The sequence below is a fragment of the Azospirillum sp. TSH64 genome, from assembly GCF_003116035.1.
GTDB lineage: Bacteria > Pseudomonadota > Alphaproteobacteria > Azospirillales > Azospirillaceae > Azospirillum.
Window position 1 is genome coordinate 5,292,440 of record NZ_LGQW01000015.1, and the last position, 57,671, is coordinate 5,350,110.

At 69.0% G+C, this 57,671-nt stretch carries 45 protein-coding genes (2 of these 45 running past the window's edge); 12 read left to right on the forward strand and 33 right to left on the reverse strand.

The window, feature by feature from the left end:
* From arfB to dprA, 7 genes are all read right to left on the reverse strand, one after another.
* Window positions 1-404 carry the 5' portion of an alternative ribosome rescue aminoacyl-tRNA hydrolase ArfB gene (arfB, locus tag TSH64_RS25345; RefSeq protein ID WP_109049835.1) on the reverse strand. It extends 16 nt beyond the left edge of the window, so the window shows 404 of its 420 coding nt (coding positions 1-404); it begins with the start codon at window positions 402-404; the stop codon falls past the left edge of the window.
* Window positions 401-1,297 carry a 16S rRNA (adenine(1518)-N(6)/adenine(1519)-N(6))-dimethyltransferase RsmA gene (gene rsmA / locus TSH64_RS25350; RefSeq protein ID WP_109449271.1) on the reverse strand — a complete coding sequence of 299 codons (897 nt, stop codon included), beginning with the start codon at window positions 1,295-1,297 and terminating at the stop codon, window positions 401-403. The genes arfB and rsmA overlap by 4 nt, the downstream gene beginning before the upstream one ends.
* A gap of 68 nt (window positions 1,298-1,365) precedes the next feature.
* A complete protein-coding gene (locus tag TSH64_RS25355; protein ID WP_109449273.1) occupies window positions 1,366-1,674 on the reverse strand; it encodes an AzlD domain-containing protein in 309 nt (102 codons plus the stop codon).
* On the reverse strand, window positions 1,667-2,389 hold the full coding sequence (locus TSH64_RS25360) for an AzlC family ABC transporter permease (protein WP_109449275.1): 723 nt from the start codon (window positions 2,387-2,389) through the stop codon (window positions 1,667-1,669). Before TSH64_RS25360 ends, TSH64_RS25355 begins: the two co-directional genes overlap by 8 nt.
* Before the next feature lie 22 nt (window positions 2,390-2,411).
* Window positions 2,412-3,278, reverse strand: coding sequence for an AraC family transcriptional regulator (locus TSH64_RS25365; protein WP_247873142.1), 867 nt, complete (start codon window positions 3,276-3,278; stop codon window positions 2,412-2,414).
* Window positions 3,279-3,495: 217 nt separating this feature from the next.
* Entirely contained in the window at window positions 3,496-6,300 is a 2,805-nt protein-coding gene (gene topA, locus TSH64_RS25370) for a type I DNA topoisomerase (protein ID WP_109449279.1), read from the reverse strand.
* A gap of 46 nt (window positions 6,301-6,346) precedes the next feature.
* Entirely contained in the window at window positions 6,347-7,483 is a 1,137-nt protein-coding gene (gene dprA, locus TSH64_RS25375; protein ID WP_109449281.1) for a DNA-processing protein DprA, read from the reverse strand.
* A 384-nt stretch (window positions 7,484-7,867) separates the two neighbouring features.
* Between dprA and TSH64_RS25380 the strand changes: the two genes are divergently transcribed.
* On the forward strand, window positions 7,868-9,346 hold the full coding sequence (locus tag TSH64_RS25380; protein WP_109449284.1) for a PAS domain-containing methyl-accepting chemotaxis protein: 1,479 nt from the start codon (window positions 7,868-7,870) through the stop codon (window positions 9,344-9,346).
* Between the two features lie 24 nt (window positions 9,347-9,370).
* On the opposite strand, the gene TSH64_RS25385 is transcribed toward TSH64_RS25380, so the two are convergent.
* Entirely contained in the window at window positions 9,371-10,783 is a 1,413-nt protein-coding gene (locus TSH64_RS25385; RefSeq protein WP_109449286.1) for a replication initiation protein, read from the reverse strand.
* 722 nt (window positions 10,784-11,505) lie between these two features.
* Window positions 11,506-12,258, reverse strand: a complete 753-nt coding sequence (locus tag TSH64_RS25390; RefSeq protein WP_109449288.1) for a sulfite exporter TauE/SafE family protein — start codon at window positions 12,256-12,258, stop codon at window positions 11,506-11,508.
* A 128-nt stretch (window positions 12,259-12,386) separates the two neighbouring features.
* Between TSH64_RS25390 and TSH64_RS25395 the strand changes: the two genes are divergently transcribed.
* From TSH64_RS25395 to TSH64_RS25405, 3 genes are all read left to right on the forward strand, one after another.
* A complete protein-coding gene (locus TSH64_RS25395) occupies window positions 12,387-13,274 on the forward strand; it encodes a LysR substrate-binding domain-containing protein (RefSeq protein ID WP_109449290.1) in 888 nt (295 codons plus the stop codon).
* Window positions 13,275-13,403: 129 nt separating this feature from the next.
* Window positions 13,404-14,621, forward strand: coding sequence for an MFS transporter (locus TSH64_RS25400; RefSeq protein ID WP_109453027.1), 1,218 nt, complete (start codon window positions 13,404-13,406; stop codon window positions 14,619-14,621).
* A 34-nt stretch (window positions 14,622-14,655) separates the two neighbouring features.
* Window positions 14,656-15,609, forward strand: coding sequence for an aldo/keto reductase (locus tag TSH64_RS25405; protein WP_109449292.1), 954 nt, complete (start codon window positions 14,656-14,658; stop codon window positions 15,607-15,609).
* A gap of 22 nt (window positions 15,610-15,631) precedes the next feature.
* On the opposite strand, the gene TSH64_RS25410 is transcribed toward TSH64_RS25405, so the two are convergent.
* The 3 genes from TSH64_RS25410 to TSH64_RS25420 form a co-directional block, all read right to left on the reverse strand.
* Window positions 15,632-17,011 carry a chloride channel protein gene (locus TSH64_RS25410; RefSeq protein WP_109449294.1) on the reverse strand — a complete coding sequence of 460 codons (1,380 nt, stop codon included), beginning with the start codon at window positions 17,009-17,011 and terminating at the stop codon, window positions 15,632-15,634.
* A 150-nt stretch (window positions 17,012-17,161) separates the two neighbouring features.
* Window positions 17,162-17,356: a hypothetical protein gene (locus TSH64_RS25415; RefSeq protein ID WP_109449296.1), complete on the reverse strand. Its 195-nt coding sequence runs from the start codon at window positions 17,354-17,356 to the stop codon at window positions 17,162-17,164.
* A gap of 488 nt (window positions 17,357-17,844) precedes the next feature.
* The gene (locus tag TSH64_RS25420; protein WP_109449298.1) at window positions 17,845-20,085 is read right to left on the reverse strand and encodes a carbohydrate-binding domain-containing protein; all 2,241 of its coding nucleotides are present in this window, start codon (window positions 20,083-20,085) and stop codon (window positions 17,845-17,847) included.
* Window positions 20,086-20,512: 427 nt separating this feature from the next.
* Between TSH64_RS25420 and TSH64_RS25425 the strand changes: the two genes are divergently transcribed.
* Both TSH64_RS25425 and TSH64_RS25430 read left to right on the forward strand, forming a co-directional pair.
* Complete coding sequence (locus TSH64_RS25425) at window positions 20,513-20,998, forward strand: thioesterase family protein (protein ID WP_247873143.1); 486 nt, start codon at window positions 20,513-20,515, stop codon at window positions 20,996-20,998.
* Between the two features lie 162 nt (window positions 20,999-21,160).
* Window positions 21,161-21,589 (forward strand): Lrp/AsnC family transcriptional regulator, encoded by a 429-nt coding sequence (locus TSH64_RS25430; RefSeq protein ID WP_247873144.1) that lies wholly within the window; start codon window positions 21,161-21,163, stop codon window positions 21,587-21,589.
* A gap of 42 nt (window positions 21,590-21,631) precedes the next feature.
* Here the strand turns inward: TSH64_RS25430 and pyk are convergent, their stop codons facing one another.
* The 5 genes from pyk to TSH64_RS25455 form a co-directional block, all read right to left on the reverse strand.
* Window positions 21,632-23,056 (reverse strand): pyruvate kinase, encoded by a 1,425-nt coding sequence (pyk, locus tag TSH64_RS25435; RefSeq protein WP_109449300.1) that lies wholly within the window; start codon window positions 23,054-23,056, stop codon window positions 21,632-21,634.
* Between the two features lie 253 nt (window positions 23,057-23,309).
* Entirely contained in the window at window positions 23,310-23,501 is a 192-nt protein-coding gene (locus TSH64_RS25440) for a hypothetical protein (RefSeq protein WP_109449302.1), read from the reverse strand.
* A gap of 80 nt (window positions 23,502-23,581) precedes the next feature.
* Window positions 23,582-24,505, reverse strand: coding sequence for a hypothetical protein (locus TSH64_RS25445; RefSeq protein WP_146208069.1), 924 nt, complete (start codon window positions 24,503-24,505; stop codon window positions 23,582-23,584).
* 245 nt (window positions 24,506-24,750) lie between these two features.
* Complete coding sequence (locus TSH64_RS25450) at window positions 24,751-25,125, reverse strand: hypothetical protein (RefSeq protein WP_109449306.1); 375 nt, start codon at window positions 25,123-25,125, stop codon at window positions 24,751-24,753.
* 67 nt (window positions 25,126-25,192) lie between these two features.
* Window positions 25,193-26,119, reverse strand: coding sequence for a MurR/RpiR family transcriptional regulator (locus TSH64_RS25455; protein WP_109449308.1), 927 nt, complete (start codon window positions 26,117-26,119; stop codon window positions 25,193-25,195).
* 209 nt (window positions 26,120-26,328) lie between these two features.
* On the opposite strand from TSH64_RS25455, the gene TSH64_RS25460 reads away from it, so the two are divergent.
* The 4 genes from TSH64_RS25460 to TSH64_RS25475 are packed head-to-tail and all read left to right on the forward strand — an operon-like array spanning window position 26,329 to window position 29,226.
* A complete protein-coding gene (locus TSH64_RS25460; RefSeq protein WP_109449310.1) occupies window positions 26,329-27,123 on the forward strand; it encodes a transporter substrate-binding domain-containing protein in 795 nt (264 codons plus the stop codon).
* A 34-nt stretch (window positions 27,124-27,157) separates the two neighbouring features.
* Complete coding sequence (locus TSH64_RS25465) at window positions 27,158-27,832, forward strand: amino acid ABC transporter permease (RefSeq protein ID WP_098735605.1); 675 nt, start codon at window positions 27,158-27,160, stop codon at window positions 27,830-27,832.
* A complete protein-coding gene (locus TSH64_RS25470; protein WP_109449312.1) occupies window positions 27,825-28,475 on the forward strand; it encodes an amino acid ABC transporter permease in 651 nt (216 codons plus the stop codon). Before TSH64_RS25465 ends, TSH64_RS25470 begins: the two co-directional genes overlap by 8 nt.
* A complete protein-coding gene (locus tag TSH64_RS25475) occupies window positions 28,462-29,226 on the forward strand; it encodes an amino acid ABC transporter ATP-binding protein (protein ID WP_109449314.1) in 765 nt (254 codons plus the stop codon). Before TSH64_RS25470 ends, TSH64_RS25475 begins: the two co-directional genes overlap by 14 nt.
* 56 nt (window positions 29,227-29,282) lie before the next feature.
* On the opposite strand, the gene TSH64_RS25480 is transcribed toward TSH64_RS25475, so the two are convergent.
* Window positions 29,283-30,809: a PLP-dependent aminotransferase family protein gene (locus TSH64_RS25480; protein WP_109449316.1), complete on the reverse strand. Its 1,527-nt coding sequence runs from the start codon at window positions 30,807-30,809 to the stop codon at window positions 29,283-29,285.
* 97 nt (window positions 30,810-30,906) lie between these two features.
* Here TSH64_RS25480 and TSH64_RS25485 point away from each other — a divergent pair, with 97 nt between their 5' ends.
* Both TSH64_RS25485 and TSH64_RS25490 read left to right on the forward strand, forming a co-directional pair.
* A complete protein-coding gene (locus TSH64_RS25485; protein WP_109449318.1) occupies window positions 30,907-31,548 on the forward strand; it encodes an FMN-binding negative transcriptional regulator in 642 nt (213 codons plus the stop codon).
* A gap of 574 nt (window positions 31,549-32,122) precedes the next feature.
* Window positions 32,123-34,498 (forward strand): carbohydrate-binding domain-containing protein, encoded by a 2,376-nt coding sequence (locus tag TSH64_RS25490; protein ID WP_109449320.1) that lies wholly within the window; start codon window positions 32,123-32,125, stop codon window positions 34,496-34,498.
* A 71-nt stretch (window positions 34,499-34,569) separates the two neighbouring features.
* Here TSH64_RS25490 and TSH64_RS25495 read toward each other — a convergent pair whose 3' ends face one another.
* The 15 genes from TSH64_RS25495 to TSH64_RS25570 form a co-directional block, all read right to left on the reverse strand.
* Window positions 34,570-35,106: a GNAT family protein gene (locus TSH64_RS25495; RefSeq protein ID WP_199237663.1), complete on the reverse strand. Its 537-nt coding sequence runs from the start codon at window positions 35,104-35,106 to the stop codon at window positions 34,570-34,572.
* Window positions 35,107-35,128: 22 nt separating this feature from the next.
* A complete protein-coding gene (locus TSH64_RS25500) occupies window positions 35,129-35,914 on the reverse strand; it encodes a polysaccharide deacetylase family protein (RefSeq protein ID WP_109449324.1) in 786 nt (261 codons plus the stop codon).
* Window positions 35,911-37,056 (reverse strand): glycosyltransferase, encoded by a 1,146-nt coding sequence (locus TSH64_RS25505; RefSeq protein WP_109449326.1) that lies wholly within the window; start codon window positions 37,054-37,056, stop codon window positions 35,911-35,913. The genes TSH64_RS25500 and TSH64_RS25505 overlap by 4 nt, the downstream gene beginning before the upstream one ends.
* Entirely contained in the window at window positions 37,053-37,775 is a 723-nt protein-coding gene (locus TSH64_RS25510) for a histidine phosphatase family protein (protein WP_109449328.1), read from the reverse strand. The genes TSH64_RS25505 and TSH64_RS25510 overlap by 4 nt, the downstream gene beginning before the upstream one ends.
* On the reverse strand, window positions 37,772-38,902 hold the full coding sequence (locus tag TSH64_RS25515) for a glycosyltransferase family 4 protein (protein WP_247873145.1): 1,131 nt from the start codon (window positions 38,900-38,902) through the stop codon (window positions 37,772-37,774). The genes TSH64_RS25510 and TSH64_RS25515 overlap by 4 nt, the downstream gene beginning before the upstream one ends.
* Entirely contained in the window at window positions 38,899-40,194 is a 1,296-nt protein-coding gene (locus TSH64_RS25520) for a glycosyltransferase family 4 protein (protein WP_247873146.1), read from the reverse strand. Before TSH64_RS25520 ends, TSH64_RS25515 begins: the two co-directional genes overlap by 4 nt.
* A complete protein-coding gene (locus tag TSH64_RS25525) occupies window positions 40,191-41,504 on the reverse strand; it encodes a hypothetical protein (RefSeq protein WP_109449330.1) in 1,314 nt (437 codons plus the stop codon). The genes TSH64_RS25520 and TSH64_RS25525 overlap by 4 nt, the downstream gene beginning before the upstream one ends.
* Before the next feature lie 268 nt (window positions 41,505-41,772).
* A complete protein-coding gene (locus TSH64_RS25530; RefSeq protein ID WP_247873147.1) occupies window positions 41,773-42,981 on the reverse strand; it encodes an ABC transporter permease in 1,209 nt (402 codons plus the stop codon).
* 11 nt (window positions 42,982-42,992) lie between these two features.
* The gene (locus TSH64_RS25535; protein WP_109449332.1) at window positions 42,993-44,024 is read right to left on the reverse strand and encodes an ABC transporter permease; all 1,032 of its coding nucleotides are present in this window, start codon (window positions 44,022-44,024) and stop codon (window positions 42,993-42,995) included.
* A 5-nt stretch (window positions 44,025-44,029) separates the two neighbouring features.
* The gene (locus tag TSH64_RS25540) at window positions 44,030-45,964 is read right to left on the reverse strand and encodes an ABC transporter substrate-binding protein (RefSeq protein ID WP_109449334.1); all 1,935 of its coding nucleotides are present in this window, start codon (window positions 45,962-45,964) and stop codon (window positions 44,030-44,032) included.
* 113 nt (window positions 45,965-46,077) lie between these two features.
* On the reverse strand, window positions 46,078-47,826 hold the full coding sequence (locus tag TSH64_RS25545) for an ABC transporter ATP-binding protein (RefSeq protein ID WP_109449336.1): 1,749 nt from the start codon (window positions 47,824-47,826) through the stop codon (window positions 46,078-46,080).
* Between the two features lie 260 nt (window positions 47,827-48,086).
* Window positions 48,087-51,224, reverse strand: a complete 3,138-nt coding sequence (locus TSH64_RS25555) for an ABC transporter transmembrane domain-containing protein (RefSeq protein ID WP_247873148.1) — start codon at window positions 51,222-51,224, stop codon at window positions 48,087-48,089.
* A 169-nt stretch (window positions 51,225-51,393) separates the two neighbouring features.
* A complete protein-coding gene (locus TSH64_RS25560) occupies window positions 51,394-51,930 on the reverse strand; it encodes a class I SAM-dependent methyltransferase (RefSeq protein ID WP_109449338.1) in 537 nt (178 codons plus the stop codon).
* A gap of 150 nt (window positions 51,931-52,080) precedes the next feature.
* Window positions 52,081-53,385, reverse strand: a complete 1,305-nt coding sequence (hmgA, locus tag TSH64_RS25565; RefSeq protein WP_109449340.1) for a homogentisate 1,2-dioxygenase — start codon at window positions 53,383-53,385, stop codon at window positions 52,081-52,083.
* A 130-nt stretch (window positions 53,386-53,515) separates the two neighbouring features.
* Window positions 53,516-57,671: the 3' portion of a filamentous hemagglutinin N-terminal domain-containing protein gene (locus tag TSH64_RS25570; RefSeq protein ID WP_146208138.1), read on the reverse strand. 1,142 nt of this gene lie beyond the right edge of the window; only the last 4,156 of its 5,298 coding nucleotides appear in the window; its start codon lies beyond the right edge, outside the window; it ends in the stop codon at window positions 53,516-53,518.

Here is a 57,671-nt window from a genome sequence, read left to right on the forward strand (position 1 = left end):
CCGCGCATCTTCTTCACCTCAGACCGCTTGGCCTTGCCTTCCAGCCGCCGCTCCTTGGAACCCTTGGTCGGCTTGGTTGGGCGGCGGGGCGGCGGGGGAGGGGCAGCGGCTTCGCGGATCAGGTCGATCAGGCGCTCGCGCGCGTCCTCGCGGTTGCGCATCTGCGAGCGGTGACGGTCGGCCACCAGGATCAGCACGCCGTCCTGGGTGAGGCGCGATCCGGCCAGCCGCTCCAGCCGGTAGCGCACCGGATCGGGCAGGTTGGGGGAGTGGCGCACGTCGAAGCGCAGTTGGACCGCCGTCTCGGTCTTGTTGACGTGCTGGCCGCCGGGGCCGGAGGCGCGGACGAACTCCTCCTGCAACTCGCTTTCGTCCAGGCTGATGCGGGGATTGACCCGGATCATGCCGGGCTCTCAAGTGGGTTGCGGACGCGGAAGGCGCGGGCCAGCGCGGCGAAGCCGGCAACGTCGATCTCCTCTGCCCGTGCGGTCGGGGCGATGCCGGTCTCCTCCAGCAGCGCTTCGGCATTGCCCAGCGACTTCAGGCTCTGGCGCAGCATCTTGCGGCGCTGGCCGAAGGCGGCCGCGGTGACCTGCTCCAGGGCGCGCCAGTCGGCCGGCTCCGGGTTGGCGCGCGGAGTCAGGTGGACGACCGTCGATTCGACCTTGGGCGGCGGGGTGAAGGCGCGCGGCGGCAGGTTGAACAGCACGCGGGCATCGGAGCGCCATTGCGTGATCACCGACAGCCGGCCATAGGCCTTGCTGCCCGGCTTCGCCACCAGCCGGTCGGCGACCTCCTTCTGGAACATCAGCGTCAGGCTGACATAGGCCTCGATCCGCGCCAGCCAGCCGAGCAGGAGCGGAGTGGCGACATTGTAGGGCAGGTTGGCGACGATGGCGCGCGGGGCCGGTGCCAGCTCCTCCGGGTCGACCGTCAGGGCGTCGGCCTCGACGATGGTCAGGCGGCCCTGCGCGGCCTCGATGACGTCGGCCAGGGCTTCGATGAAGCGGCGGTCGCGTTCGATGGCGATGACCTTCACCGCGTTGGTCGCCAGCAGCGCGCGGGTCAGGCCGCCGGGACCGGGACCGACCTCTATGGCGGTGGTGCCGGCCGGCAGGTTGGCCGAGCGCGCGATCCGCCCCGTCAGGTTCAGGTCGAGCAGGAAATTCTGCCCGAGCGACTTGCGCGCCTCCAGCCCGAAACGCGCGATCACGTCGCGCAGCGGCGGCAGGGCGTGCGGGTCGAAAGCGGCCGGAGCGGGGGCGGGAGCGGCGGGGGCGGAGATCGGGTCGGTCATTCCCGATTTATAGGCAACCCCCGTGCGCTTCACCAGACGGCAGTTTGCAACAGGGGCCCATTGGGAGATCACATCAGCCGGCGCAGCACCACCACGGCCACCACGCCGGCCGCCACCGCGACCACCATCGGCACGCGCCGGGCGATCAGGCAGACGAAGGCGGCGGCCAGCGCGTCGGAAGGGCGCGACATTGCGGCCGGCGCCACCAGGGCCACCAGCACCGCGCCGGGTGTCGCCTCCAGCGCCGCATTCGCCGCCGGACCCAGCCGCAACCGCGCGATCAGCCATGGTCCGCCGATTCGCGTCATCCAGGTGACCAGCCCCCCGCCCAGAACGATGGCGAAGACGCTCCAGTCCAGAGTCAGGGCTTCAGGCATCGCGGGTCCTCCCTAGCCCCTTCGCTTGGAGGGCCGCAACCGCCCCGCCGGCCAGGGCGCCGGCCAGGATGTGCCAGGTTCCGCCGGTGGACAGCGCATGGACGGCCAGCGCCGCAGCGGCACTCGCCAGCCAGGGCGGTAGCGATCCGATACCGCGCCAGAACCCGGCCAGCAGGCAGAGGAAGACGGCGATGAAGGTGAAATCCAATCCCCAGGCGGTGGGGTCGGCGATCAGCGCGCCGGCCAGCGTCCCGGCCACCGTGCTGGACAGCCACGCAAGATAGAGCGTCGCCGCCACACCGTACCAATAGGCCAGCGACAACTCCGGTCCGCGGCGCAGCGCCAGCGCCCACTGCTCGTCGGTCATGAAGAACAGCGCCAGCCCCGCCCGTGCCCGGGGCACGCCGCGGAAGCGCGGCTCCAGCGTCGCCCCCATCAGCAGGTGGCGCAGATTGACCAGCAGGATGGCGCCGACCACCGCCAGCCCGGCGCTGCCCTTGTCCAAAAGCTCGACCGCGACGAACTGGGAACTGCCGGCGAAGACCAGGGCGCTCATCAGCCCCATGTCCAGCGCCGACAGGCCGGCCTTGGCGGCGAGGCTGCCCAGGAGGAAGCCGAAGGGAATGGCGCCCGCCACGATGGGCAGGCTATGGACGACACCCGACGCGAAGTCCTGCCGCGGGGATGCCGGTACGGCGAAGCTGCCCGTGCTCATGTCTGTGCTCATAGGGAGGAAGCTAGGCTGCGGCGGCGGGCGCGTCTTGGATCGGATTGCTGCCGCGCCGGTATTGGCCGGGGGAGACGCCGACCCGTCCCTTGAACACCCGGTTGAAATGCGCCTGATCGCAGAAACCGCAGGCCAGTGCCACGTCTGCCAGCGGCAATTGCCCCGCCAGCAGCCGCTTGGCCTGGGCGACCCGCCGGTCGGTCAGATAGCCGTGCGGGGTCGTGCCCACCGCCGCCCGGAAGACACGCAGCAGATGGAAGCGGCTGAGCCCGGCCGCCTCCGCCAGATCGGCCAGTTCGACCGCGCTGTCGAGATGGGCATCCAGATATTCCCGCGCGCGGCGGACCGCCGCCGGTTCCCGCCCCGCCTCGCGCGGACGCGCCGTCAGATCGCCATGGCGCAACGCCAATGCTGTGAAGGCGCGCAGCGCGTCGGTGTCGGCGCGCAACGGTTCGCGGTACGGCCCCTCCAACCCATGGTGCAGGCCGCGCAGGATGTGGAACAACTCCGGGTCGTCCAGTTCCATGGCGGAGAAATGCGGCGCCGCAGGCCGGCCCAGCGCGTCGGCCATCGCCTGTTCAAACAGCGTCACCGAGGGATAGAACATGCGGTAGGCATAGCCGTCCGCCGCCGGGCGGCCGTCATGCAGGATCTCGGGATCCAGCACCACCACCTGTCCGGCCCGCGCCACCCGTTCGGTGCCGCGGCAGCGGTAAAGCTCGGTCCCGGCGGTGATCACGCCGACCACATAGGTCTCGTGCGTGTGCGGGGCGTAGCTGTGGCGCTGGAAGCGGGCGTTCAGGCATTCCATGCCGTCGAAACGCGCCTCCCGCCACAGCCGGGCGAAGTCGCCGCCGCCGGCTGCTGTCCGGTTCAATGAAGGATCTAACGCGGATTGCTGGTCCATGCCGCAGTCTAACAGGCGGGCGCCCCGGTCGTCTTGGACAGGATTGCTGGCAGGCGCCTCATGCGGGTGGCGCGTTACACACTGTTACACAGCGTCAGCTTGGCCGATATCGTCCGGTTACAGTCGCGCGCGATCATCCCCCTCTTCCCGATGGGAGGAGGGGGAACTGCCAGGGTGGCGAAGGCGGTTAGGACGCCTTCGCGGTCTTCTTCTTCGGCGCGGCGGCTTCGGCGGGTGCATCCTTCGCAGCCTTGGCCTTGGTCGCCTTCTTGGCGGCCGGCTTCTTGGCCGCAGCCTTCGCCGGTGCCTTCGCCTTGGCTGGCTTCTCCGTCTCGGCGCCGTCGGCCTTGGCCGGCTCGGCGTCCTTGGCCGCCTTTCCGCCCTTCTTGGCGGCATCCTTGGCGACCTTGGCGTCGATCAGTTCCAGCGCCTGCTCCAGCGTCACGCTGTCCGGCTCGGTCCCCTTGGGGATCGAGGCGTAGACGCTGGCGTGCTTCACATAAGGCCCGAAGCGGCCCGACCCCATGGTGATCGGCTTGCCGGTCTTCGGGTGGTCACCCAGCGTCTTGGCCGGGGCCGACGCCTTCTTGGCAGCGCCGGCCAGCAGGTCGACGGCGCGGTTGATGCCGATGGTCAGCACGTCGTCGTCGGGCGTCAGCGACTTATAGACGCTGCCATGCTTCAGGTAGGGACCGAAGCGGCCGATGCCGGCGCTGATCTCCTCGGCCGTTTCCGGATGGTTGCCGATGACGCGCGGCAGGGCCAGCAGCTTCAGCGCGGTGTCGAGATCGACGTCGGCCGCGGCCATGCCCTTGGGCAGCGACACCCGCTTGGGCTTCGGCGCCTCGTCCTTCTTCTTTTTCTTCGCTTTCGGCTTCTTGCCGTCCGCCGCAGGCTCCTCTGCGGGCGGCTCCTCCACCGGCGGGGCAGCGGCGGCGGGCGCCGGGCCGAGCTGGATGTAGGCGCCGTAGGGACCGCGACGCACCGTCACCGGCAGGCCGGTCTCCGGATCGTTGCCCAGCTCGCGCGGGCCTTCCTGCGCCTCGCCGTTCTCGTCGTTGGCGACGGCCAGCGGCCGGGTGTAGCGGCATTCCGGATAGCGCGAGCAGCCGATGAAGGCGCCCATCTTGCCCAGCTTCAGCCCCAGCCGGCCCTCGCGGCAGACCGGGCAGACGCGCGGGTCATGGCCGTCCTCGGTGGCGGCCGGGAAGAAATGGGCGCCCAGCTCGTTGTCGAGCGTGGTCAGCACCTGGGTGATCGTCAGGTCCTTGGTGCCGTTCACCGCCACGTCGAAGGCGGTCCAGAAATCGCGCAGGACGGTCTTCCAGTCGATCTTGCCGTCGGAGATCTCGTCAAGCTGGTTCTCCAGCTCCGCCGTGAAGTTGTACTCCACATAGCGGTGGAAGAAGTTCTCCAGGAAGGCGGTGACCAGCCGGCCGCGGTCTTCGGGGATGAAGCGCCGTTTGTCCAGCCGCACGTAATTGCGATCCTGCAGCACCTGGAGGATCGAGGCGTAGGTGGACGGGCGGCCGATCCCCAGCTCCTCCAGCTTCTTGACGAGGCTGGCTTCGGAATAACGCGGCGGCGGCTGGGTGAAGTGCTGTTCCGGGTCGATGTCGCCGCGGGAAAGATCATCACCCTGGTCCATGGCCGGCAGCCGGCGTTCCTGCTGGTCATCCTCGGCCGCGTCGTCACGGTCCTCCTGATAGACCTTCAGGAAGCCGTCGAACACGACGATGGAGCCGGTGGCGCGCAGCACCACGTCCTTGGACGGGCTGGCGATGTCGACCGCCACCTGGTCCAGCACGGCACTTTCCATCTGGCTGGCCAGCGTGCGCTTCCAGATCAGTTCATAGAGCCGCAGCTCGTCACTTTCCAGATAGCCGGCCACCGAGTCGGGGCGGCGGTGCAGGTCGGTCGGCCGGATGGCCTCGTGGGCCTCCTGGGCGTTCTTGGCGGCGGTCTTGTAGACGCGCGGCTGGGCCGGGACGTAGCGCTCGCCATACTGCGTGCCGATCAGGCCGCGGGCGCCGTCGATGGCCTCCTGCGACAGGCTGACGCCGTCGGTTCGCATATAGGTGATGAGGCCGACCGTCTCGCCGCCGATGTCCACGCCTTCATACAGCTTCTGCGCCGTGCGCATGGTGCGGGTGGCGCCGAAGCCCAGCTTGCGCGAGGCCTCCTGCTGCAAAGTGGAGGTGGTGAAGGGCGGCGACGGGTTGCGGCGGCTCTGCTTGCGCTCCACCGTCGAGACGGCGAAGGCCTGCGGACGGATCCGCGCCACCGCGGCCTCGGCGGCCTCGCGGTTGGGCAGGGCGAACTTGTCGAGGCGCTTGCCGTCCAGCTGGGTCAGCGACGCGGTGAAGGCAGAGCCGGCCGGCGTGGTGAAGCCCACCGCGATCGACCAGTATTCCTGCGGCTTGAAGACCTCGATCTCCGACTCGCGCTCGCAGATCAGGCGCAGCGCCACCGACTGCACGCGGCCGGCGGACTTGGAGCCCGGCAGCTTGCGCCAAAGCACCGGCGACAGGGTGAAGCCGACCAGATAGTCCAGGGCGCGGCGCGCCAGATAGGCGTCGACCAGCTCCTGCGACACGGCGCGGGGGTTGGCCATGGCGGTCTGGACCGCGGACTTTGTAATCTCGTTGAAGGTGACGCGCTGGACGTCGCGGTTGTCGGACAGGTGCTTCTCGCGAAGGAGTTCGGACAGATGCCAGGCGATGGCCTCTCCCTCGCGATCCGGATCGGTTGCGAGGTAGATGCGGTCGGCCGACTTCACCGCCTTGGCGATTTCATCGATGTGGCGCTTGGAGCGGTCGCCCAGCTCCCATTCCATCGCGAAGTCTTCGTCCGGGCGCACCGAGCCGTCCCGGGCCGGTAGGTCGCGGACATGGCCGAAGCTGGCGATGACGGTGTAGTCGTCGCCCAGATACTTGTTGATGGTCTTCGCCTTGGCCGGCGATTCGACGATGACGACGTTGCTGCCCGGCAAGAAACCAGCCCTTCGCGTATGCCCACTCAAACCAAGGCGGCGCCGATCAGGCGAGAGAGACCTGATGACCGGGAAGACGCTGGACTCGGCCGGCAAGCTCAAGTTCCAGAACCACGGTCAGCACCACCGGAGCGGACAATTGGCACCCGCGAACGAGTTCGTCAATGGTGACGGGCGAGGGACCGAGGTTTTCCAGCACCACGGCACGCGCCTTGGCAAGGTCGGATTCGTCGGGTTCCATCGCTCGGCCATGGGTGAGGGCGGGTGCGCTGAACAGGTCGGGCTGCCGTTCGGCCAGCGTCGGCGGGCGCAGGGTTTCGATGGCGCGCAGCACGTCGTCGGTGCGCTCCACCAGCGTGGCGCCCTGGCGCAGCAGGTTGTTGGTGCCATGGCAGCGGGGGTCGAGCGGGGAGCCCGGCACCGCCATCACCTCGCGTCCCTGCTCCAGCGCCATCCGCGCGGTGATCAGCGAGCCGGAGCGCAAGGCCGCCTCCACCACCAGCACCCCCAGCGACAGGCCGGAGATCAGGCGGTTGCGGCGGGGGAAGTGGCGGGCCTGCGGCTGGGTGCCGATGGCGCTTTCCGCCACCGCCACGCCCTGCGCCAGGATGTCGCGGTACAGCCCCTCATTCTCCGGCGGATAGACGACGTCGATGCCGCCTGCCAGCACCGCGGCTGTGCCGCTGGCCAGCGAACCGGCATGGGCTGCGGTGTCGATGCCGCGGGCCAGGCCGGAGACCACCAGCAGCCCGGCCGCCCCAAGCTCCCGCGCCAGAGACTCGGCGAATTTCTTGCCGTTCAGCGAGGCGTTCCGCGCTCCGACGATGGCGACCGCGCGCCGTTGCAGCAAATGGGCATGCCCCATGATCGAGATCACCGGCGGCGCGTCGTCCACCGCGGCCAGGGGTTCCGGGTAGTCCGGTTCGCAGGCGCAGAGCAGCCGGGCACCGAAGCGGCGGTTGGCCTGCATCTCCCGCTCCGCCTCCGCCTTGGCGGCGATGCGCAGCGGCTTGGCCCGCCCGCCGCGCCGCGCCAGATCCGGCAGCATGTCGAGCGCCTTGGCAGCGCTGCCATACTGGTCCAGCAGGCGGTGAAACGTGATCGGCCCGACATTCTCCGTCCGGATGAGGCGGATCCAGTCGAGCCGTTCGGCATCGGTCAAAGGGCGGCGCGGTTGTGTCATGCGGCAAACATTTACAACCTGCTATCGGCTCGTTCAACATACATTCGCGTTATTTCGCCCTGAATTCGATGTTTGTGCTCCTGCATGGGTCGGCAGAGCCGTGTCTGCGGGAATGCCATCGGTCTGGGGTAGCGGCGCGCCGTTGCGAAACAATCTTATTCTGGTGCGGCAACGAAATTCCATTCGCCAAGTTGGAACCAAGATATTAGCTTTAATTCATCTTTGAGATCTATGCAAAAAGTCTATGGTTATTCGCGTTACATGGCAGCTGGATGCTTCATGGATCATGAAAATTGTCACAACCTGACAGATTTATTCTTATGGAAACCTCTGCGGTTATCGCTATTATTCGCATACATAATAGAGTACTCACGTGGGGGAGCGATGTTCGGACGGGGAAAGCAGACTCTTGCGCTCAAGCGCAAGATGGCGGCGCTCGATGCGCTGCGCGCCAAGGTGATGGTGGCGGATGCCGATCTGACCATCGTCCATGTCAACCCCGCGGTGGTCGGGCTGCTGCGCCAGGCGGAGGGCGATCTGCGCAAGGAGTTGCCGCGCCTGGACGTCAATCGTCTGGTCGGCAGCAACATCGACGTCTTCCACAAGAATCCCAGCCATCAACGCGGCATGCTGGCGGCGCTGACCAAGCCGCACAGCGCCACCATCAAGGTCGGCGGGCACCAGTTCGACCTGCTGGTCACGCCGCTGACCGAGGACGGCCAGCGCATCGGTTTCGTCGTCGAATGGGCCGATGCCAAGGATCGGCTGCAAAACCTCGACTATGCCGCGCAGATGACGGCGATCAACCGGTCGCAGGCGGTGATCGAGTTCACCACCGAAGGCATCATCACCAAGGCCAACGACAATTTCCTGAAGGTGATGGGCTATCGCCTGGACGAGGTCGTCGGCAAGAACCACAGCATGTTTGTCGAGACCGCCTACCGCGACAGTGCGGACTACGCCCGTTTCTGGGAAACGTTGCGGCGGGGCGAATTTCAGGCGGCGCAGTACAAGCGGATCGCCAAATCCGGCAAGCCGGTGTGGATCGAGGGCGCCTACAACCCGATTCTCGACGAGAAGGGACGGGTGGTCAAAGTGGTCAAGTTCGCCGTCGACGTGACCGCGCAGGTCCAGTTGCTGAACAACCTGAAGATCATGATCGACAAGAATTTCGGCGAGGTCGATCAGGCGCTTCACCTGTCGATGGGAGAGGCGGACTCGGCCAACCACGCCGCGGGTTCGACCTCGGCCAGCGTCCAGGCGGTGGCCGCGAGTGCCGAGGAACTGGTCGCCTCCATTGGCGAGATTTCCCAAAGCATGACCCGCGCCCGCGCGGCGACGGACGGCGCCTTCGACCGCACGGTGACGGTGGCGGAAAGCACCGACAGGCTGGCGACGGCCGCCCAGGCGATGAACGGCATCGTCGGGATGATCAACAGCATCGCCGGCCAGATCAACCTGCTGGCGCTGAACGCCACCATCGAAGCGGCCCGCGCCGGAGAGGCGGGCAAGGGGTTCGCCGTCGTCGCCTCCGAGGTGAAGAACCTCGCCAACCAGGCCGGCAAGGCGACCGAGCAGATCTCCGCCGAGATCGAAGGCATCCAGTCGACCTCGACCGAGGTCGCCACCGCCTTGAGCGCCATCCGCGAGGCGGTCGCGGCGGTGCGGGAGCATGTCACCGGCACGGCGTCGGCGGTGGAGGAGCAGAGCGCCGTCACCCAGACGATGTCGTCCAACATGCAGAGCGCATCCGCCGCCGTGGCGACGGTGACCTCGAACATCACCGCCATCTCCAGCGCGGTCAGCCAAGTGGCCGGCGCGGTCGGACGGACCAAGGAGGCGGCGCACGTCCTCGTACGCTGACGCGAAGGCGCGGCGGGCCGATCCTTACGTCTCGGGGGAGACCGCCTTCGCCACTTTGGCCTTGCGCGCCGCCACCTCGAACGCGACGTCCTCGATCAGCCCGCCGGTCAGCGAGGACAGGGCCGACTTCAGGCTCGGCCAGTGATTCATGCGGGCGGTGTCGGCAACGGCGGCGTTCCTGGCCATCAGGACGAGGCGGCGGCCGCCCTGGGGGGCCTCCTCCACCCGGTCCGGCTCCAGCTCGGCCAGCAGCGGCGCGGGCACCTTGCCCTTCAAAGCGTGCAGGACGGCGGCCCACAGGGCGGTCACGTCGTCGGCGTCGGGCAGCGGGCCCAAGTCGGCGAGGCCGGCCTCCACCGGATCGGCAGGAGCCACGGTGTCGACCTTGCCGATGCGGCGCGCCCGGCGGCCGGCGCTGTGGCGTTCGCGCTCCAGATAGGTCTCGGCCGCCTCCTCCTCGTCCTTGGCGAGGAATTCCAGCGTCACCGCCTCGATCTTGCGGCCTTTCCGCTTCATCTTGTCTTCCGGCATGCTGACGCGGAAGGGGGCGAGCTGGTTCACCTCGGCGATGGCGCGGTCGATGGTGCGGGTGCGCAGGATGCCGAAATCCTTGTAGGCGCCCTCCGGCACGTTCATCAGCTTGCGCAGCGTGTCGATGTCGAGCTCCAGCGACGGATAATCCATCTGGTAGCGCTGCATGCCGATCTCGTAGAGCTTCAGCGCGTAGGTGCTGGTGACCTTGACCATCGCCGGACCGGACAGCTTGGCCCACAGCTGCGACGAGCGCTGGATTTCCAGGAAGGCGTCGGTGAACTGGAAATGGATGTCGGCGGCGTCGCTGTCCTCCTCCTCCTCCGGCCGGACATAGCTGGAGAGGATGCGCAGTTCGGCGCGCGACCGCCGGCCGCGGAAGGGACCGATGACCACCAGGCTGGAATCGAAGATTTCCTTCAGCGCGTCGAAGATGCGCTCGTTGCCCTTGTGGTTGCCGCGCACCACGCGCTTGGGCATGCGGTAGAGCTTGTTGGCGAAATTCTGGCTGCCGGCGAGATGGATCATGAAGTTCAGCATCTTCTGCGCCGGCAGCGACAGCCGCGTGCCGTTGGCGGGATAGCTGTAGACCGCCTCCGCCGCCTTGATCAGATGCTTGTAGCCGTCGCGCTCGAAGGTGGCGCTGGCGACGCGGGCGGTCAGGCCGGCGACCGGGGCCGCGGAGTCGGCGCTGACCGCCGGCAGCGTGGCCGCCGCGCCGTCGCCGTCGATCACAGCACCGCCGGCCAGATCCTGCGGGCCCAGCACCACCAGCCCCGGTCCGCCCTTCGCCGATTCCGCAATCCTGTCGGCAGTCATCGGGGCCGCCATGGGCGCAGCCGCATCCGACGGGACGGACTCCTCCGCCACCGTGCTGCGCGCCTTCCTGCGCCCCGTCCCCGCCATAGCCGTCCTCCGCCAGAATCGGGGGAGGCTAAATCAATCCTTACCAGAAAAACAAGTAAGGAAAGGGTCGCGCCGCAGAATCCTTTTCATCCTTACACCCTGGGGGCGGAACCCTTACGCCCCGGGGGGTGTGCGAATCGCCCCCGCCCCGTAAGGCTGTTTCCCCCACCCTGTAAGGAAGATTCGCACCGACTCGCGGACTCCCCTGGAGATTCGCGCCGACGAATCCTCTTAAAAGGGAAAGGGAGTCGCAAAGCCTTGCCAAGTGCCGGATCCGCAACCGCTTCCCCAAGGCGTCGACAGCGCGAATCTGGCCCCAAGGGGTCTGTCGACATGGCCGCAGGTGCCGAATCGCACCGACTCGATTCGCAAAGACGCCCTTGAGAGAGCGGCGCCATCCTTACTCCCTGGGGGAGCAACGCCATTTTTGCTGTCCAGGGCTCTGTGGGCAAGCACAATCCTTACGGCTTGGGGGCGCTGACAACCGGATCCAGGCCCCCGAGAGGTAAGGATCAGGCCATTCATGAGAGCCCTTCGTCCGATTCTGGGCTGTGCAAGGAGCCACGGACGCTTGGACGCCCCCAGGATGTAAGGAAGCCCGCCCCCAAGCCGTAAGGATCGGGGAACGGGCCTGTCTTGCGCACCGGGCTGGAGTGTAGCCCCCAGGGAGTAAGGATAGGAAAGAAGGAACAGGATAAAGCTTTGTTATATAATGTTTTTTCTCAATGGGCCGCCAGCAGCAGAAGCCCCTGGCCGAGATAGACGCTGGCGGTTCCCATCACCAGATAGCGGCTCCACAGGCGAAACTGGGCGTCGCTCATACGGTCGAGGACGCGGCGGGAGAGATTCGTGCCGATCAGCGCCATGGCGATCGACATCAGGATCACCGTCGATTCCACCGTCTCGTCGCCGCTGCCCGCCACCAGCGGGGCGAAATAGACGATCTTCACCAGATGGCCGACCGATTGGATGGCCGCCTTGGTGGCGACCACGCTCTGCCGGGTCATGGCGCTGCGGATGAAGAAGGTGTCGAGCAGGGGGCCGGAGATGCCGGCGAGCAGCTGGATGCCCATGCAGAGGAAGCCGCCCAGCACGCCATGCAGCGGCTTCTGCGCGTTCAGCGCCCAGCGGGCGGGGATGGCCAGCGCCAGGAAGGGCGTCAGCCCCAGGATCAGCAGCGACACCGCCCGGTCCGGCACGGCGCCGACCAGGGCGAACAGCAGGCCGGCGACCGAACCGCCGAGCGCGAAGCGCAGGATGACCGGCCAGACGACATGGCGCCGCCACAGCCACGCCCGCCAGCCGTTGGAGGCGAACTGCGTCACGCCATGCAGAAGCATCGCCGACGGCACCGGCAGCAGGATCAGCAGCAGGCCCATCAGCACCATGCCGCCGGCCATGCCGAACAGGCCCGACAGAAACGAGGTCACGAGAACGGTGAGGCCAAGCCCCACCATCAGCGGAAGCGTCAGCATGAATCGCCCAATCTCAGAGAGGATGGCCGGAAACTCTCACGCGCACGGTTGCGCCGCAAACGGCATTGTTCGATGCTCAGCCCCAGAAAAAGTTGGGGTGGGATCGGAGTGACCTTGGGGATGGACGCATGCGCCGCCTGCCCTCGCTGAACGGGCTGCGCGCCTTCGAGGCGGCGGCCCGCCACCGCAGCTTCACCGCGGCGGCGGCGGAACTGCATGTCTCGCAGGCGGCGGTCAGCCGGATGGTGAAGCTGCTGGAGGACCGTCTGGGCTTCGCCCTGTTCGACCGCCGGGCCAACGCGCTGGAGCTGACCGAGCGCGGCCGGGCGTTGCAGCCGGCGCTGACCGAGGCGTTCGACGGCATCGCCCGGCGGGTCGAGCAGGTGGCGGCGATGCGGGCCGGGCCGGTGCTGACGGTGGGGATGGGAGCGACGGTGGCGGTGCGCTGGCTGATCCCGCGCCTGTCGGACTTCCATCTGGCCCATCCGGAGATCGAGGTGCGGATCGCCACCGGCGGGGCGGGGGCGCCGATGAACGACGACTGGACCTGCGCCGTCCTGCTCGGCGACGGCCAGTGGCCCGGCTATGAGGCGGAGCGGCTGTTCTCCTCCAGCCTGGAGCCGGTCTGCGCGCCGCGGCTGGCGGCGGCGCTGTGCAGGCCGGCGGATCTGGCCGGCGCCACGCTGCTGCACGTCTCCCACTGGGGGGAGGACTGGCCGCGCTGGCTGGAGGCCGCCGGGGTGGCGGATCCGATGCCGGCGTCGGGAACGCGGGGGCTGTCCTTCGGCAGCTATGCCATGACCTTGCAGGCGGCCATCGACGGCGTCGGGGTGGCGCTGGCGCCGCGGCTCTACAGTGCGGAGGACATCGCCGCCGGGCGCCTCGCGGCACCCTTCGCGCTGGCGGTGCCGATGGTCCATTCCTGGTATCTGGTCTATCGCGCCTCGCGCCGGGAGGATGGCGGCTTCGGCGCCTTCCGCGACTGGCTCTACCGGCTGCGCGCGGAGATCGAATGAGGCGGCGCATGGCCGGGCGGCGCAATTGAGCGATGCGCCGGCCGCGGGTGCCGACATAGGCTGTGCGCTGTTCTGTCACAGTTTCGACCAGACCAGTTTCGACCAGCCATGACCGCACAGGACCGCGCGATGCCGCCCACCGCCGCCCCTCTTCCCGCTGAAGACTCCGCCCACCCTGCCCTCTCCCGCTCGCTCGTCCTGCTGATGGCGCTGGCTTGCGGCGTGGTGGTCGCCAACATCTATTACGCCCAGCCGCTGGTCGGGCTGATCGGCCCGGCGGTCGGGCTGTCGCCGGAGACCGCCAGCCTCGTCGTCACCCTGACCCAGGTCGGCTATGGCGCCGGGCTGATCCTGCTGGTGCCGCTGGGCGATCTGCTGGAGAACCGCCGGCTGGTGGTGGTCACCCTGTGCAGCACGGTGGCGGCCCTGCTGGTGGCGGCCGTCGCCCCCACCGCGTCCCTGTTCCTGGCGGCGTCCTTCCTGATCGGCGTCACCTCGGTCGCCGTGCAGATGCTGGTGCCGCTGGCCGCCCACATGGCGCCGGAGGCCTCGCGCGGGCAGGTGGTCGGCAATGTGATGAGCGGGCTGCTGCTCGGCATCCTGCTGGCCCGCCCGGTGTCGAGCCTGATCGCCGACAGCCTGGGCTGGCGGGCGGTGTTCGGCCTGTCGGCGGTGGCGATGGTCGGCTTCGCCGTCCTGATGCGGCGGGTGCTGCCGCAGCGGCGGCCGACGGGCCGGTCGAGCTATGGCGCGCTGCTCGGCTCGCTGGGGCGGCTGCTGGTGCGCACACCGGTGCTGCAACGGCGGACCGTCTACCAGACCATGATGTTCGCCGCCTTCAGCCTCTATTGGACCTCGGTGCCGCTGCTGCTGGCGGGGGCGCCCTTCCATCTCAGCCAGCGCGGCATCGCGCTGTTCGCCCTGTCGGGGGCGGCGGGTGCCTTGGTGGCGCCGATCGCCGGGCGGATCGCCGACCGCGGCTGGACCCGGCCGGCCACCGGCTTCGCGCTGGCGATGGCGGCGCTGTCCTTCTTCGTGGCGCGTGCGGGAGAGGGGTCGATTGCGCTGCTGGTGCTGGCCGGGCTGCTGCTCGACATGGGCGTGCAGATGAACATGGTGCTGGGGCAGCGCGCCATCTATTCGCTGGGGGCGGAGACTCGCAGCCGGATGAACGCCATCTATATGGCGATCTTCTTCCTGGGCGGGGCCGCCGGCTCGGCGCTGGCCGGCTATGCCTTCGCCGTCGGCGGCTGGGAACCGGTGACCTGGATCGGCTTCGCCTTTCCCGCCATCGGCCTGCTGTTCTACCTGACCGAATTCCGAGGGGCGGCCCACCGCCTGACCTGAAATCGCCTGACCTGAACTCCAAGGAGACGATGCAATGGATCAACGCCAGCTTGGCCGTAGCGGCCTGACGGTGTCCCCGCTCTGCTTCGGCGGCAACGTGTTCGGCTGGACCGCCGACGAGGCGACCTCCTTCCGGCTGCTCGACGCCTTCGTCGATGCCGGCTTCAACTTCGTCGACACCGCCGACGTCTATTCGGCCTGGGCGCCCGGCAACCGGGGCGGCGAGTCCGAGACCATCATCGGCAACTGGATGAAGAGCCGCGGCAACCGCGACCGCATCGTGCTCGCGACCAAGGTCGGGTCGGAGATGGGGCCGGGGAAGAAGGGGCTGTCGCCCGCCTGGATCCGGACGGCGGTGGAGGACTCGTTGAAGCGGCTCCAGACCGACCGCATCGACCTCTACCAGTCGCACTGGGACGATCCCGAAACCCCGTTCGAGGACACGCTCGGCGCCTACAAGGAGCTGATCGACCAGGGCAAGGTCCGGGCCATCGGCGCCTCCAACCTGACCGCACCCCGCCTGCGCGAGGCGCTGGAGGTCAGCGCCCGCACCGGCCTGCCCCGCTACGAGACGCTCCAGCCGGAATACAACCTCTACAGCCGCGAGGGCTACGAGGCGGAGCTGGAGGGGATTTGCCGGGAGAACGGGCTGGGCGTCATCAACTACTATTCGCTGGCCGCCGGCTTCCTGACCGGCAAGTACCGCTCGGCAGACGATGTGGGCAAGAGTGCGCGCGGCAACGGGGTGGTGTCGAAATACCTGAACGAGCGCGGCCGGGCGATCCTGGCGGCGCTGGACGAGGTCGCCGGCCGGCATGGGGCGACGCCGTCACAGGTGGCGATTGCCTGGCTGATCGCGCGGCCCGGCCTGACCGCCCCCATCGCCAGCGCGTCGAAGCCGGAGCAGATGGGCGACCTGATCGCCGCCGCCCGGCTGCGGCTGGAGGCCGACGACATCGCGCAGCTGGACCGGGCCAGCGCTTATTGAGGGCGCTTATCGAGGCGTCAGGTCACGGCGACGGGATCGCCGCCGCCTTGGGCGGGGCCGGCTTGCCGGCCTCGTCGGTGCGCAGCACCGCCAGGAAGGCGTCCGCCATCGCGTGGTAGACTGAGTGCGGGCAGACCAGCCGGGACAGGGTGGTGGCGAGTGCGGCGCTCAGCATCAGCGGCAGCAGCATGTCGGGCGACGCGCTCATCTCCGTGACGATGACGACGGCGGTGAGCGGCGCCTGCACCACGCCGGCGAAATAGGAGACCATCGACAGCAGCACCACCGCCTCCAGCGAGCTGTCCGGCAGCAGCCCGCCGATGATGGAGCCGATGCCCGCCCCCACCGACAGCGACGGCGAGAAGATGCCGCCGGGGATGCCGCAGATGCCCGACAGGGCGGTCGCCAGCAGCTTGGCCGGGGCGTAGTACCAGGGCAGGGTCTCCACCCCGTCGAGCACGGCGCGGGCCTGCTCGTAGCCGGTGCCGAAGGTCAGTCCGCCGGTGACGGTGCCGATGACCGCCAGGGCGAGGCCGCAGCCGAGTGCGACGTACACCGGATGGCGGCCAATCCGTCCGCCAAGGCCGCAGCGGATCCAGCGCGACAGCCACAGCAGCAGGCTGCTGAAGCCGCCGCCGGCCAGCCCGCCGACGAGGCCGGTCGCCAGCACCGCCTTCCAGTCCTGCCAGCTGGCCGAGGCGGCGGTGTGGCCGAAATAGGCGTAGTTGCCGAGCAGGGCCACGGCGACCAGACCGGCCGCCACCACCGCCACCAGCACGAGGCCGCTGGTCCGCCGCTCGAAGCTGCGGGCCATCTCCTCGATGGCGAAGACGATGCCGGCCAGCGGCGTGTTGAAGGCCGCGGCGACGCCGGCCGCCCCGCCGGCCAGGATCAGACCGGGTTCCCGCCCCAGACCGGCGAGGGAGCCGGCCATCAGCATGATCGAGGCGCCGACCTGCACCGTCGGCCCCTCGCGCCCGATGGAGGCGCCGCAGGCCAGCCCGACCAGGGTCAGCAGGATCTTGCCCACGGCGATGCGCGGCGACAGCAGCCGGCGCTTGGCCGCCGGATCCTGGACATGGCGGGCGGCGATGGCCTGGGGAATGCCGCTGCCCTGCGATCCCGGCACCACCCGCAGCGCCACCCACGCCGAGAAGGCCAGACCCAGCGGGGTCAGCAGGAAGGGCAGCCAGGGCGATGCCGCCTCCGCCAGCCGGAACAGCTGCTGGGCGTAATCGGCGGCGCGGGCGAACAGCACGGCGACCAGACCGACCACGCCGGCACCGGACCAGAACAGCAGGCGCCGACGCCAGTTCCTGGGCGACATCCAGACATGGCGGGGGCGGCGCAGCCCCTGGGGAAGCCGGGGGGGCAGCCGATGTGGCAGACGGTTGGAAGGCATTGGACGGGCCGGAAGCGGGGGAACAGACGGGTGAAACGGCGGAACGCCGAATTTAGGTCCGTCCTTCTCCGCAGAACCAGCGGCAGTCATGCAGATCTGGGGTCACGCTCCGGGGTCAGCTGGGTCCGGGGGCACGCGTGAGGATCGGGGTCAGCGGCGGACGACGGTGACCGGCTGGGACCTCGAAGCGGAGCGGTTGCCGCGCGAGGCGATGGCGGCGCCTTGCAGGGTCTGCTGGCTGCGGCGCTTCTGCGCCTGCTCGACCTCGCGGCGGAAGTTGGGGCCGAGAGCCTCGTAGGCGGCCTTCAGCTCCGGGTCGTTCATCCAGATTTCGCGGCGATCCATGGTTTCCTCTTATATTGGCCGGCTGCCGGCCGAATGCCGGGCAGATCTGAGGCATGCCGCTCCTGAAGACGCTGTGCAGAAACGGCGTCGCGGGCGGGTCATCCGGCGTATTTATCAGGATGACGCCCGCGTTCCTTTTCTGAAGGCTGGGGCGGCATGACGACTGACAGGTTGGGGCGGTGAGTCTCTACTTCAAGATACGCCCGGTGTCGGATCGGGCGACTTTTCGAAAGCCATAACGCCCTGTCAGACCCAAGGTTCCAGCCGGTGTCTTATCGGCCGCAGGTGATAGGACCGGGGGAGAGAATTTCGCTTGTGAGGCGGGTTCCCCCTCTCCCCCCGGGGAGAGGGTCGGGGTGAGGGGGATGCACAAGGTGGATTCGGTGGGGAATCGGGGACTGCGCGGTTCTTGAAAATCCTCGCCGCGCGTCCCCCTCACCCTAACCCTCTCCCCGGGGGGAGAGGGGATATTGTGGTGGGGAGCAGGATCAGGCGTGCAGCAGGCCGATGTCGCTGTAGGCGATGTGGTCGAAGCCAAGGCCAAAGACCGGCGAGTTCGAGGCCAGGCTGAAATCGTCCGCACCCGGATTGACGAAGGCCGGGTTCAGGATCACCGAGCCCTTGTCGTAGCCGGCGGCCTGCCAGTTCGCCAGCGTGCCCCAGGCGCCGCTCGACATCACCTGCGGCCAGGCGTCGAACTCCTTCTCGGCGGTGTTCAGGCTGCTGTAGAAGTTGTTGTGCAGGTTGCCGACATTGGCCGGGCCGTAGATGTGGACGGCCGTGCCCTCGCGCACGTCGATGACGTTGCCCGAGATGTCGTTGCTGGTCATCGTGTGGCCCTTCCAGCCGCTCCAGGCGACATCCTGCTGGAGGCCGATCTGGGCGCCGCTGTTGCCGGCGATGACGTTCTCGGTGACCGTGTTGTTCCAGCCGCCATGCAGGAAGACGCCGCCGATGTTGTCATGGACGACGTTGCCCTTCACCGTGGTGCCGCTGGTCCAGTCGTCGAGATAGATGCCCCAGCTCGCCACCTGGCTCGACGGGTTGGTCGCGGTGGTGCCGGACACGTCGTTGTTGATGACGGTGTGGTTGGCCAGATCCTGCTGGCGGTTGATCAGGTAGATGCCGCCGCCGTCGTTGGACTCGAGGTTGGCGTTGATCACCTTGTTGTAGGAGATGGTCACGCGGTAGGCGGCGTCGCTGCCGTCCGTCTGGACCGAGCCGACGGCGATGGCCTTCTCCGGCGAATTCTCGATCTGGTTGTGGGTGACCTTGACGTCGGAGCTGCCGTTGATCCAGATGCCGGCGTCGCCGCGGTCGGCGGCGTTCGGATGGCGGATCAGATTGTCGGAGACCAGCGTGGCGTTGGAGCCGGCCTTGACGAAGATCGACTCCGCACCGGTGTTGTCGAACTGGTTGCCGGTGACCTTGCTGTTGGCGCTGTTCTGCACCGTGATGCCGTAGCCGCCGCCCTTGACCACATTGTTGGAGAAGGTCAGGCCGGACGCGTTGTCGGCGTAGACGTAATGGCCGCTGACGACGCCGTCGGCGAAGTTGAGCCCCTCGATGGTGACGTTCTTGGCGCCGCCGAGGCCGAAGGACACGCTGGCGTTGGAGCCGCCGTGGATCACCGCCTTCTCGCTGCCGTAGCCGGCGAAGGTCACGCCGCTGTCGCGGCTGTCCAGCCACAGCCCGCTCTGGTGATAGTCGCCGCCGCGGATGTAGGTGGTGTCGATGTTGGGGTCGGCGCGCATCGCCGCCTGCGCCTTGGCGAGGCTGGCGAAGGGACCGTCGGTGCCGTCGGCATTCGGCGCCGCCAGCTTGCCCGACCAGCTGTCCTTGCCGTTGGTGGCGACGTAGAAGGCCGGGCCGGTCGGGGTGGTGGGCGTGGTCGGCGTGGTCGGGGTCGTCGTGCTTCCGGCCGGGAAATCGGAGGCCGGGGCGTTCACCACCAGCGTGCCGTTCCACCACATGCCCTTCTGGCCGGCCACCACGTCCTTGCCGTCGAGCGCGCCCTTGTCATAGGTGACGGCGCTGTCGGTCGCGGCGTATTTGTGGCCGTTGATCGAGATGCTGTTGACGGTCAGGCTGCGGTCCTGGCCGTTGATCACCGCATCGTTGTCATACTGGATCTGCACCTTGTGCGCGACGCGGTCGGCGACGTCGGTGGTGAAGCTGAAATCCTTGGCGGCGGTGCCGGCGGTGCCCTCGCCGATCTGCTTGCCGTCGACCAGCACCTTGAAGTGGGCGTTGACGCCGCCCGCCGGGGTGCCGGAGGCGTTCACCACGATGGTGTCCTTGGCCGTCGTGCCCGCGGCCGGCGTCGCCGTGACGGCGGTGGGGAAATAGCTCTTGTCGGCGTTGACGACCAGCGTGCCGTTCCACCACAGGTTCGACTGGCCGGCGACGACGTCCTTGCCGTCCAGCGCACCCTTGTCGTAGCTGACGATGCCGGCGGTCGGCGCGATCGTCTTGCCGCCGATCGAGATGCTGTTGACGGTCAGGCTGCGGTCCTGGCCGTTGATGACGGCGTCGTTGTCGTACTTGATCTGCACCTTGTGCGCGACGTCGCTGGTCAGCACCGGCGTGAAGACGAAATCCTTCGCCGTCGTGCCGGCGGTGCCTTCACCCACCTTCTGGCCGTCGACCAGCAGGGTGAAATGGGCATTGATGCCGCCTGCGGCCTTGCCCAGGGCGTTCACGACGATCTTGGTAGCGGAAGTGGCCATCGGTTCGGTGTCCTCGCCTGATGTGCCCGCCAGCCTTGACCGCCTCTTGGGGCGGCTGGCTTTCGGGGCCTGATGTCCGTTTTGGGCCTGAACCCGGATGCGGGACGCAGGATGGCGGGGTGTTGCGGGATCTTTGTGTGATGTTTGCCCTAAAAAGAGCGGAATCCGCGACAAATTGCGGACATCCGGACCGAGAGCCGGTTGCGGCCGTTGTCGTGATTGCAGTGCAGCATTTCCGCAACAGCGCTGGGTACGAAACTTGCGGATTTCCCTTATTGATGAAGGAAGCCGTTGAACGAAAGGTGCTTTTCCCGGATTGTTTGGAATAGCTACAACTGTTTGCCGCCGGAACGAGACGCGGCGACCGCGAGGCGCCGGGCATCCCCATATGTCAGGCGACCGGAGCGGAACAAGGATTGACCGAGAGATGCCTGAGTACAGCGAGCGGACGCGCCGTGCCGAAGACCACGCCAGCCACCGGCCCCTGCCGGCGGGCTGTTTCCGGGTGCAGCGGCCCATTCGCTTCTCCCACTGCGACCCGGCCGGCATCGTCTATTTCCCGGTCTATTTCGACATGTTCAACGGGGCGGTGGAGGACTGGTTCACCCAGGGGCTGGACATCGACTATGCGACGATGATCCTGCAGCGCCGCCTGGGCCTGCCCATCGTGCATGCCGAATGCGACTTCGTCATTCCCAGCCGGATGGGCGACACGCTGACGCTGGGCGTCCTGTTGGAACGGCTGGGCCGCAGCTCGCTCCAGCTGCGCATCAACGGCGAGCATGAGGGGCAGGTCCGGCTGTCGGGCAGCCTGACCGTTGTCACCACCTCGCTGGACGATTTCGCCGCCGTGCCGATCCCGGACGACATCCGGGAGGCCATGAAGCGCTATCAGGCGGGCTGCGAGGGGTAAGGGGGGCTGGGCCTATTCCCCCTCTCCCCCCTGGGGAGAGGGCCGGGGTGAGGGGGACGCACTGCGTGGCTATCCCGAGAATCCTCGCTATGCTCCCCCCTCACCCTAACCCTCTCCCCGGGGGGGAGAGGGGATTGTGCGTGCCTTCCCCCGTGACGGACCATGATGGACGATTTCGACCGGCGGCTGATCGATCTGTTGACGGTGAACGCCCGCACCAGCACGGCGGCGCTCGGGCGGGCGCTGGGGCTGTCGCGCTCGACCGTGCAGGACCGCATCGCCCGGCTGGAGCGGCAGGGGGTGATTTCCGGCTATACCGTGAAGCTGGGCGATCCGGCGCCGCGGCGCGGCGTGTCGGCGCTGGTGATGATCAGCGTGAACGCCCGGCTGGCCGACCGCGCCGTGCATGCCCTGCGCAAGATGCCGGAGGTCCTCCGGCTGCACAGCATCAGCGGGCAATACGATTTGTGCGCCACCGTCGGCACCGAAACCCATGACGCGATGGACGCCGCACTGGACGCCATCGGCCGCCTGCCGGGGGTCGAGCGGACGATGTCGTCCATCGTGCTGTCGACGAAGATGGAACGGTAAAAGCCGGCGGAGCGGCGGGGGTGCCGCCGCTCCGCTTCGGCCTTACGCCTTGCCGTCCATGTGGATGACGCGCAGGTTGTTGGTGGTGCCGGCCTGGGCGAAGGGGATGCCGGCGACGACCACCAGGGTGCCGGTCTTGCCGGCCAGTTCCTCCGAGCGCCCGATGGCGATGGCGCGGTCGACCATCTCCTCGTAGGTGCGGATGTCGTCGGACAGCACGCTGTGGGCACCCCACAGCAGGCAGAGCCGGCGCGACACCGCCGTGTCGGGGGTGATCGCCAGGATCGGCACCTCCGGCCGCTTGCGGGCGATGCGGGCCGCGGTGGTGCCGCTGGAGGTGAAGGCGACGATGGCCGAGGAATGCAGGGTGTCGGCCAGATCGGCGGCGGCGGCGGCCACCGCGTGGGGCGGCGTGTGCTCCTCGCCCGGATGGGTCGCCTGGATCAGCGAGCGGTAGAGCTTGTGCTGCTCGGTGGAGCGGATGATGCGGTCCATCATGGTGACCGCCTCGACCGGATACTGGCCTGAGGCCGATTCGGCCGACAGCATCACCGCGTCGGCGCCGTCATAGATGGCGGTCGCCACGTCCGACGCCTCGGCCCGTGTCGGGGTCGGGGCGGAGACCATCGAATCGAGCATCTGGGTGGCGACGATCACCGGCTTCACCGCGAGGCGGCAGGCGCGCACCAGCTCCTTCTGGCGGCCGGGCACGTCCTCGTGCGGGATTTCGACGCCGAGGTCGCCGCGCGCCACCATCACCGCGTCGGACAGGCGGATGATGTCGTCGATCTTCTCCAGCGCCTGCGGCTTCTCGATCTTCGCCATGATGCCGGCGCGGTCGCCGATCAGGCCGCGGCCCTCCAGGATGTCGCCCGGCTTCTGCACGAAGGACATGGCGACCCAGTCGACGCCCAGCTCCAGCCCGAAGGCGAGGTCGGCGCGGTCCTTGGCCGTCAGCGGCGACAGGTCCAGGATGGTGCCCGGCAGGTTGACGCCCTTGCGGTTGGAGATGGTGCCGCCGACGACGACCTTCGCCTCGATCCAGTCGTCGCCCAGCTCGGTCACCTCGACGCGGACGCGGCCGTCGTCGATCAGCAGATGGTGGCCCGGCATGATGGCGGCGAAGATTTCCGGGTGCGGCAGCGGGATGGAGCGCTTGTCGCCGTCGGTCCCCTGGAGCACGAAGCGGATCTGCTCGCCGGTGGTGACGGCGATCTTGCCGTCGCGGATGGTGCCGACGCGGATCTTCGGACCCTGGAGATCCTGAAGGATGCCGATGGGGCGGCCGACCTCGGCCTCCAGCTCGCGGATGGCGCGGTGGACCTTGGCGTGGTCGTCGTGGGTGCCATGGCTGAAGTTCAGCCGGAAGGTGTCGACACCGGCCAGGAACAGGGTCTTCAGCATCTCGGGCGAGTTGCTAGCCGGTCCGACGGTGGCGACGATCTTGGCGCGGCGATGACGGCGCATATGGTTCCGGCCGCGGGGGCCGTCCTCTTTTGGCTGGGCCGTCCGGTGCGCCGCCGGGGCGGCCACCATGAGAGGACGGCGGGGTGACTGGTCAGCGGCACGAACGGCGGCGACGGGCAACCCCTTCGGGAAGCCCGTCAGCCGTTCGCGTGCCATACCAGGGTGTCGCGATTGGCGCCGGAAAGCAAGGCGGCAGGCAGGGGATGGGGGATGAAACGGCGGGCGGCCGCCGCCCTGCGGCACCGCAGCGCGGTCAGCCGCGCGCCCTGGCCAGCAGCCACCGCATCGCCGCATCGGCCGGATGGGTCAGGGCGAAGAGAAGCGCCGAGCGGACGATGTGCAGCGCCGACGGCGAAGTGCCGGGCCTGACCCGGATGTCCGCCTCCAGCAGGCCGACGATGCCGACGAGCAGATAGGCGCAAGTGCAGAACCACAGGAACGACATGAGGCCTCCAGTCGGAGAGGTCATGCCATTCCCGTGGTTAAGGATGCTCTAACGCCGGCTTTGCCGGCCGTTACCGAAGATCAGTCGGCGACGACGAGGCGGTCGCGCCGCGGGGTGCCGATGCGGCCGCCGATCGCGGCGGCCAGGGCGCCGAGCAGCAGGGCGACGGTGCCCCAGATGCCGGCGGCGGACAGGGTGTTGCTGGTCGCCTTGGCGGCGTTGGTCGCCGTCTCGGCCGCCTGCTGCTTGGCCGACCCGAACTGCTGTTCGAGCTGCTGGAGACGCTGGCGGGCCTGATCCTCGGGGATGCCGGCCTGCTGGGCGACGATGGAGACCGCCTGCTGGCGCGCCTGGTCGGCCTCGGGACCGCCGGCGGCCATCTTGGTCAGGGCGCTGAGCAGCTGGGTGCGGGCGTCCTCGCCGCTGCGCTGCTGGTCGGCCGGGCGCATCAGATCCTCGGCCTGCCGGCGCAGATCCTCGGCCGACACACCGGAGGCGCGGGCGACCTCGGGGACCGCCTGCTTCACCGTCTGGGCGACGCCCGAGGTGGCGCTGCCCAGCGCGTTGAAGGCGCCGCCGGTGATGCTGCCCAGCGTGGTGGTGACGAGATAGGCGCTGATCAGCAGCGCGAAGGCCCAGGTCAGCAGGCCGTGGATCAGCCCGTCGCCGCGGGTCGGCACCCCGGCGAGCCGGGCCGCGACATAGCCGCCGACGCCGAGCGCCAGCATATAGCTGACCGTCCACCACAGCCCGGCGCTGATCCCGAAGGAACTGGCCTGTGGCAGGGCGTCGCGCCCGGCGCCGGGGTCGATGGCCGTCAGGCCGATGCCCAGCCCGAGCATGCTGAGCAGCAGCTGGATCGCCAGGGCCAGGACGACGCCGGCAAAGACGCCGGCCCAGGAGACGCGGCGGTGGACGCCCGGCCTCACCTCGACATCGGTGGCAAGGACTGTGCGGCGTGGTCCCGTTTCGGGCGATGAGTAGGCACCGTGCTGTGTGATCATGCTCAAGGTCCTTAAAGCCTGGAGGGGACGCAAAAGACTGGAGCCGCCGATGTCCGGGATCGCAAATGACCAATCCCGGACTGTGGATATCGGATACTCTTCACGCCTTGAACATCATGCCGGCAGCAAAGGTTCCTCGCGAAAACAGCAGGTTCCGCAGGGTTGGAAAGTCGACGAGAAACCGGAATCCTTTTGGGAGTACAATGACGAAGCAGGTCGAATAATGATCATTCCTTCAACAGAAATTATATTTCGGCATTCTTTCCTGTGCCGGGCGCTTTGCGCAGCCAGCCGAAGGACAGGACCAGCCGCTCGCCGACCCCCTCGGTCACGCGGTGCGGATGGAGGTCCGGGCGGAAATACTTGATGCGGGGCCGGTCGACGATCGCCTCGTCGCACAGGAACAGGCCGCCCGACGCCGGCTGGCGCAGGATGATGTTGACGCGGTGGTGCTCGAAGCCGTCGGGCGCCGGGTCGACATGCTCGTCCAGGCCGCTGGTCGTCGGATAGCGCAGCAGATAGCAGTCGAAGCGCAGCCGGGACGAGCGGGCCAGCAGCATCTTGAAATAGTCCCTGCCGCCATTTTCCTGGCGGCCGCGGTCCCACCGCAACCAAGCCATCGTCCTGCTCCCGACCGTGAAACGCGTCTCCGGTGGATGCTATCCGACCGCAGCCGGGGCGACAGACTCACAATTCGCCAAGCCGGTCATGCAGATCCTCGATGGCGCGGATGCGGGCGCGGCCGGCCTCGCCGGTCAGCGGGATCAGCTCGGCGGCGAGCGCGTGGATCACCGCCAGGGCGGCGACATGGGTGTCGAGGGCGGCGAGGCTGCGCGTCTCGCAGCGGAAGGTCAGCGGCGGCGGCGGGGCCTCCAGCGCGGAATGGCTGTCGGCGATCAGGATGGTGGGGATGCCGCGCTCCCCCGCGATGCGCAGCAGGCGGACGATGGCCGGCGGACGGCGGCGGATGCCGACCAGGAACAGCAGGTCGCCCGGATTGAGATCGCCGGGCTCCAGATCGGCCAGCGTCTCCGCCATCGTCTCGCCGGTTGCCGCCAGCTGGTGGACCTCGCCGCGGACCTGGATGAACTGCCAGCGGGCATAGCCGGCCAGGAAGGCGCTGTTGCGGGCGCCGCAGACCCAGATGCGCCGGGCGTCGGCGAGCGCGCGGGCCGCGCGGGCCAGCATCGCCGGGTCGGTCTGGCGGGCGGTGGCGGCGAGCGCCTCCGCACTGCGCCGGAAATGCGCGTCGAGTGGCGCCGGATCGCCGTCGGCAACCGCTGCCGACGCGGGGGTCGGGCCGCCGGGCGGCAGCAGGAACAGCGGCGAGCCCCAGTCGCCGCCGCGCCGGGCGGCCAGACGCGCCGCCTCGAAGCCGGCATAGCCGAGCCGGCGGACCAGACGCGACACCGTCATCTTCGACACGCCGGCCCGGCCGGCCAGCTCGGTCGCCGAATAGCCCGACAGCTCGCCCGGACAGGCGAGGATCACATCGGCGAGCTGTCGCTCCATAGGGCTGAGGTCGCCATAGCGGTCGCGGATGCGGGCGGTCAGCGACGGTTCGCCTGCCTCCGGTCCATCCGGGGCCTTTGCGGCGTGAATTGCCTGTTTCATGGGCTGATCGCCTCTCGGCTTCGGCATTTGCACAAAAAATGGATTCCGGGGCTGCAACCAAAGCGGTGTTACATTTGTAACGGCTCCTTGCGTTGGCGGGATAAGCGTAACATTCCCGCGCCTTTGCGGCACACCCGAATTCGTAGGACGAAAGTGGCACATGGTTTGAAAAGGAGGGTCATCGTCTTTCGGTTCGGAGATCAGGTGCCATGCGGTTCGCGAAGATTCTGGGTGCTCTCGGCCTTGCCACGGCGGTTCTGGCCGGCGGTCTTGCCCCGACCCATGCAAAAGCCGACGCGCTTGAGCGCATCGCCAAGGAGAAGGTGCTGCGCGTCGCCGTTCCGCAGGACTTCCCGCCCTTCGGCTCGGTCGGCACCGACCTGAAGCCGGTCGGCTACGACATCGACGCCGCCACCCTGATCGCCAAGGAGATGGGCGCCAAGGTGGAGCTGGTGCCGGTGACCAGCACCAACCGCATCCCCTATTTGACCACCGGCAAGGTCGATCTGGTGATCTCCAGCCTGGGCAAGAATGCCGAGCGCGAGAAGGTCATCGACTTCTCCACCGCCTACGCCCCCTTCTACAACGGCGTCTTCGGTCCCGACGACATCAAGGCCGAGAAGGTCGAGGATCTGGACGGCAAGACCGTCGGCGTCACCCGCGGCTCGGTCGAGGACATCGAGCTGTCGAAGATCGTGTCGGACAAGGTCACCGTCCGCCGCTATGAGGACAACAACGGCACCATCTCCGCCTTCCTGTCGGGTCAGGTGCAACTGGTCGCCACCGGCAACGTGGTCGCCGCCGCCATCTTCGAGCGCAACCCGCCGCGCCAGCCGATCCTGAAGTTCCTGGTCAAGAACTCCCCCTGCTTCGTCGGGCTGAACAAGAACGAGGGGCCGCTCCTGGAGAAGGTCAACGCCATCATCGCCAAGGCGAAGGACGACGGCTCGCTGAACGACATCGCCAAGAAGTGGCTGCACGCGCCGCTGCCGAAGGATCTGTGATCGCCTGACCCTTCCACCGGCACGGGACCGTATCATGGCCTACAGTTTCGATTTCTCGTCCCTGCTGGACTACACGCCCGTGCTGGTGGACGGGGTGGCGACCACCGTGGCGCTGACCGCGGTCAGCACGGTGCTGGGGGTGGCGCTCGGCATCGGCGGGGCGGCGGCACGGACCTCCAGCGTCAAGCCGCTGGCGGTCGTCGTCGGCGCCTATGTCGAGCTGATCCGCAACACGCCCTTCCTGGTCCAGCTGTTCTTCATCTTCTTCGGGCTGCCGTCGCTGGGCATCCGGCTGGCGGAATGGCAGGCGGCGGTGCTGGCGATGGTGATCAATCTCGGCGCCTATTCGACCGAGATCATCCGCGCCGGCATCGAGGCGACGCCGAAGGGCCAGATCGAGGCCGGGGCCAGCCTGGGCATGACCGGGCCGCAGATCTTCCGTTACGTCGTGCTGGGGCCGGCGATGGCGAAGATCTGGCCGGCGCTGACCAGCCAGATCGTCATCGTCATGCTGGGCTCGTCGGTCTGCTCGCAGATCGCAGCGGAGGAGCTGAGCTTCGCCGCCAACTTCATCCAGTCCCGCAATTTCCGGCCCTTCGAGGTCTATTTCCTGGCGACCGCGCTGTATCTGGCGCTGGCGGTGGGGTTGCGCTGGATCTTCAGCCTGATGGGGCAGCGGATGTTCGCCAAGGGGGTGTCGCGTGCTTAACTTCACCCTGTGGGACATCCTGTCCAACCTGCTGCTGGCGGCACGCTGGACGGTGCTGCTGTCGCTGATCGCCTTCGTCTCCGGCGGTGTGGCGGGCCTGCTGCTGCTGGTCGCCCGCGTGTCGCCGGTGCCGCCGCTGCGCATCGCGGCAAAGCTGTTCATCGAGGTGTTCCAGGGCACGCCGCTGCTGATGCAGCTGTTCATCGTCTTCTTCGCCCTGCCGCTGATCGGCATCGAGACCTCGGCCTGGACCTCGGCCGCCGTCGCGCTGACTTTGTTCACCGCCGCCTATCTCGCCGAGATCTGGCGCGGCTGCGTCGAGGCGGTGCCGAAGGGTCAGTGGGAGGCCTCGGCCAGCCTCGCCATGACATTCCCTGAGCAGATGCGCCACGTCATCCTGCCGCAGGCCCTGCGCATCGCCGTGCCGCCGACCGTCGGTTTCTCGGTGCAGGTGGTGAAGGGCACGGCGGTGACCTCCATCATCGGCTTCGTCGAGGTGACGAAGGCCGGGACCATGATCACCAACGCCACCTTCCAGCCCTTCCTGGTCTATGGGCTGGTCGGGCTGATCTATTTCGCCCTGTGCTACCCGCTGTCGCTGTCGGCCAAGGCGCTGGAAAGGAAGCTCAATGTCGCCCGTTAACACGTCCGCCACCGTCCGGCCCCTGGTGAAGCTGTCGGCCATCCGCAAATCCTTCGGCCCGGTGGAGGTGCTGAAGGGCGTCGACATGGCGGTCGAGGAGGGACAGGTCGTCGCCATGATCGGCCGCAGCGGATCGGGCAAGAGCACGCTTCTGCGCAGCATCAACGGGCTGGAGCGCATCGACGGCGGCGTCATCGAGGTGGACGGCGAATGCGTCGATCCCGGCCAGATCGACCTGCGCGCCCTGCGCCAGAAGGTCGGCATGGTGTTCCAGCAGTTCAACCTGTTCCCCCATCTGACCGCCGGCGAGAATGTGATGCTGGCGCTGAAGGTGGTGAAGAAGCAGGACAAGGCCGCCACCCGCGCCGCCGCGGAATCGGCGCTGGCCAAGGTCGGGCTGGGCCACAAGTTCGACGCCTATCCGTCGCAGTTGTCGGGCGGCCAGCAGCAGCGCGTCGCCATCGCGCGGTCGCTGGCGATGGCGCCAAAGGTTCTGCTGTGCGACGAGATCACCTCGGCGCTCGACCCCGAGCTGGTCGCCGAGGTGCTGGGGGTGGTGCGCAAGCTGGCCGAGGAGGGCATGACGCTGATCCTGGTGACGCACGAGATGCGCTTCGCCCGCGAGGTCTGCGACCGGCTGGTCTTCATGCATGGCGGCCGCATCGCCGAACAGGGACCGCCGGCCAAGCTGTTCGACCGGCCGTCGACGCCGGAACTGGCGCAGTTCATCGGCATGGTCGAGGCGCGCTGACCGGCGCGCCCTCATCGGCCGGAGTTGTGGGAGTGTGGAGACCGTTCGACCAGGGTTCAGGCCAAGATTTCGAGGGCGGCGCCCAGCCTTTCGATACCCTGGGCGATCTCACGGCCATCCAGGCCGGCATAGCCGATCACCAGACCGGGATGGTCCGGACGGTCGGAATCCGGTCGGCCGGAAAGGGCTGACGGGTCGTAGAGCGGGGTGATGGGGTAGACGCCCACACCCGCCGCCCGTGCCGCCGACACGATCATGGCCTCCCGCTCCAGCGGAAAGCGGGTGAGCCAGGCGACGACATGCAGCCCGGCCTCGGCCCCGTCGACCCTGACCCCATCGCCGAACCTTGTCCGCAAGGCTGCCAGCAGAGCGGCGCGCCGTTCGCCGTTGCGCCGCCGCACCCGCCGGACGTGCCGTTCATAGGCGCCGCTGGCGAGCAGTTCCGTCAGGGCGCTCTGCTCCAGGGCCGGCGTGTGGCGGTCCGCCAGCCGCTTCGCCGCGCGGAAGGACTGGATCAACGGCCGCGGAACCACGAGATAGCCGAGCCGCAAGGCCGGCGAGAGCGTCTTCGACACCGTGCCAAGATAGATGACGCTTCTGGCCCTATCCAGGGTTTGCAGGGTGGGGATGGGGGCGACGTCGAAACGATATTCGCCGTCATAGTCGTCCTCGATGACAGTGGCCCCGCAGGCCCGCGCCCAGGCCAGCAGATCCTGGCGGCGGCTGATGGTCATGACGCTGCCGAGCGGGAACTGGTGCGACGGCGTCACATAGGCCAGACGGGCGGGCGGCAGCCGCTCCGTGCGCATGCCTTCCCGATCCACCATCTGCGGGATCAGCCGCGCGCCGGTGGCGGTGAGGATGTCCCGGGCCGCCGCATAGCACGGATTCTCGATGATCGCCGGCTCTCCGGGATCGAGCAGAAGCCGCACGCTCAGGTCGAGACCCTGCTGCGATCCGTTCACCACGATGATCTGGTCGGGATCGCAGCGCAGCCCCCGGGCCCGCCAAAGATAGGCTTGCAGGGCCGAGCGGAGTTCGGGCGAGCCGGACGGATCGCCATAGCGCAGGCGGGATGGACGGCACAGGATGGCGGCGTCGACGGCCCGCTTCCAGGTGAGGGTCGGGAAGTCCGACGCGGCGAGTTCGCCATAGCGGAAGTCGATGACGGGCGCATCGGGGCCGGGGAGATGCTGCATGGGAAGGCCGGCCAGCCGGCGCCCGAACTCCGAAAGCCGGGGTGGTGGCGCGCCGGTGTCCGGTGGCACCGGCCGTTCCGTTTTCAGCCCGTCGGGTTTCAGGTCATTCGGGCTCAGGCCATCCAGTTTCAGGCCATCCAGTTTCAGGCCCTTCGGCACCTGTGGCCTTGCGCCCTGCCTCACCTCCAGATAGCCCTCGGCGGCGAGTTGTTCATAGGCGGCCGTAACCGTCGCGCGGGACACGCCGAGGTCGGCGGCGAGAGCGCGCGACGACGGCAGGCGCGAGCCGGGCGGATAAACGGCGTTGGCGATCTGGGCCCTGATCGCGTCGACGATTCGGGACGCGATGGTCCTGACCCCATCCGGCTGCGGAAGCGTGGGCATCGACTGGACCGGTCAAAAAGATCAGAACTGGCTGTTCAGTGTGGGCCAGTTTTTACGGAAACTCCATCCCGAACTCCAGCTTGACCAAGAGGCCTGCATGTATATCCCAGCCGCGTTCCGCGAAACCGATCTGCCCTTCATCCATGAGACGATGCGGGCCGTCGGGCTCGCCAATCTGGTGACGACCACGGCCGGCGGGCTGCTGTGTACTCCCCTGCCCCTGTTCCTCGCTGCCGACGAGGGCGGGATGGGCACGCTCTACGGGCATGTGGCGAAAGCGAATTCTCAATGGAGGGAGACGCCGGTGGCGGAGGCCCTGGCGATCTTCATGGGGCCGGACGCCTATGTCACCCCGTCCTGGTACGAGGGCAAGAGCCGGGACGGCAAGGTCGTTCCGACCTGGAATTACGTCGCGGTCCACGCCTATGGCCCGGTCGAGTTCTTCGAGGATGCCGACCGGCTGCTCGATGTCGTCACGCGGCTGACCGACCGTCACGAGTCCTCGCGCCCGCAGCCCTGGGGCGTCGGCGATGCCCCGCCCGACTTCGTCCGGGCGCAGCTGCGCGGCATCGTCGGTGTGCGGCTGCCCATCGCCCGGATCGACGCCAAGCGGAAGATGAGCCAGAACCGCAGCGAGGCGGATAGGGCGACGGTGAAGGAGGAACTGTCCAGGAGCGGATGCGCTCGGGGCCGTCAGGCTGCCGCCCTCATCCCGGCTATTCCGGACGGCGTCCCCTGAGCCGGTCCGCACTCGCGGCCGGCATGCGGCTGACCGGTCGTTGCTGTCCAAAAGGAATATAAGCTTATAAAAAATCTCTTAACGCTTTGCCCGCAGGCCGTTGTGGCCTCACGAGCATTAACTTTTTTGCGGGTGAAAAAGGTCTGATGCGAATTCGTCTTACCCCGGTGGCTGTAATTCTGCGTGCTAGGTTTCTATCAATCCAGTCCCCGGATTGATCAGTATATCCGGCTTACATCTGGCATCATCCCGCGGAATTTTTGAAAGAATGATGCGTGAGTGTGGTTGTGTTCCCGAGTGAATCCGTCTATGTCTTTCGAGATCAACTTTCCAATATGATGTGATTCAAAGTGGATATTGGCTCTTTCAAAAGAAGACTGTGTACAGGATCGCAAATCCTGTGACCATGATGGGATATAGTTCACCGGCCTGTTGCGGGGGCCTTGACCGGGCTTGTGACGATCTGGGCCAAATTTGCCACAAGGTTCGAGAAAAGTTAACCGGATTTGGAAAGGTTTCGTTAACCATTGAAGCCCCAGCATGGCTTCAACGCAACGGAAATAGGATCGAAGTCATGAGCACGACCACCTCGCCGAGCAAGATTGTCGTCAACGCCTACGGCCAGTCCCAGGATGGCGTCGCGGCGCATTTCAAGCTGCTGGTGGATGGTCAGGAGGTCGGTTCGGCCAATGCGGCCGACGCCTCGTCGAAGGCATACAGCTTCACCGCCGACCTTGCAGCCAACACGGCGCATAAGATTCAGGTCGTTTACGACAACGACACCGCGAACAGCGCCAATCGCGACCTCTACCTCCAGTCGATCGAGGTCAACGGCCACACGCTGAAGCCGACCGACGCCATCTACGAACGCTATGACGATGCCGCCCCGGCGCCGACGCAGGCCGGCCAGGAAGCCATGTGGTGGGACGGCGCGCTGACCTTCAGCACCCCCGCCAACTACTATGGCGGCGCCCAGACCGCCGCTCCCGCCGCCCCTGCCGCTCCGGCCGCCGGCACCGCGCAGAACGTCATCACCGTGAACGCCGCCGGCAGCGAGGCGGGCGGCATCGGCGCGCACTTCACCGTGCTGGTCGACGGCAAGCAGATCGGCGAAGGCACGGCCACCAGCTCGGAAGCCAAGGATTACAAGTTCACCGCCGATCTGGCCCAGGGCACCGCCCATTCGGTCGAGGTGAAGTACGACAACGACGCCGTCATCGACGGCACCGACCGCAACCTGTTCGTCCACAGCGTCAGCGTCGACGGCAAGACCGTGGCGGCCACCGACGCCGCCATGTCGGTCCACCGCACCATCGACGGCGCCGACCTGGGCGCCACCAGCGACCTCTATTGGGACGCCACGCTGACCGCCAAGCTGGATGCCAGCCATTTCGCCGCCTCCACCGGCTCGGCGGGCGGTTCGACGGGGGGCTCCACCGACGCCGGCAAGGGCGGCACCGCCACCGGCGGCGCGACGGGCGGCTCCACCGGCGGTTCGGCGGGCGGTGACGCCTCGCTGTCGCTGAAGGTCGGCAACGTCACGGTGGCCGATCCGGGCATGGTGCAGAGCAGCAGCTCGATCAACGGCTTCCTGCACACCAACGGCAACCAGATCGTCGACGAGAGCGGCAACAACGTCCGCCTGACCGGCGTCAACTGGTTCGGCGGCGAGGGCTACAACTACGTGCCGTCGGGCCTGTGGGCGGACAGCTACCAGCACCACATCGACAGCATGAAGGACCTGGGCTTCAACGTCATCCGCCTGACCTGGGCCGACGACATGTTCGACAGCACCGCGGTCACCAACGGCATCGACTATTCCAAGAACCCGGACCTGAAGGGCCTGACCCGGCTGGAGGTCTATGACAAGGTCATCGATTATGCCGGCAAGAGCGGCATCAAGGTGATCCTCGACCACCACCGCAACGACGGCGGCGCCGGCACCAACGAGCACGGGCTGTGGTACACCGACAACAACCCCGAATCGAAGGTCATCGAAAACTGGAAGATGCTGGCCGAGCATTACGCCGGCAACAAGGCGGTGATCGGCGCCGACCTGCACAACGAGCCGAGCGTGTCGGCCACCTGGGGTGACGGCAACCAAGCCACCGACTGGGCCGCGGCGGCCGAGCGCATCGGCAACTCGATCCAGACCGTCAACAAGGACTGGCTGCTGCTGGTCGAGGGCACGGAGTGGAGCAGCACGCTGGCCGGCGTGAAGACCCATCCCATCGAGTTCGACACCCCCAACAAGCTGGTCTATTCGCCGCACGCCTACGGCCAGAGCGTCGGGCAGTTCAGCTGGCTGTCGGACCCGAGCTATCCGGACAACCTGCCGGCCCAGTACGACAGCATGTGGGGCTACATCTACAAGAACAACATCGCCCCGATCCTGGTCGGCGAGTTCGGCGGCCAGATGACCAGCGCCGCCGAGCAGACCTGGGCCAGCACGCTGATCAAGTACATGAACGGCGACTGGAACCTGGACGGCAAGAGCGACCTGGCGGCCGGCCAGCAGGGCATGAACTGGACCTACTGGGCCTGGACCCCGGAATCGGGCGACGTCGGCGGCCTGCTGGAGAACGACTACAAGACCGTCGATCCGACCAAGATGAACATCATCAAGGCCGGTCTGGCCGCCAACTCGGGCAACTCCGGCACCGTCGCCGGCAGCGACGAGGCGGTGTTCACCGTGCAGCTGGCCAAGGCGGTCACCACCGCCACCACCATCGAGTATGCGACCGAGGACGGCACCGCCAAGGCCGGCACCGACTACACCGCCGCCCATGGCAGCCTGACCTTCCAGCCGGGCGAGACCACCAAGACGGTGTCCGTCCACATCAACGGCACCAACACCAACGACGGCACGGAGAACTTCCTGCTGCACCTGACCCACGACAACGCCAACCTGGGCACCGCCACCGGCTTCATCACCGACCACGCGGCGTAAGGGACAGCTTTTCTACTGTGTTTATGGGGCCGGCCCGCGTCGTCACTGACGCGGGCCGGCTTTTTTTTCGGTCAGGCGGTCCTGCCGGAGAGCCATTCGCGACGGAGGAGGCCGTAGACGAGCATGTCGCACACGCCCTTGTGGGTTGTTTCATGCTCGCGCAGCCAACCTTCCCGCCGGAAGCCCAGCTTTTCGATCAGCGCGACGGACGCCGTGTTCTCCGCGTCGATTTCGGCGAACAGCTTGCGATATCCCTCGTTCCGGAACAGATGGTCGACGAGTGCTGCGACGCATTCGGCGGCGACGCCCTGTCCTTGACGGTGCGCCGCCGTGATGTAGCCGAGTTCGAGGACCCCTTGGTCCCGTCCCGGATAGGCGACGTAACGGCCGGCCAGGGACCCGTCGGATTTGTCGATTGCCGCCCAGCTCCGGCCGGGCCATGTCGGATCCGTCAGCCAGTCGGCCAGGCTGTCCATCGTCGTGAAATGGGGCTGCGACATGAAGCGGCACTGCGCCTCGTCGGAAAAGGTCGGGAAGAGGGCTGCGGTGTCCTCCCGGACCAGCTTTCGCAAGGTGAAGCGGTCTGTATCGAGTGTCGGCGTGTCCAAAACCAAGGCGGAACTCATCGGTTCAATCCGTTTTCGGGGCGGGGCGCCCCAAGCTGGCGATGCCCAAGCTGGCGATGGCCAGCCATTCCACCGCGGGATGGTCGGCCAGCCGGTCGAGCAGGCGGTCCAGCAGATCCCAGATCGCCGCGTCGTGGACGCGGTGGTGGGTCAGCAGGCCGATGGGCTCGGCGGGAATGCGCCGGCCCTCGCGGCGGTCGCGCAGTTCGCGGCACAGCAGGTCGAGCAGCCCGTCCAGCGGCACGGCGGAGCGGCTGCCGCGCCAGTCGATCAGGTCGAGGTGGGTGTTGATCCAGGCAATGCCGTCACGAGGAGCAGGGGACGGGCCGAAGGCGGAGACGGCGCGGTAGCCGGAGGCCGACAGGCAGGACGGCATGTCGGGGGCCATGCGGTTCCAGGGCGGGACGAACAGCGGCAGGACGCGGTCGCCGAACAGGCCGCGCAGGGTGGACAGGCCGCGTTCGGCCTCGGCCTGTCGGGTCTCGGGCGGGCGTTCGGGGCCGAACTCGCACTTCTTCCGGCCGGGGGCGGCGTGGTCGGTGTGGGACCAGCCATGGACCAGCGGGGTGACGTGGGCATGGTCGGCCAAGGCTTCGGCGAGCGACGGCTCGGCATCGGCCGGGATGACGGCAAGGCCGAGGGGGATGCCGGCATTGGCGCAGCGGGTGAGCAATTCGTCGAGCTGCCGGCTGGCGGCGACCGCGTCGTCGTCGCGCAGCCAGAGCGGGCAGCGGCGGTCCAGATCGGTCCAGCGGGCGAGTTCTTCGGTTACGGCGGTCCAGTTCGTCATGGTGTCTTCTCCGCCAGCATTGCCTCGACGATCTCGACGCTGCGCGCGGAACCGGCCAACGAAGCGGGGTTGAGCGGCGGGATGCGGGCGCCCAGCACCGACTGCAACGCTCGGGCGAGGCTGTCGGGCGTCAGATCGGCCTCGCGCAGGGTGGCGATGCCGGGCTGGCGGGCCAGGATGGCGGCGCGGATGGTCTGTTCGACCTCCTTGCCGTCCTCGAAGGGGCAGAAGACGCTGGGCACGCCGGCCGTCAGGCAGTCGAGCGCCGTGTTGTAGCCGCAGCGGCCGACGCTGGCCGACGCCCGGCCCAGCAGAGCGCGGAAGTCGGGGCGCACCGGCTCCACCAGCAGGCGGTCGGGCGGGGCCAGGGCGCGCAGCCGGTCGGCCAGCGCCGCGTCGCCCTTCGCCACCAGGAGGCGCCAGCGCTGCGGCAGGGCGCCGGAGGCGGCGCATTGGGCGGCGGCCTCGAAGACCGGGCGGCCGACCGGGCCGCCGCCGGCGGTGACCAGGATCTCGGCGGTGCCGTCCGTGCCGTCGTCGGGGACGGGCGGCGGCGGCACGACGAAGCCGGTGTAGCGCAGCAGCGGCATCATCGCCCGCGTCAGCGGCCAGCTGTCCTCCAGCGGGATCAAAGCGGGGTCGGAATGGACCAGCACGCCGTCATAGAGTCGCAGCAGGCGGGCTTCGGTCTCGGCCACCCGCTTGGGCTTGGAGGGCGGGGCCAGGATGTCGCGGACCGAGGCCAGCGTCAGCGGCGGGTGCGGCAGGGAGCGGGCGCGCTCCAGCAGGGCGTCGAACTCTGCGGCCAGCGCGCGGCGGCCGAAGGGGAAGAGTTCGGTGATGAGGACATCGGGGCGGAGGCTGTCGAGCAGGCCGGTCAGCATCGCTTGCCGCGCGGCGAACAGGCCGGCGTCGGCGGGGGAGCCGTCGGCGCCCAGCAGGATGGCGAAGTCGGCGCCGTCGCTCGCCAGCGGCGGCAGCTGGTGCAGGGTGGCGTTGCCGGTTTCGAGATGGGGGGCGGGACGGCCGCCGCTGGCGACATCGACGCGCCAGCCGCGGGCGGTGAATGCCTCGGCCAGCGCCAGCGCGCGGCTGAGATGGCCGGTGCCGAGCAGATGGGTGACGGCGATCAGCAGCCTCATGACAGGCGCTCCCCCTCTTTTGGACCGGCCGGGCGGAGCGTGCCGTCGGCGGCCAGCGTCATCGCGTAGAGGCGGTTGCGCTTGACCGGCACCGGCGGCGGGCCGCGGAAGTCCCAGCCCCAGGCAAGCGCCAGCGCGACGCGCATCACGCCGATGTGGGTGACGACGAGGTGGGAGGGAGGTGTCTTCTTCTCTCCCCTGGGGAGAAGGTCGGGATGAGGGGGTTCGGCGCAGCCGAAAAGATCCTCGCCGTGCGTCCCCCTCACCCTAACCCTCTCCCCGGGGGGGAGAGGGGATTGGTCCCGGGTTGGGAGAGAGAGCAGATCTTCCAGCCACCCCGTCAACCGCTCCCGCACATCGGCGGGGCTTTCGCCGTTGGGGGGACGGAAGTCCCAGCCCCACTGGTCGAGGTCGCGGTAGCCGCTGGCGGGGTCGGCGCGCAGGTCGCGGCCATGCAAGCCCTCCCAGGCGCCCCAGTCCATTTCGATCAGGCGCGGGTCGCTGTGGACGGGGCGGCCCTTGCCGAGGATGGTGGCGGTCTCCACGGCGCGGGAGAGCGGGCTGGCGTGCAGGGTGGCGGAGTACCAGTCCGGCGGAAGGGTCAGGGCGGCGAGCTGTTCGCGGCTGTCCGGGGCCAGCGGAATGTCGGTGCGGCCCTGGATGCGGCCCTCGCGGTTCCAGGCGGTGACGCCGTGGCGCAGGAAAGCGAGGCGGATCATGACATCAGTCCGCTGAGCAGGCCGCGCAGGCGGTCGGCTGCCGCGGTCAGGGCGTGGTGGGCCTCGACATGGGCGCGGGCGCTGCGGCCAAGCGCGCGCAGGGCCGGCGGATCGGCCAGCAGGGCGGCGAGCGCGGCGGCGAACTCCTCCGGGGCCGGGCCGGTCAGCCGGCCGCCGACGTCGTCGCGGATGACGGTGCCGGTGCCGGCATTGTCGATGGCGAGCACCGGCACGCCGTGCGCTTGAGCCTCCAGATAGACCATGCCGAACGCCTCGTTCAGGCCGGGCCAGACCAGCAGGTCGGCGGTGCGGTAATGGTTGGCGAGGCTGTCCGGCGGGCAGGCGCCGTGCAGCGTCACCCGTGGGCCGAAGGGGGCGAAGAGTGCCGCCACCTCTGCCGCCGCCGGGCCGTCGCCGACGATGTCGAGCGTCCAGGGCTGGGCCAACAGGAGCTGGAGAGCCTCGGCAAGCAGGCGGTAGGAGGCCAGCTTGTCGCCCGGCCGCATCATGGCGACGGTGAGCAGGCGGGGCGGCGCGGTCGGCTCTCGGACTTCCGGGGCCGGCGGCAGGTCGAGGAAGGGGGGCAGCATCGCCACCCGCTGGCCGGGCGGGCCGTAGGCCTCCACCGCCTGACGGTCGCGGGCGCTGACGCAGAGGACGAGGGCGGCGGCCTCGATGGCGGCCTCGGCGGCGGCGGCGAAGGCGGACCAGGGGCCGGTCAGGCGCTTGCGGGCGCGGGTCGCCTCCACCACGACATAGGGGATGCCGAGGCGGCGGGCGACCGCCGGGCCGATCAGGTCGGGGGCCTTGTAATAGACATGGTAGCTGAGCCACAGCGCCGGGCGCCGTTCCGGCTCGGTGGCGTAGAGCGACAGCAGCCGGTCGCACTCGGCGGCGGCGGCGGCGGTCAGGCGGGCCTGAATGGCGGGGTCGCCGGCGCCGTCATAGACGCGCAGCCCGCTCGCCACCTCCACCGGCCCGATGGTTTCCAGCGCCCGCAGGATCAGCCGCGCCATCTGGCGGTCGCCGGAGGGGATGGGGTGGTCGACCGGCTTCAGCGGGGCATAGAAGGCGATCCGGGGGACGGCGATCCGGGGGAAGGCGATGCGCGGGAGGGGGGCGGTCACGCCGCGGCCTCCTCCAGCCGGCGGACGAGGCGGTCGATGCCGGCGGTCATGCCGAACTCGGCGCAGAGCCGGCCATAGGCGGCGTCGGCCAGCCGTAGCCGCAGCGCCGGGTCGGCGGCGAGCCGTTCCAGTGCGGCGGCGATGGCGGGCGGGGTGCCGTCGGTCAGCAGGCCGTGGGTGCCGTCGGCGATGAATTCCGGGATGGCCGACACGGCGGTGGAGAGGATGGCGAGGCGCTGGCTCGCCGCCTCCATCAGCACATTGGGCAGGCCGTCGCGGTCGCCGTCGCCGGCCACCACGCTGGTCAGCACGAACAGGTCGGCATGGCGGAGCGCCTGGATCACCGTCGCCTGATCCTGGGCGCCGCGCCATTCGATGCGGTCGGTCAGGCCGAGCCGCTCGGCCTGGGCGCGCAGGGCCTGCTTGAGGTCGCCGGAGCCGATATGGACCAGCCGCCAATGCAGCCCGTCCGGCAGCGTCGCCAGCGCGTCGAGCAGCCGGTCGTAGCCCTTCTTCTCCACCAGCCGGCCGACCGACAGGATCTCCACCGCGCGCTCTGGCGTGGAGCCGTCGCGCTGAGCGGCGTCGCCGCGGTCCGGCGGGGCGGGGAAGCGCGAGAGGTCGAGGCCGTGATAGACGAGGTCGATGCGGCCAGGGTCGGCGGCGAGAGCGCGCAGATGGGCCGCACCCACGGCGGTGCAGGTGGCGCCGAAGCGGGCATCGGCCAGCTTCTCGCGCTTCTCCCACTCCGGCGTGGTCCAGATGTCCTTGGCATGGGCGGAAAAGCCCCAGCCGATGCCGCGGATCGACGCGGCATAGCGCCCGACCGACGCCGGGGTGTGCAGGAAATGGGTGTAGAGGAAGGGCACGTCGGCCGGCAGCTCCGCCGCCAGCACCAGCGCCTGCCCGAAGCGGCGTCCGCGGTTGGCGGTGCGGTCGCGCGCGAGGTCGCGCAGCCATCCGGCCGCGGTGCGCAGCAGGCCGGCGGGATGGCGCAGGATCAGGCGGCCGAGTGCGCGCAGCACGCGGGCCGGCTCATCGCGCAGATATTCCGGCAGGTAATGGACCGGGGCGGTGATGCGCTCGTGCAGGGCGTGTCGGCGGCTGTCGGTCGGGTGGCGCAGCGACCAGATCGCCAGATCGATGCCGCGCTCTTGGAGGGCCAGAAGCTCCTGCGCGATGAAGGTCTCCGACAGGCGGGGATAGCCCTTCACCACCACGGCGATCTTCAGCGGCTTGCCAGTCCCCATGGCATCGGACGACATGCCGCCGCCCGTTCCGGCGTCGGTCATGCGCGCTTGCCTGCCATGGCGCGGGACAGCCGTTCCGCCGCCCGGCGGATCGGGGTGACGGGGGTGGTGCGGCAGACCACCGAGTCCGCCGCCAGCACCTCGCGCGTCAGGTCGACGATGCGCTCCAGCCCGCCGAGCAGGCCGGGCAGCGGGCTGGCCGAGGGTGGCGGCTGGCCCGGCAGGGCGCGGATGGCGTCGGCCATCGCCCGCGGGTCGGCGCCGTCGCGGTCGCTGTCCAGCGTGCGCAGCAGCCCCAGCGCCTCCGCCGCCTCGGCGCGGATGCGCTGTTCCAGCCGGGGGCGGGTGCGCGGGGCCAGCACCGACGGCTTGTCGAAGGACAGGATCTCGCAGAAGGTGTTGTAGCCGCCCATCGCCACCACGCCGACCGCGCCGGCATAGAGATCCTCCATGCGGGAATGGAAGTTGATGGTCTCCACCCTGCCCTTCAGCTGGCGGATGCGGGTGGCGAACTCCTGGCGGCGTGCATCCTCCAGGAAGGGGCCGTAGACGATCAGGGCGCGCGGGGAGAGGTCCGGATCGCTCTCGTAGGCGGCGATGGTCCAGTCGACCAGGGCCGCCCCGTCGCCGCCGCCGCCCGGCGTCACCAGCACATAGGGGCCGGTCATCGGGCTGTCCGCCGCCTGGACGGCGCCGCCGCCCTCCGTCGGCTCGCGCTTCAGATAGCCGGTGTAGCGCAGCCGCGCCGCGATCTCCGCCGGCAGGTCGAGACCGTCGAGCGGGCGGTAGACCTCCGGCAGGCCGTAGATCCAGAGCTGGTCGTAATAGCGTTCGATGGCGGCGACCGCCTCCTTGCGCTCCCACTCCGGCTGGAGAGCCTCGGGCGCGTCCAGCACGTCGCGCAGGCCGAGCACGACGCGGGTGTTGCCGCTGGCCCGCATCTCGTCGAGCGCCGGCAGGAATTCGCCGTGCAGGCCGGTCGGCTCCTTGTCGACGATGGCCAGAGTCGGGCGGAAGGCGCGGGCGGTGGCGCGGATGATCTCCGCCCGGATCGCGGTGGTCTCCTCGATCGGCAGGCCGAGGTTGCGGGCGGTGTAGCCGCCGTCGGGCTGCTTCACCACGCCGGGCAGGCGCACATGGTCGACCCGCTCCGGGAAGTCGAAGCGGCCGGCGACCGGCGAGCCGGTGAGGATCAGCGCGGAGGCGTCGGGAAAGGCCGACACCAGGGCCTGGGCAATCGTCCGCGACCGCCGCAGATGGCCGAGCCCGAAGGTGTCATGGCTGTAGAGCAGGATGCGCGGCGGCGTCCGGTCGGGATGGAGGGGCCGAAGGGGCGGCTGTGGCTGGTGCATGCTCGGACACTCCGCTTCAGCAATGCTTCGGAACCGACAATCCGTCGCGGAACAGATCGCTGTGCTTGTCTTTGGAACCGGTTCGGCGCCGGTGGTTGCGGGGTCGTCCAGGCACCGGCGGCAAGGCTCCAGCCTGGAGAGAACCCCTCACATGGATTTTGCCGCGCATCAATATGACTTCCGACCGGGTAAGGGCAACGCCTCTATGCGCTGTGATATATATGAGCGCCGGACGGGCCGCCAGCCGGCGTCCGGCGGCGATGACGGGTCAGTCGCCATGATAGGGATCCAGGGCGTCGCGCAGGCCGTCGCCGAAGAAGTTGAAGGACAAGACTACCAGAATCACCGGCAGCATCGGCAATGACACCCAGGGATAGGTTTCCACGGCCATAAGGTTCTGGGCGTCGTTCAGCATCACCCCCCAACTGGTCGCCGGCGGGCGCAGCCCCAGCCCCAGGAAGGACAGCGCCGTTTCGCCGAGGATCATCGCCGGGATCGACAGGGTGGCGCTGGCCAGCAGGTGGCTGGCGAAGTTGGGCAGCAGGTGGCGGCGGATGATGCGCGCCGGGCTGGCGCCCATCAGTTCGGCGGCCATGACGAAATCCTCCTCGCGCAAGGCCAGGAAGCGCGAGCGCACGGCGCGGGCCAGCGACGGCCAGTCGAGCAGGCCGAGGATGACGGAGATGCAGAGGAACACCGTCACCGGAGACCATTGCGCCGGCACCGCGGCGGACAGCGCCAGCCACAGCGGCAGCTCCGGCAGGGATTTCAGGATTTCCGACAGGCGCTGCACCCCGGCGTCGATCCAGCCGCCGAAATAGCCGGCCATGCCGCCCAGCGTGATGCCGATGGCGAAGGACACCGCGATGCCGAGCAGCCCGACGGTCAGCGACAGCTGCGCCCCGATGGCGAGGCGCGAGAGCATGTCGCGGCCAAGCCGGTCGGTGCCCAGCAGATGCAGAGAGGCCCCCGGCGGCGGGCAGACCAGCCGGAGCCGCGATTCGACCAGACCGAGGAAGCGGTAGGGCGCGCCGGGGCAGAGGAATTGCAGCGGCATCGGCCGGCTGGTGTCGGTCTCGTAGCGCCAGCGATAGTCCTTCAGGTCGGGCCGCCCGGTGGTCGGATAGACGAAGGGGCCGATGAACTGCCCCTCGTGGAACAGGTGGACGCCCTGGGGCGGGGCGTAGAGATGCTCCACGTCGCGTTCGTTGGCGCTGTAGGGCGCCAGGAAATCGACGAAGGGCAGACTGAGATAGGACAGGCCCAGGAACAGCGCCCCCAGCACCGCCAGCCGGTGGCGCAGGAAACGGCGCAGCATCAGCCGGCCGGTGGAGGCGTTGGCGTCGAAGCGGGTGGCCGGCGCGTCCGCCGCGGCCGGATCGGGATAGGGCCGGCTGTCGACGTAATGCTCCCAACTGCCGCCCGTGCCGCCGCCGCCGCCAGTCACGCCCGAGTCCGTCATGCCCCCGTCTTTCATGCCCAAATCCTTCATGATTGGGCCTTTCTCGCCTTGCCCAGGCGGATGCGGGGGTCGAGCAGGGCGAGTGCGATGTCGGAGACCAGCATGCCGACCAGCACCAAGAGCGAGATGAACATCAGGATGAAGCCGGACAGGAAGATGTCCTGCGCCCGCAGCGCTTCCAGCAGGGCCGGGCCGATGGTGGGCAGGCTGAGCACGACCGAGATCAGCACCGAGCCCGACACCAGCGAGGGCAGGAGCGAGCCGATGTCGGAGACGAAGGGGTTCAGCGCCATGCGCAGCGGATAGCGGGTCAGCCGGCGCAGCGGCGGCACGCCCTTGGCCTTGGCGGTGACGACATAGGGCTTGCCCAGCTCGTCCAGCAGATTGGCGCGCAGGCGGCGCACCATGGCGGCGGTGCCGGACAGGCCGATGACGATGGTCGGGATGATCAGGTGTTCCAGCACCGAGCCGGCCTTGGCCCAGCTGAGCGGCTGGTCCTCGTATTTCGCGTCGACCAACCCGCCGATGGGCAGGCCCAGCCATTTCTGGCCGTAATAGAGCAGGATCAGCGCCAGGAGGAAGTTTGGCGTTGCCAGCCCGATATAGCCAACGGCGGCAGCGAGGTAATCGACCCAGCTGTTGGCGCGGATCGCCGCCAGCGCCCCCAGCGGGAAGGACACCAGATAGACGAACAGCACGGCGGCGAGGTTGAGGATGACGGTGAACCACAGGGTTTCGCCCACCACCGCCGCCACCGGCTTGTTGAACTCGAAGGACCAGCCGAGATCGCCCTGGAGCAGGCCGTGGAAGCCGTTCGGCCCCGGCCAGACGCCGATCCAGATCAGGTACTGTTCGGCCAGCGGGCGGTCGAGCGCATATTCGTGGCGCAGGAACTCCGCCTTCGCCAGCCCGGCCTCCTGGCCGGTGGCGCGCAGCTCGGCGATCTGGTTGGACAGGTAATCGCCGGGCGGCAGGTTGATGACGATGAAGATCAGCATCGACACCACGAACAGCGTCGGCACCATCACCAGCAGCCGGTGCAGGATGAAGCGCAGCATGGCCGTCAGTCCTCCCCGCGGTGGATGCCGACCGGCTCGGGATCGGCCGGGCGGGCGTCGGTGAAATAGAACTCGTCGGGGCGGTAGACGCCGAGATAGGCGCCGGGATCCCACAGCCACAGCCCCTTGTCGGGGATGTTGCGCAGGCGGTTCGATACCGCGATGGGCTGCGGCGTCTTCGATACCACGCCGATGGCGTAGATCTGGTCGGCGTGGATGTCGAGCAGGGCCGACCACAGGGCGCGGCGCTCGGTCTCGTCGGTGGTGTGGCGCCAGCGCCGGGCGATGTCCATCAGCTCCTGCGGGATCGGCATGTCGATGGGTTCGCCGGCGCTGCCGGAGGTCTGGTAATACTGCCCCCATTTCGGCCAGCTGAAATTCTCCTGGGTCATCGGCGCCAGCTCCTCCGGACTGCTGTCGGGGTCGGGGATGCCGTTGTCCCAGCCGCCCCACACCGCCATCATCGTCTGGCCGGCATAGACCCGGTTGCGCAGCACGTCGCGGTCGACCGTGCGCATCAGCAGCCGCACGCCGATGTCGCGCCAGGTCTCCGCGATGATCTGCATCGCGTCGGAGATTTCCGGCTTCTCGCCCGAGGTCTCGACGATCACCTCCAGCGGGCGGCCGTCCGGCAGCTCGCGGTACAGCTCGCCGCGCCTGCGCGTCAGCCCGATCTCGTCCAGCAGGGCCGCCGCCTGCTTGGGGTCGTAGCCGGTCCACACCCCCTTGCGTTCCGGCTTGAACAGCGGGCTGCCCGGCAGCACGTCGACTCCGCTCTCCTCGGCCAGCCCGAAGAAGAGCGAGCGGTTGACGATGCGGCGGTCGATCGCCATCGACAGGGCGCGGCGGAAGCGCACGTCGCGCAGCAGGGTGCGCCAGACCGGGTCGTTGTAGTTCAGGTTGGGGTAGAGGGCGATTTCCGCCGCCTTGCCCTCCGGCCACAGCAGGGTGCGGTAGTTGCCGTCCCGCTCCCCCGACACCAGCACCGGCACCTGCGAGAAGGTCAGCCCTTCGGCCTGGAGGTCGGCTTTGCCGGTGGCGACCTGGGCCGGGATCAGCCCGCCGCCCATCACCGACACGTCCAGCCCGTCGGCATAGGGAAGCTGCACGCCGCGCCGGTCGAAGCGGTGGTAGTAGGGGTTGCGCTGGAACAGCAGGTGGTTGCCGGTGCCCTTGGAGACCGCCATCCAGGGCTGGAGCGTCGGCTGGTCCGGGTTCTCCATCCGGAACATGTCGTCGAGCGCGTTGTGGAGCGCCGCCCAGTTGCGGACCTTGTACTTGGCGAGCAGCGGCGCCAGCTCCGCCTCGCTGGTGTAGCGGGCGTGGTAGCGCTTCAGGTAATGGGCCGGCCGGTAGATGAAGGGCGGCCGGGCGGCGGCCAGCGTCGGCAGGAAATAGGGGTTCGGCTCGTCCCAATGGAAGCGGACGGTGACGGCGTCGGGGAAGCTGACCTGCGGCGGCTTGCCGTCCACCAGCATGAAGCGCGGCGGGCCGGAGGGCGACAGCATCGGGTTGTTGGCGATGTCCTCCCACCAGTAGCGGATGTCGTCGCTGGTGAAGGGGGCGCCGTCCGACCAGCGGTGGCCGGCCCGCAGGGTCAGGGTGAAGTCGCGGCCGTCGACGACCTGAACGTCCTTCAGGATGTCGGGCACGATCTCCCGCTTGGCGGTGTAGCCGACCAGCCGGGCATAGCCGTAGAGCACGGCGATGCGGCTGTTGCGCCGCTGGGTGATGAAGGTGCGGATCCAGCCGCCCGACAGGCCGAGGTCGCGGCCCTTGCCCTCCACATCGACGATCAGCGGCTCGTCCGGCATGCGCTGGCGGACGGGCGGGATCAGGCCGTAGCGCACCTGGTCGCGCAGCATCGGCGGATCCTGCGGCGTGAAGGCGGCGGCGGGGGTGGCGAGGGTCAGGAGGAGGAGAAGGATTTGCGCGAGCATCCCGCCGCGCGTCCCCCTCACCCTTCCCACCGCAGAGCGGTGGGCCCCTTCCCTCTCCCCGGGGGGGAGAGGGTGAAGGTCACGCGCGTCGTCGCTATGGAGCACTCCGGTCCTCATGCCGCCCGCCTCACGAAATGGCCGGGGGCCGCTTCCACCAGCGGGGGCGGCGCGCCGTCGGCAGCGGGGCGGAAGGGTTCGGGCCACAGGTCGGGGCGGCCGGCGCCCAAGGCCACCGTCGCGATGTCGATGGGACGGCTCACGTCCGGCTCCGGCGAGGCGGCGATCAGCGCGCGGGTGTAGGGGTGCAGCGGGGCGGAGAACAGGATGGCCGGCGGCGCCTCCTCCATCACCCGGCCGGCGCGCATCACCGCGACGCGGTCGGCCAGCCGCGCCACCACCGCCAGATCGTGCGAGATGAACATCAGGCTGAGGCCCAAGCGCTGCTTGATCGATTCCAGCAGGTCGAGCACCTGCGCCTGGACCGACACGTCGAGTGCGGAGGTCGGCTCGTCGCAGATCAGCAGCTGGGGGTCGAGCGCGAGCGCGCGGGCGATGCCGATGCGCTGGCGCTGGCCGCCGGAGAAGGCGTGCGGATAGCGGTTGGCCCAGGCGGGGTCGAGCCCGACCTGCGCCATCAGCGCCCGCACCCGCTCGCGGCCCTCGCCGCGGCCGCAGACGCCGTGGATCGCCAGCGGCTCGGCGATGATCTCGCCGACGCTCATCCGGGGGCTGAGCGAGGCGTAGGGGTCCTGGAACACCATCTGGGCCCGGCGGCGGTAGGCGGTCAACTCCGGCCCGGCGGCGGAAAGGAGATCGAGCGGCGGTTCGCCGGCGGATGCCCGGAACAGCAGGCGGCCACCGGGATCCGGCCGCTCCGCCAGCATGGCCAGCCGCGCCAGCGTCGTCTTGCCTGATCCTGACTCGCCGACGATGGCCAGCGTCTCGCCGCGGCCGACCGAGAGGTCGACGCCGTCCAGCGCGCGGATGCGGACATTGCCGCGCTCGTAGGTCTTGGCGACGCCGTGGAACTCCAGGATGGGGTCTTGCATGGTGCCGGACCCTTGCGCGCAGGCCGTCTCCGGGATGGAGGGGGCGGCGGCCATCAGCTTGCGGGTGTAGCCGTGCAGCGGCCGGCCGAGAACGTCGGCGCAAGATCCCGATTCCATCACCCGGCCGGCGCGCATCACCACCACGGCGTCGGCCATGTTGGCGACGACGCCCAGATCGTGGGTGACCAGCAGCACCGCCATGCCGGTCTCGCTCTGCAGCTCCTTGATGAGCGCCAGAACCTGGGCCTGGAGCGTGACGTCGAGCGCCGTGGTCGGCTCGTCGGCGATCAGCAGCTGCGGGCGGGCGACCATCGCCATGGCGATCATCGCGCGCTGGCGCAGGCCGCCCGACAGCTGGAACGGATAGGAGCGGAAGGCGCGGACCGGATCGGGGAAGCCCACCCGCTCGAACATGGCGAGGCAGCGGTCCCGCGCGCTCGTCCGGTTGCAGTTGCCGTGCAGCCGCAGCACCTCCATCGTCTGGTCGCCGATGGTGTGCAGCGGCGACAGCGCGCTCATCGGTTCCTGGAAGATCATCGAGATGCGGCTGCCGCGGATGTCGCGCAGGCGCGATGCCGACAGGCGCAGCAGGTCGACCGCCTCCGCACCATGGCCGAACAGGATCGAGCCGCCGGCGACCGTCGCCCCGCGCGGCAGGATGCCGAGGATGCTGCGGCAGGTCAGCGTCTTGCCCGAGCCGGACTCGCCGACCAGCGCCACGCTCTGCCCGCCGCCGATGGAGAAGCCGACGCCGTCCACCACCGGATGGGGGGCGTTGCGGAAGCGGATCGTCAGGCCCTCAACCTTCAGCATCGCGCCGCTCTCCTCCCGTTTTACGAAGCCATTCGCAATTCGCCGTTATCCCCCTCTCCCCCCCGCTCTCGCGCAAACGAAGTTTGCGCTGACGCGACAGGCGGACCTCTGGTCCGCCGAAAGCGGGGAGAGGGTCGGGGTGAGGGGGGCGCACAGCGAGGATTCTCGGGATAGCCACGCCATGCATCCCCCTCACCCTAACCCTCTCCCCGGGGGGGAGAGGAAATGCTTGGTGCGCCTGCCCTACTGCGTCCATTTCATCATACTTCCGTTTCGGATCGGCTATCCGCAGGGGCCGCCTCCGGGGCCGCCTCCGGGGCCGGGACCGGAGGCGGGACGGCGGGGGCTTCGCTGGTCAGGCGCTTGCCGATCTGCTGGATCACCCGCATCGGCAGGTCCGGCACCGACGACAGCAGGCGCAGCATGGTCGGCCCGTCCAGCCGCAGCAGCCGCAGGTCGGTGCGGGCGCGGATGGTGGAGAAGCGGCGCACGCCGGCCAGAAGCTCCAGCTCGCCGATCACTTCGGGCGGCTTGATGTAGGCGATGTGCAGCGGCGGCTGGTTGTCCGGCATCAGCCGCACCAGCTCCGCCTCCCCTTCCGCCAGGACGAAGGCGAATTCCGACTGTTCGCCGCTGCGATAGATGAAGTCGCCGGCCGCGACCGTGCGCCATTCCGACGCCGCCAGCAGCCGGCGCAGCACCGTTTCCGGCAGGTCGGAGAAGACGGGCGAGCGCGACAGCAGGCGCAGGGCCGGCTCGTCGGTCCCCTCCCCCTCTCCCGGCACGGTGTCCTCGTCCTGGTCGGCGCCGATGTGGCCGCGCCGGACCAGCCGGCCGTCCTCCAGGTCGTAGAGCGCGTCGAAGGCGGGATTGTCGGAAATCCGCTCCTCCAGCACGATCAGCGTCATGGTCGGCAGCAGCTCCTTCATCGCCTGGAAGATGCGCAGCCGTTCCTCGGGATCGTAGCTGTTCAGCGCCTGGTAGATGACGAAGATGTCGGGCTTCTTCATCAGGCCGCGGATCAGCTGGACCCGCTGGCGCACGCTGATCGGCAGCAGCGAGCCGCCGATGCCGACCTCGCCCAGCGCCACCAGGATCAGCACGAAGGCCCGTGCGTCGGTGCGCTCCAGCGCCTCGTCCACCAGGGCGCGGAGCTTGGTGATGGCGCGCGGATCCTCGGTGGTGATGCGGCCGAACAGGAGGTTGTCCATCACGTTCAGGCGCGGGTGGTAGAGGTCGGGGTGGAAGATGGCGACCTTGTCGCGCAGCTCGTGCGGCATGTCGTCGAGCACGCGGGCGCGGATCGCCATGATCGCCTCGCGCTCCGCCTGCGGGATGAAGTCCATGCCGTCGCGCTTGGGCACGATCATCAGGAACATGGTGGCGAACAGCAGCGTGTCGGCCTCCTGATGGCGGCGCTGCGGCCGTTCGGACCGGCGCTTCAGACGGGTGACCGCCTCCACCAGCTCCTCGAACAGGGCGTCGTCGATGTGCGGGTAGCGCATGATCATGACGTCGCCGTCGTCGCTGTCGCGATAGACGCCGACCACCCGCAAGGCGAAGCGCCGGCCGATGCGCACGGCGGAGTCCCACAGCCCGTGCTCCTCCATCAGGCCGCGGACGGTGGGGTTGCAGACCATGCGGGCGACGGTCAGCCGCTTGCCGTCCGGCAGGCCGGCCAGCATGTTCTCGGCGATGCTGGCATAGGGGTTGAAGCGGTCGCGCTCGAAGCGGGCCAGCAGTGCGTCCATCCCGCGTTCGGCGATGGCGTCGCGCAGCCAGTGGCGGGCGCGCAGCAGCGGCTGGGCGACGAAGGGGTAGTCGTCGGGGTCGAACACCTCGCGCAGGCCGCGCTGGTAGACGGCACTCTCGCCGCCGGTGGCGGCCAGGCATTGCATGAACCAGGGGCGCAGGCTGGTCCAGTCGGTGGCGCCGATCATGCCGAAGTCGGTCCAGATCCCGTCCATGCTGTCGGTGGAGTTGCCCGACGCCTGGGCCTCGACGATCTCGCGGCGGCGGGCCGGGGTCATGCTGTCCGGGTCGTCGGCCGGCGGGCGGTGGCGCAGGCCGTAGGTGATGTTCTGCATCATGCTGCCGGTGAACATGCGCGGTTCCGGGCTGGCATAGGCCATGCGGCGGCCCAGCAGATCCAGCGGCAGCTCGTCCAGCGCGCGGTCGCCGATGGTGATCCGGCCGGAGGTCGGCGGCGACAGCCGCACCAGCACCTCGGCCAGACGGCGCAGCGCCAGCGCGTTGGTGCCGGCGATGCCGATGAGCGCGCCCGGCGGCACCTCCAGCGACAGGCGCTGCAGCATGCGGTCGCCGTATTCGTTGGCCCAGGTCACCGCCTCCAGCCGCAGCGGGGCCTTCAGGTCGGTCGGGGTGGCGGGGGTCGGCGTGGCCCAGTCGAACAGGAAGGGGGGAGAGAACTGCTCGGCGATCTGCTCGTACTTGATCTGGGCGTCGATCATGTTCTGGTAATAGTCGAGCAGCTCCTTCCAGGGCGCCGTCAAGTCCTTGAAGGCCGAGAGCGCCGCCACCAGGGCGCCGATGGTCATGTTGCCTTGCAGGACCAGATAGCCGCCGATGGAGAACAGGAAGAAGGGCGTGATTTGGTTGATGAAGTTGTTCAGGAACTTGACGAAATACTTCCGCTTGTAGATCTCAAGCCTGATCCAGTAGATGCTGCCGAGATATTGCGAGAATTCGGCCAGCACGTAGCGGACGGTGCCGTTGACGCGGACCTCGCGGATGTTCTCGACGCTTTCGCCGATGCGTTCGGACAGCTGGCGGACCTTGCGCACCCGCTCCTTGCCCAGCAGCTTCACCTTCAGCTGAAGCTTCGGGATGATATAGGCCTGCACCGGGATGAGGGCGACCGACACCAGCCCGATGGTCGGCTGCTGGATGAACAGGAACAGCAGGATGGTGAGCATCGTGCCGCCCTGGTAGAGCGGCTGGGCGAAGGAGTCGCCGATGAAGCCGGCCAGCGGCTCGGTCTCCGACGCGACGGTGGAGATCAGCTCCCCCTGGCTGACCTTGGAGAAATGCGGCAGCGGGAAGCGCAGCATGCGGTCGAGCAGGATGAAGCGCAGGCGCCGCACCTGCCGTTCGCCGACCACGCCCTTGAAGGTGTTGATCCGCATCTTGAAGGCGCCGTTGGCGAGCACCAGCGCCAGGAAGGTGAAGCAGAGAACCAGGAGGTAGGTCACCGGCCCCATGGCGACGCCGAGGATCTCGCGTTCCGGCTGCGGGTCCGACAAGGCCCGGTTGATGATGATCTTCGGCAGTTCCAGCGAGGCGTAGAGCACCGGGAAGGAGGCGACCGTCAACAGGGCGAGCAGGATCTGCTGCCGCCCGCTGTGCTTCCAAATGAACTGAAAAATGTTGCGGTTCATCAATGGCCTTCAGCGTCGCGGCCTTCAGCGTCGCAGCCGTCGCCGGCCGCCCCTGTCATGCAGCGGAGGATGAGGGGAAATAAATTGGCGTGGCCCGGTCCGTTTTCCAACGGCGCTTTTGCCATGCGCCCTTTTTCAATCCACCCTGCTTCGATCCCCCCTGCTCCGCTCAGCTTTCCACCCTCCAGGCATGGTAGGTCCAGCGTTCGTCGGGCGGCAGGTCGAGCCGGGTCCAGTTGGGACGGTCGAGCGGCCGGTCGGACAGCACGACGCCGCCGGGCAGCACCAGCGCATCGATCAGCGGCGCCAGCCACGCCGCCTGCGCGGCGTCATGGTTGCGGTCGGTGCTTCCGAAATCGGCATGGGCCAGCCGGGCGCAGCGGCCGAACCGCTCCGCCGCCGCCGGCATGGTCTCCTTGAAATCGCCGACGAACAGGCGGTCCTCGTCGGGCGTCAGCTCCGGCGGCACGCGGACCCACATGTCGAAGACCAGGATGTCGCGCGGCGGGAACAGGTGGCGCAGATGGTCGAAGGTGCGGCCCTTGCCCAGCCCCACCTCCAGCACCAGCCCGTCGCGGCCGGCGACCTCATGCTCCGCCCAGGCCAGCGCGTTGCGCTGCACCGTCATGCGGTCGATCATCCGGTCGAGCAGAGACCGGCTTTCCCCGCCATTGCCACCATCACCATTCCCAACACCGGCCGCCATCGGCCCTTCTCCCCTTGCCAAGCGCCCGAATGGCACGGGTGCAGTGTGGAAGTCCGCGCGCGCGCCGTCGAGACAAATTGTCGCGTGGTCGGGAGCCGGCGGCCGTCCTGTCGCCCTGCCCTGCCCTGCCCAGCGTCAGGGACGCTTCCTTCAGGGACGGTTGGGGTCGAAGCGCTTCGCCAGCCCCTGCCAGCAGCGATAATAATCGTGCTGCAACTCCGCGGTTTCCAGGGCGTGGCGCGTGGGACGGATCACCGCACGGGTCTCCACCATGAAGGCCATGGTGTCGGCGACCCGCTGCGGACGGCTGGTGTCGGCGGCCGTCGCTTTGGCGAAGGTTTCGGCATCGGGGCCGTGGCCGCTCATGCAGTTGTGCAAACTGGCGCCGCCGGGCAGGAAGCCCTCCTCCTTCGCATCGTAGACGCCATGGATCAGCCCCATGAACTCGCTGGCGACGTTGCGGTGGAACCAGGGCGGACGGAAGGTGTCCTCCTGCACCAGCCAGCGCGGCGGGAAGATGACGAAGTCGATGCTGTCGACGCCGGGGGTGTCGCTGGGCGAGTGCAGCACCAGGAAGATCGACGGGTCGGGATGGTCGAAGCCGATCGAGCCGATGGTGTTGAAGCGGCGCAGGTCGTATTTGCAGGGCGCGTGGTTGCCGTGCCACGCCACCACGTCCAGCGGCGAATGGTCGATGCGGGCAGTCCACAGAGCGCCGTCGAACTTCGCCACCAGCTCGAAGTCGCCGTCGACATCCTCGTACCAGGCGTCGGGCGTCAGGAAGTCGCGCGGGTTGGCAAGGCCGTTGGAGCCGATGGGGCCGAGGTCCGGCAGGCGGAAGGGCGCGCCGAAATTCTCGCAGACATAGCCGCGGCCTTCGCCGTCCGGCAGCTCGACACGGAAGCGGATGCCGCGGGGGATGAGCGCGATCTCCTGCGGCTCGACCTCCAGCACGCCAAGCTCGGTGAACAGGCGCAGGCGGCCCTGCTGCGGCACGATCAGCAGCTCGCCGTCGGCATCGTAGAAGAAGCGGCCCTCCATCGACCGGTTGGCGGTGTAGAGATGGATGCCGCAGCCGGTCTGCGCCTGCGGCCCGCCATTGCCGCCCATGGTGGCGAGGCCGGCGATGAAGTCGGTCGGTGCGTCCGGCATCGGCGGCGGGTTCCAGCGCAGCTGGGTCGGCGGGGCCGGCACCTCGTCGAAGCGGCTGGTCAGGCGGCCGGACTCCAGCGGGCGGAAGGGTTCGTGCACCACCGCCGGGCGGATGCGGTAGAGCCAGGAGCGCCGGTTGTGGGCGCGGGGGGCGGTGAAGGCGGTGCCGCTGATCTGTTCGGCATAGAGGCCGTAGGGCGGGCGCTGCGGCGAGTTGCGGCCGACGGGCAAGGCGCCGGGCAACGCCTCGGTCGCGAATTCGTTGCCGAAGCCGGACCGGTAGGTGAATGCGGAGGACGTCATGCGGGCTGCTCCCTTCTGCGAGGAGCGCCGGCGGCAGGCGCCGGGCGCGACCATTTGCCGCTGATATAGTTTCTTTTGAAACTATGCGCCAGGGGAAAATGGGGGTGGCCGCTGCGGGAGCCTTTCCCCCTCAGTTCATCGGGCGGTCGGGCAGGTCCAGCAGGAAGTCGCCGCCCTCGTCGTAGCCGGCGGTGCGGATCACGCCGTATTGCGGGGTCTGCGGCGCCTCGCTGGTCACATCCTGGCGGACCTCCTGATAGAGGGCGTAGCCGCTGCTGTCCTTCGGCAGGCCGAGCACCCGCTTCTTCAGCGCCACCGCGAAGGGGGAGTTCACCTCGCCGTCGGCAACCGGCTCGTCGCCGCCCGACGACAGGGCCATGACCGAGCGGCGCTGCCGCATCTCCGTCTCGCTGGCGAGGCGGCTGGCATCGACCTTCTGCTCCTTGGTGAAGGCGCCGGAATAGCAGCTGTCCGACACCACCATCACATGCTTGGCCGGCATGCGGCTGAGGAAGCGGCCGATGTCGTTGTTCGACACCCAGTTGCGGGCGCTGGTCGTCTCCGCGTCGGCCGGCAGCCAGTAGCCGGTGCCGGTCTCCGCCAGCTCATAGCCGTGGCCGGCGTAATAGACCATCACCTGGTCCTGCTCGCCGACCTCGCGGCCGAGCTTGCGCAGGGCGTCGCCGATCTGCGCCTTGGTCGGGTTGCGCAGCACCCGCGTCTCGTAGCCGAGCTGGTCGTTCAGCGCCTTGCCCACCGCCTTGATGTCGGCGTCGGGCGTGGCAAGCGCCGGGATGGCGCCGTCGCGGTAGCTGTCGACGGCGATCATCAGGGCGATCTTGCGCGGCTTCGGCGGGGCGGCCGGGTCGGGAGCGGAGGTCGCGCTGTCGATGGCGATGCGCTGCTCCGTCGTCTTGCCGGCCTCGTCGGTCATGGTCAGGGTGGCTTCCTTCGCCCCCGGCTCCACCGGGATGCTGGTGCGGAACTGGCCCTGCTCGTCGATGAAGACCCAGCGGCCGTTCACCCGCGCCTCCGCCAGATTGGCGCTGTCGGCGACGACGCCGCGCAGCGTCATGGTGCCGCCGCGGGTGCGGCCGCCCTGCGCCTGCCGCAGGCTGGGCAGGGCCGAGGCGGCGGACGGGCGGCCGAGCATGTCCGCCGCCGCCGGGTTCGCCACCAGCTGGCGCAGCGCGCCGGAGAAGGCCTGGGTGCGCTGTTCGCGCTCGACCCGCTGCACCATGGCGAGGTAGGTGCGGGCGACCTGGGGCGGCAGGCTGGCCTGCGCCGCCGCGGCGCGCACCTGGGCGTAGCCGCCGGGCTGGCCCGTCGCGCTGTTCTGCAGGATGCCGCCGACGCGCGACGCCACCGGGTCGCTGCTGGCGGTCAGCCCGCCGATCAGGGTGGCCACCGGCACGCTGGCCAGCACCGCGCGCTGTTCGGCCAGCGACAGGCCGCCGCTCGCCAGCGCCGTCACCGCCTGGACCATGCCGCCGTTGCCGGCCGCCTGGATGAGGCTGCCGGCCGCCGCCTGCACCTGCGGGGAGGCCAGAAGCTGCGGCCCCGGCTGCGACAGGGTGGCGCCGGAGGAGTAGGCCGCCGTCGCGTCCGCCGTGAAGGAGACCGAGCGGCCGGAGGCGAGCACGACCGTCGCCGGGCCCGGCGGAGGCGGCGAAGGCGGGGCGCCGTTGGACGGGGCGCTGTTGGAGGCGGAACTGCCGCCGGCCGACTGGGTGCCCTGCCCTGCTGTGGTCTGGGTGGCCGCGGTCTGGGTGGCCGTGCCTTGGTTGGCCGTGCCCTGCTCCAGCGTCGCCAGCAGGGTCTGCGGCGTGGTCGCGCCCGCCCTGGTTCCGGTGGCCGTGGTTCCGGCGGTCGCGCCGGTGCCGGTCGTGGCAGTGGTGGTGACGGTGGTGGTCGTTGCCGGGGTCGTGGCGATCTGGGCCACCGTTTGCAGCGCCGCCTGCACGGAGCTGGAGGCGGACGCGGCGGACTGGCTGCCGCCCGTCGTGGTGGTCGTTCCGGTTTCCGGGGACGCGGTGTCCGTCGTTCCGGTGCCTGTCGTTCCCGTGCCCGTGGTTCCGGTCCCGGACGTGTCCGTCCCGGTCCCCGTCGACGGGGTGGTGGTGGTCGGCGTGCTGGTGGACGGCGTATCGGTTCCGCCACCGCTTCCGCTGTCGGTGCCCGGAGTGGCGGGCGTCGTCGGCGTTGTCGGCGTCGGGTCCGTCACCGGCGGCGTTACCGGCGGGGGCGGAGGGGGAGGCGGCGGCGGCGGAGGCGGAGGAGGAGGTGGTGGGGGCGGCGGCGGCGGCGGAGCCGGCGTGCTGCTGATCGTCACGGCGCCGTTTCTGTACAGGGCGGAGGCGGTCCCATGGGGGCCGGCGGTCCCGGCGCTGCCTTGCAGCGACACCTCTCCGGCGGCGGCCACGATCTGGATGTTGCCGTTGTTCTCGGCGTCCAGCCCGATGCCGGCGACCTCGAAATCGGCGGACGAGGCGCCGCCCTTGCCGGCGATGGAGACGCCGCCCGACGACAGCAGCCCCACCCTGCCCTGGAGCATGACACCCCAGGACTCGATGGAGTCCGCTTCGCTGGCATCGCCGTCGATCAGGATGGCGTTGGCGGCGGTGGAACCGGCCGTGACGGTCGGCCCGCCCTGGTCGTTGCTTTCGATCAGCACCCCGGCGTTCCGGCTGTCGGACCGGGAGGTCGCCTTGCCGTGGATGGCGATCCGGCCGGTGGCGGCGCCGATGGTCGAACTGCCGTTGATCAGCACGCCGTGGGTGCCGCTGCTGTACCCCTCGCCCTCGCCGCGGATCGAGATGGAGCCGTGGCCGGTGTAGAGCGAGCTGTTGGCGATCGACACGCCGGCCCAGTCGCCATAATCGGCGCTGGCCGCCATGCTCGCCGGATCGCTGCCGCCGCCCAGGACGATGTCGCCGCCTGCGGTCGCGATGCTGCTGCTGCCCAGGCTGATGGCGCCGCCGTTGCCGCTGCGGTTGCTGTTCAGCGTGACCGGCCGGTCGGCGGCGACGATGTGGCTGTCCATCAGGGAGATGCCGGATGCCGCCCTGAGCGTCACGGCACCGTCGGAGGTCAGGCTGCTGTCGTCATCCAGGAACAGGCTGCCGCCCGACTCCAGCGTGATCGGGGCATTGCCGTTGCGGATGACGGCGCCGCTCAGCTGGATGTCGCGGCTGGAGTTGGCGCCCGCCCTGATGTCGATGGCCCCGTTGCCCTGCACCGTGATGGAGGAGTCGTCGGTGACGCGGATCGCATCGTTGCCTTGGGAACTCTCGCCATGCCCCTCGGTGCCGGTGATGGAAACGGCGCCGCCCCCGGTCTGGAGTGCCGAGGACGACAGCAGCACGCCGACATTGTCGCCGTAATAGATGCCATTGCCGCCCTCCCCGTTCAGCGTGATCGAGCCGGTCCCGGTGGTCAGCTGGCTGTCATACAGCGCGATGCCGTGGTTGCCGTCACCGTTGTTCTCGCCGCCGTGACCGTTGATCAGGATGGAGCCGGCGCCGGTCGAGACGATGGTGTCGTGGAACTCCACGCCGGCCCGGTCGGAGCTGGGCGAATAGCCGCCGGATATGCCGGTGGCGGGCTTCATCGCCGGGTTGGAGCCGCCGCCGACGATGAAATTGCCGCCGTTGGTGGTGATGGCGATGGGCGACGTGCCGGAGGTGGCCGCCGTCCGCACGATGCCGTTGCCGGTGCCGGTCGCGGCGTTCAGGGTGAGGGTGAGGGCGCCGGCACTGGACACGATGCTCTGGTTGACGACGATGTTGCGGTGGGCCTTCAGCGTCAGCGACGCATCCCCGCCGGCCGACTTCGTGATCGCCTGATCAATGGTGATGTCGCCCGCATCGGTCCCCGTCGATTCGGTTTGCAGCGTGACGCTGGTGCCGCCGTTCAGCGCGGTCTGGATGGCATCGGCGGTGATGGTGCCGCCGGTCGCCGCCACTGTGAGGTCGGTCGGGTCGAGCAGCCAGAAGCCGCCGACGCCTGTCCCCTGCCCTGTTCCGGACCCGGCATCGACGCTGCCGCGCACATGCAGCGACAGCTTGCCCGACGTCTCGACGAAGCCGCCGCTGCCGCCGGCCGCCCCGCCGCGGGCGGACACGGCGCCGTCGAAGCGGGTGCTGCCGTCGGCCCACACCACCACCTTGCCGCCCTTGCCGCTGTCGGTCGCGTCGGCGGCGATGCTTGCCCCCTGCGCCACGACGGTCTCGGCGGAGGGCGGCACCGGCTTGCGCGCCGGGCGGATGGTGTAGCCGGCCAGCGTG

Excerpts from the sequence above, each read along its gene's own strand:
- rsmA (WP_109449271.1), bottom strand. The coding sequence starts at position 1,297 with ATGACCGACCCGATCTCCGCCCCCGCCGCTCCCGCCCCCGCTCCGGCC.
- TSH64_RS25355 (WP_109449273.1), bottom strand. The coding sequence starts at position 1,674 with ATGCCTGAAGCCCTGACTCTGGACTGGAGCGTCTTCGCCATCGTTCTG.
- TSH64_RS25360 (WP_109449275.1), bottom strand. The coding sequence starts at position 2,389 with ATGAGCACGGGCAGCTTCGCCGTACCGGCATCCCCGCGGCAGGACTTC.
- dprA (WP_109449281.1), bottom strand. The coding sequence starts at position 7,483 with ATGACACAACCGCGCCGCCCTTTGACCGATGCCGAACGGCTCGACTGG.
- TSH64_RS25380 (WP_109449284.1), top strand. The coding sequence starts at position 7,868 with ATGTTCGGACGGGGAAAGCAGACTCTTGCGCTCAAGCGCAAGATGGCG.
- TSH64_RS25385 (WP_109449286.1), bottom strand. The coding sequence starts at position 10,783 with ATGGCGGGGACGGGGCGCAGGAAGGCGCGCAGCACGGTGGCGGAGGAG.
- TSH64_RS25390 (WP_109449288.1), bottom strand. The coding sequence starts at position 12,258 with ATGCTGACGCTTCCGCTGATGGTGGGGCTTGGCCTCACCGTTCTCGTG.
- TSH64_RS25395 (WP_109449290.1), top strand. The coding sequence starts at position 12,387 with ATGCGCCGCCTGCCCTCGCTGAACGGGCTGCGCGCCTTCGAGGCGGCG.
- TSH64_RS25400 (WP_109453027.1), top strand. The coding sequence starts at position 13,404 with ATGCCGCCCACCGCCGCCCCTCTTCCCGCTGAAGACTCCGCCCACCCT.
- TSH64_RS25405 (WP_109449292.1), top strand. The coding sequence starts at position 14,656 with ATGGATCAACGCCAGCTTGGCCGTAGCGGCCTGACGGTGTCCCCGCTC.
- TSH64_RS25410 (WP_109449294.1), bottom strand. The coding sequence starts at position 17,011 with ATGCCTTCCAACCGTCTGCCACATCGGCTGCCCCCCCGGCTTCCCCAG.
- TSH64_RS25415 (WP_109449296.1), bottom strand. The coding sequence starts at position 17,356 with ATGGATCGCCGCGAAATCTGGATGAACGACCCGGAGCTGAAGGCCGCC.
- TSH64_RS25420 (WP_109449298.1), bottom strand. The coding sequence starts at position 20,085 with ATGGCCACTTCCGCTACCAAGATCGTCGTGAACGCCCTGGGCAAGGCC.
- TSH64_RS25425 (WP_247873143.1), top strand. The coding sequence starts at position 20,513 with ATGCCTGAGTACAGCGAGCGGACGCGCCGTGCCGAAGACCACGCCAGC.
- TSH64_RS25430 (WP_247873144.1), top strand. The coding sequence starts at position 21,161 with ATGATGGACGATTTCGACCGGCGGCTGATCGATCTGTTGACGGTGAAC.
- pyk (WP_109449300.1), bottom strand. The coding sequence starts at position 23,056 with ATGCGCCGTCATCGCCGCGCCAAGATCGTCGCCACCGTCGGACCGGCT.
- TSH64_RS25440 (WP_109449302.1), bottom strand. The coding sequence starts at position 23,501 with ATGTCGTTCCTGTGGTTCTGCACTTGCGCCTATCTGCTCGTCGGCATC.
- TSH64_RS25445 (WP_146208069.1), bottom strand. The coding sequence starts at position 24,505 with ATGATCACACAGCACGGTGCCTACTCATCGCCCGAAACGGGACCACGC.
- TSH64_RS25450 (WP_109449306.1), bottom strand. The coding sequence starts at position 25,125 with ATGGCTTGGTTGCGGTGGGACCGCGGCCGCCAGGAAAATGGCGGCAGG.
- TSH64_RS25455 (WP_109449308.1), bottom strand. The coding sequence starts at position 26,119 with ATGAAACAGGCAATTCACGCCGCAAAGGCCCCGGATGGACCGGAGGCA.
- TSH64_RS25460 (WP_109449310.1), top strand. The coding sequence starts at position 26,329 with ATGCGGTTCGCGAAGATTCTGGGTGCTCTCGGCCTTGCCACGGCGGTT.
- TSH64_RS25465 (WP_098735605.1), top strand. The coding sequence starts at position 27,158 with ATGGCCTACAGTTTCGATTTCTCGTCCCTGCTGGACTACACGCCCGTG.
- TSH64_RS25475 (WP_109449314.1), top strand. The coding sequence starts at position 28,462 with ATGTCGCCCGTTAACACGTCCGCCACCGTCCGGCCCCTGGTGAAGCTG.
- TSH64_RS25480 (WP_109449316.1), bottom strand. The coding sequence starts at position 30,809 with ATGCCCACGCTTCCGCAGCCGGATGGGGTCAGGACCATCGCGTCCCGA.
- TSH64_RS25485 (WP_109449318.1), top strand. The coding sequence starts at position 30,907 with ATGTATATCCCAGCCGCGTTCCGCGAAACCGATCTGCCCTTCATCCAT.
- TSH64_RS25490 (WP_109449320.1), top strand. The coding sequence starts at position 32,123 with ATGAGCACGACCACCTCGCCGAGCAAGATTGTCGTCAACGCCTACGGC.
- TSH64_RS25500 (WP_109449324.1), bottom strand. The coding sequence starts at position 35,914 with ATGACGAACTGGACCGCCGTAACCGAAGAACTCGCCCGCTGGACCGAT.
- TSH64_RS25505 (WP_109449326.1), bottom strand. The coding sequence starts at position 37,056 with ATGAGGCTGCTGATCGCCGTCACCCATCTGCTCGGCACCGGCCATCTC.
- TSH64_RS25510 (WP_109449328.1), bottom strand. The coding sequence starts at position 37,775 with ATGATCCGCCTCGCTTTCCTGCGCCACGGCGTCACCGCCTGGAACCGC.
- TSH64_RS25520 (WP_247873146.1), bottom strand. The coding sequence starts at position 40,194 with ATGACCGACGCCGGAACGGGCGGCGGCATGTCGTCCGATGCCATGGGG.
- TSH64_RS25525 (WP_109449330.1), bottom strand. The coding sequence starts at position 41,504 with ATGCACCAGCCACAGCCGCCCCTTCGGCCCCTCCATCCCGACCGGACG.
- TSH64_RS25530 (WP_247873147.1), bottom strand. The coding sequence starts at position 42,981 with ATGAAAGACGGGGGCATGACGGACTCGGGCGTGACTGGCGGCGGCGGC.
- TSH64_RS25535 (WP_109449332.1), bottom strand. The coding sequence starts at position 44,024 with ATGCTGCGCTTCATCCTGCACCGGCTGCTGGTGATGGTGCCGACGCTG.
- TSH64_RS25540 (WP_109449334.1), bottom strand. The coding sequence starts at position 45,964 with ATGCTCGCGCAAATCCTTCTCCTCCTCCTGACCCTCGCCACCCCCGCC.
- TSH64_RS25545 (WP_109449336.1), bottom strand. The coding sequence starts at position 47,826 with ATGCTGAAGGTTGAGGGCCTGACGATCCGCTTCCGCAACGCCCCCCAT.
- TSH64_RS25555 (WP_247873148.1), bottom strand. The coding sequence starts at position 51,224 with ATGAACCGCAACATTTTTCAGTTCATTTGGAAGCACAGCGGGCGGCAG.
- TSH64_RS25560 (WP_109449338.1), bottom strand. The coding sequence starts at position 51,930 with ATGGCGGCCGGTGTTGGGAATGGTGATGGTGGCAATGGCGGGGAAAGC.
- hmgA (WP_109449340.1), bottom strand. The coding sequence starts at position 53,385 with ATGACGTCCTCCGCATTCACCTACCGGTCCGGCTTCGGCAACGAATTC.